Annotated in this window: 43 protein-coding genes, 3 pseudogenes and 1 riboswitch; of the genes and pseudogenes, 26 read left to right on the forward strand and 20 right to left on the reverse strand. The window is 72.0% G+C overall.

All coding sequences use genetic code 11. The annotated features are described in order from the left end of the window. Positions 1-144 precede the first annotated feature (144 nt). From ABZT17_RS32900 to ABZT17_RS32910, 3 genes are all read right to left on the reverse strand, one after another. Positions 145-1,164, reverse strand: coding sequence for a cupredoxin family copper-binding protein (locus tag ABZT17_RS32900; protein WP_356354287.1), 1,020 nt, complete (start codon positions 1,162-1,164; stop codon positions 145-147). A 66-nt stretch (positions 1,165-1,230) separates the two neighbouring features. Continuing rightward, entirely contained in the window at positions 1,231-2,574 is a 1,344-nt protein-coding gene (locus ABZT17_RS32905) for a copper resistance protein CopC (protein WP_356354289.1), read from the reverse strand. After that, positions 2,571-3,215: a hypothetical protein gene (locus tag ABZT17_RS32910; RefSeq protein ID WP_356354291.1), complete on the reverse strand. Its 645-nt coding sequence runs from the start codon at positions 3,213-3,215 to the stop codon at positions 2,571-2,573. The genes ABZT17_RS32905 and ABZT17_RS32910 overlap by 4 nt, the downstream gene beginning before the upstream one ends. A 442-nt stretch (positions 3,216-3,657) precedes the next feature. On the opposite strand from ABZT17_RS32910, the gene ABZT17_RS32915 reads away from it, so the two are divergent. Both ABZT17_RS32915 and ABZT17_RS32920 read left to right on the forward strand, forming a co-directional pair. Beyond that, entirely contained in the window at positions 3,658-7,812 is a 4,155-nt protein-coding gene (locus tag ABZT17_RS32915; protein ID WP_356354293.1) for a bifunctional nitrate reductase/sulfite reductase flavoprotein subunit alpha, read from the forward strand. A gap of 16 nt (positions 7,813-7,828) precedes the next feature. Beyond that, complete coding sequence (locus tag ABZT17_RS32920) at positions 7,829-8,782, forward strand: XdhC family protein (protein WP_356354295.1); 954 nt, start codon at positions 7,829-7,831, stop codon at positions 8,780-8,782. 29 nt (positions 8,783-8,811) lie between these two features. On the opposite strand, the gene ABZT17_RS32925 is transcribed toward ABZT17_RS32920, so the two are convergent. The 3 genes and pseudogenes from ABZT17_RS32925 to ABZT17_RS32935 form a co-directional block, all read right to left on the reverse strand. Continuing rightward, positions 8,812-9,435 (reverse strand): DUF305 domain-containing protein, encoded by a 624-nt coding sequence (locus tag ABZT17_RS32925; protein WP_356354297.1) that lies wholly within the window; start codon positions 9,433-9,435, stop codon positions 8,812-8,814. 84 nt (positions 9,436-9,519) lie between these two features. Further along, complete coding sequence (locus tag ABZT17_RS32930; protein ID WP_356354299.1) at positions 9,520-9,918, reverse strand: DUF6153 family protein; 399 nt, start codon at positions 9,916-9,918, stop codon at positions 9,520-9,522. A gap of 40 nt (positions 9,919-9,958) precedes the next feature. Continuing rightward, positions 9,959-10,316: pseudogene (locus ABZT17_RS32935) on the reverse strand (DUF5990 family protein); the annotation flags it as partial. A 113-nt stretch (positions 10,317-10,429) separates the two neighbouring features. On the opposite strand from ABZT17_RS32935, the gene ABZT17_RS32940 reads away from it, so the two are divergent. Together ABZT17_RS32940 and ABZT17_RS32945 are read left to right on the forward strand one after the other, a co-directional pair. Continuing rightward, positions 10,430-11,017 (forward strand): hypothetical protein, encoded by a 588-nt coding sequence (locus tag ABZT17_RS32940; protein WP_356354300.1) that lies wholly within the window; start codon positions 10,430-10,432, stop codon positions 11,015-11,017. Positions 11,018-11,055: 38 nt separating this feature from the next. Continuing rightward, a complete protein-coding gene (locus ABZT17_RS32945; RefSeq protein ID WP_356354302.1) occupies positions 11,056-11,808 on the forward strand; it encodes a YcnI family protein in 753 nt (250 codons plus the stop codon). Positions 11,809-11,889: 81 nt separating this feature from the next. Here ABZT17_RS32945 and ABZT17_RS32950 read toward each other — a convergent pair whose 3' ends face one another. Together ABZT17_RS32950 and ABZT17_RS32955 are read right to left on the reverse strand one after the other, a co-directional pair. Beyond that, a complete protein-coding gene (locus ABZT17_RS32950; RefSeq protein ID WP_356354304.1) occupies positions 11,890-15,012 on the reverse strand; it encodes an FAD-binding and (Fe-S)-binding domain-containing protein in 3,123 nt (1,040 codons plus the stop codon). A 64-nt stretch (positions 15,013-15,076) separates the two neighbouring features. Continuing rightward, positions 15,077-15,583, reverse strand: a complete 507-nt coding sequence (locus ABZT17_RS32955) for a MarR family transcriptional regulator (protein WP_356354306.1) — start codon at positions 15,581-15,583, stop codon at positions 15,077-15,079. A gap of 161 nt (positions 15,584-15,744) precedes the next feature. Between ABZT17_RS32955 and ABZT17_RS32960 the strand changes: the two genes are divergently transcribed. Then, positions 15,745-16,260: a YceI family protein gene (locus ABZT17_RS32960; RefSeq protein ID WP_356354307.1), complete on the forward strand. Its 516-nt coding sequence runs from the start codon at positions 15,745-15,747 to the stop codon at positions 16,258-16,260. Between the two features lie 6 nt (positions 16,261-16,266). Here ABZT17_RS32960 and ABZT17_RS32965 read toward each other — a convergent pair whose 3' ends face one another. Then, positions 16,267-17,970, reverse strand: coding sequence for a hypothetical protein (locus ABZT17_RS32965; protein ID WP_356354362.1), 1,704 nt, complete (start codon positions 17,968-17,970; stop codon positions 16,267-16,269). 256 nt (positions 17,971-18,226) lie between these two features. Between ABZT17_RS32965 and ABZT17_RS32970 the strand changes: the two genes are divergently transcribed. From ABZT17_RS32970 to ABZT17_RS32985, 4 genes are all read left to right on the forward strand, one after another. Further along, positions 18,227-18,616 carry a cell division protein SepF gene (locus ABZT17_RS32970; RefSeq protein WP_356354309.1) on the forward strand — a complete coding sequence of 130 codons (390 nt, stop codon included), beginning with the start codon at positions 18,227-18,229 and terminating at the stop codon, positions 18,614-18,616. A gap of 488 nt (positions 18,617-19,104) precedes the next feature. Next, positions 19,105-20,415, forward strand: coding sequence for an ATP-binding protein (locus ABZT17_RS32975; protein ID WP_356354311.1), 1,311 nt, complete (start codon positions 19,105-19,107; stop codon positions 20,413-20,415). After that, positions 20,412-20,750 carry a nucleotide pyrophosphohydrolase gene (locus ABZT17_RS32980; RefSeq protein WP_356354313.1) on the forward strand — a complete coding sequence of 113 codons (339 nt, stop codon included), beginning with the start codon at positions 20,412-20,414 and terminating at the stop codon, positions 20,748-20,750. The genes ABZT17_RS32975 and ABZT17_RS32980 overlap by 4 nt, the downstream gene beginning before the upstream one ends. A gap of 195 nt (positions 20,751-20,945) precedes the next feature. Beyond that, on the forward strand, positions 20,946-21,416 hold the full coding sequence (locus ABZT17_RS32985) for a DUF6099 family protein (RefSeq protein ID WP_356354315.1): 471 nt from the start codon (positions 20,946-20,948) through the stop codon (positions 21,414-21,416). A 36-nt stretch (positions 21,417-21,452) separates the two neighbouring features. Here ABZT17_RS32985 and ABZT17_RS32990 read toward each other — a convergent pair whose 3' ends face one another. Further along, on the reverse strand, positions 21,453-21,653 hold the full coding sequence (locus tag ABZT17_RS32990) for a hypothetical protein (protein WP_356354316.1): 201 nt from the start codon (positions 21,651-21,653) through the stop codon (positions 21,453-21,455). Between the two features lie 398 nt (positions 21,654-22,051). Between ABZT17_RS32990 and ABZT17_RS32995 the strand changes: the two genes are divergently transcribed. Next, a complete protein-coding gene (locus ABZT17_RS32995) occupies positions 22,052-23,326 on the forward strand; it encodes a cation:proton antiporter (RefSeq protein WP_356354318.1) in 1,275 nt (424 codons plus the stop codon). Positions 23,327-23,424: 98 nt separating this feature from the next. Continuing rightward, positions 23,425-24,354, forward strand: coding sequence for an LLM class F420-dependent oxidoreductase (locus tag ABZT17_RS33000; RefSeq protein ID WP_356354320.1), 930 nt, complete (start codon positions 23,425-23,427; stop codon positions 24,352-24,354). Positions 24,355-24,424: 70 nt separating this feature from the next. Here ABZT17_RS33000 and ABZT17_RS33005 read toward each other — a convergent pair whose 3' ends face one another. Together ABZT17_RS33005 and ABZT17_RS33010 are read right to left on the reverse strand one after the other, a co-directional pair. Beyond that, positions 24,425-24,553, reverse strand: a complete 129-nt coding sequence (locus ABZT17_RS33005; protein WP_356354322.1) for a hypothetical protein — start codon at positions 24,551-24,553, stop codon at positions 24,425-24,427. Positions 24,554-24,716: 163 nt separating this feature from the next. Next, on the reverse strand, positions 24,717-25,493 hold the full coding sequence (locus ABZT17_RS33010) for a lanthionine synthetase LanC family protein (protein ID WP_356354324.1): 777 nt from the start codon (positions 25,491-25,493) through the stop codon (positions 24,717-24,719). Here ABZT17_RS33010 and ABZT17_RS33015 point away from each other — a divergent pair. The 3 genes from ABZT17_RS33015 to ABZT17_RS33025 all read left to right on the forward strand — a co-directional run bounded on the left by ABZT17_RS33015 (position 25,389) and on the right by ABZT17_RS33025 (position 29,807). After that, positions 25,389-25,676 carry a helix-turn-helix domain-containing protein gene (locus ABZT17_RS33015; RefSeq protein ID WP_356354326.1) on the forward strand — a complete coding sequence of 96 codons (288 nt, stop codon included), beginning with the start codon at positions 25,389-25,391 and terminating at the stop codon, positions 25,674-25,676. The genes ABZT17_RS33010 and ABZT17_RS33015 overlap by 105 nt on opposite strands. 106 nt (positions 25,677-25,782) lie before the next feature. Next, positions 25,783-27,267 carry a 3' terminal RNA ribose 2'-O-methyltransferase Hen1 gene (locus ABZT17_RS33020; RefSeq protein ID WP_356354328.1) on the forward strand — a complete coding sequence of 495 codons (1,485 nt, stop codon included), beginning with the start codon at positions 25,783-25,785 and terminating at the stop codon, positions 27,265-27,267. After that, positions 27,264-29,807: a polynucleotide kinase-phosphatase gene (locus ABZT17_RS33025; RefSeq protein ID WP_356354329.1), complete on the forward strand. Its 2,544-nt coding sequence runs from the start codon at positions 27,264-27,266 to the stop codon at positions 29,805-29,807. The genes ABZT17_RS33020 and ABZT17_RS33025 overlap by 4 nt, the downstream gene beginning before the upstream one ends. A 46-nt stretch (positions 29,808-29,853) precedes the next feature. Here the strand turns inward: ABZT17_RS33025 and ABZT17_RS33030 are convergent, their stop codons facing one another. Together ABZT17_RS33030 and ABZT17_RS33035 are read right to left on the reverse strand one after the other, a co-directional pair. After that, complete coding sequence (locus ABZT17_RS33030) at positions 29,854-30,747, reverse strand: hypothetical protein (RefSeq protein WP_356354330.1); 894 nt, start codon at positions 30,745-30,747, stop codon at positions 29,854-29,856. Then, a complete protein-coding gene (locus ABZT17_RS33035; RefSeq protein WP_356354331.1) occupies positions 30,744-31,745 on the reverse strand; it encodes an SPFH domain-containing protein in 1,002 nt (333 codons plus the stop codon). The genes ABZT17_RS33030 and ABZT17_RS33035 overlap by 4 nt, the downstream gene beginning before the upstream one ends. A gap of 130 nt (positions 31,746-31,875) precedes the next feature. Here ABZT17_RS33035 and ABZT17_RS33040 point away from each other — a divergent pair, with 130 nt between their 5' ends. Continuing rightward, positions 31,876-33,096 (forward strand): arginine deiminase, encoded by a 1,221-nt coding sequence (locus ABZT17_RS33040; RefSeq protein WP_356354332.1) that lies wholly within the window; start codon positions 31,876-31,878, stop codon positions 33,094-33,096. A gap of 83 nt (positions 33,097-33,179) precedes the next feature. After that, positions 33,180-34,187 carry an ornithine carbamoyltransferase gene (gene argF, locus ABZT17_RS33045; RefSeq protein ID WP_356354333.1) on the forward strand — a complete coding sequence of 336 codons (1,008 nt, stop codon included), beginning with the start codon at positions 33,180-33,182 and terminating at the stop codon, positions 34,185-34,187. 12 nt (positions 34,188-34,199) lie between these two features. Here the strand turns inward: argF and ABZT17_RS33050 are convergent, their stop codons facing one another. Beyond that, on the reverse strand, positions 34,200-34,652 hold the full coding sequence (locus ABZT17_RS33050) for an ATP-binding protein (protein ID WP_356354335.1): 453 nt from the start codon (positions 34,650-34,652) through the stop codon (positions 34,200-34,202). 257 nt (positions 34,653-34,909) lie between these two features. Between ABZT17_RS33050 and ABZT17_RS33055 the strand changes: the two genes are divergently transcribed. Then, positions 34,910-35,737, forward strand: a complete 828-nt coding sequence (locus ABZT17_RS33055) for an enoyl-CoA hydratase family protein (protein ID WP_356354337.1) — start codon at positions 34,910-34,912, stop codon at positions 35,735-35,737. A 7-nt stretch (positions 35,738-35,744) separates the two neighbouring features. Further along, complete coding sequence (locus tag ABZT17_RS33060; RefSeq protein WP_356354338.1) at positions 35,745-38,012, forward strand: bifunctional salicylyl-CoA 5-hydroxylase/oxidoreductase; 2,268 nt, start codon at positions 35,745-35,747, stop codon at positions 38,010-38,012. Positions 38,013-38,044: 32 nt separating this feature from the next. Here the strand turns inward: ABZT17_RS33060 and ABZT17_RS33065 are convergent, their stop codons facing one another. Both ABZT17_RS33065 and ABZT17_RS33070 read right to left on the reverse strand, forming a co-directional pair. Next, positions 38,045-38,869: a PaaX family transcriptional regulator C-terminal domain-containing protein gene (locus ABZT17_RS33065; protein ID WP_356354340.1), complete on the reverse strand. Its 825-nt coding sequence runs from the start codon at positions 38,867-38,869 to the stop codon at positions 38,045-38,047. Positions 38,870-38,884: 15 nt separating this feature from the next. Next, positions 38,885-40,486, reverse strand: coding sequence for an AMP-binding protein (locus tag ABZT17_RS33070; protein WP_356354342.1), 1,602 nt, complete (start codon positions 40,484-40,486; stop codon positions 38,885-38,887). A gap of 126 nt (positions 40,487-40,612) precedes the next feature. Between ABZT17_RS33070 and ABZT17_RS33075 the strand changes: the two genes are divergently transcribed. Then, on the forward strand, positions 40,613-41,998 hold the full coding sequence (locus ABZT17_RS33075) for an acyl-CoA dehydrogenase (RefSeq protein ID WP_356354344.1): 1,386 nt from the start codon (positions 40,613-40,615) through the stop codon (positions 41,996-41,998). Then, complete coding sequence (locus ABZT17_RS33080) at positions 41,995-42,393, forward strand: Rid family hydrolase (protein ID WP_356354346.1); 399 nt, start codon at positions 41,995-41,997, stop codon at positions 42,391-42,393. The genes ABZT17_RS33075 and ABZT17_RS33080 overlap by 4 nt, the downstream gene beginning before the upstream one ends. Positions 42,394-42,417: 24 nt before the next feature. Here ABZT17_RS33080 and ABZT17_RS33085 read toward each other — a convergent pair whose 3' ends face one another. Continuing rightward, a complete protein-coding gene (locus tag ABZT17_RS33085; RefSeq protein ID WP_356354348.1) occupies positions 42,418-42,612 on the reverse strand; it encodes a DUF5999 family protein in 195 nt (64 codons plus the stop codon). Between the two features lie 228 nt (positions 42,613-42,840). Between ABZT17_RS33085 and ABZT17_RS33090 the strand changes: the two genes are divergently transcribed. The 3 genes from ABZT17_RS33090 to ABZT17_RS33100 all read left to right on the forward strand — a co-directional run bounded on the left by ABZT17_RS33090 (position 42,841) and on the right by ABZT17_RS33100 (position 44,258). Next, complete coding sequence (locus ABZT17_RS33090) at positions 42,841-43,269, forward strand: DUF6299 family protein (protein WP_356354350.1); 429 nt, start codon at positions 42,841-42,843, stop codon at positions 43,267-43,269. Between the two features lie 87 nt (positions 43,270-43,356). Further along, entirely contained in the window at positions 43,357-43,482 is a 126-nt protein-coding gene (locus ABZT17_RS33095; RefSeq protein WP_356354352.1) for a hypothetical protein, read from the forward strand. Positions 43,483-43,601: 119 nt separating this feature from the next. Continuing rightward, the gene (locus tag ABZT17_RS33100; RefSeq protein WP_356354354.1) at positions 43,602-44,258 is read left to right on the forward strand and encodes a TOPRIM nucleotidyl transferase/hydrolase domain-containing protein; all 657 of its coding nucleotides are present in this window, start codon (positions 43,602-43,604) and stop codon (positions 44,256-44,258) included. Between the two features lie 448 nt (positions 44,259-44,706). On the opposite strand, the gene ABZT17_RS33105 is transcribed toward ABZT17_RS33100, so the two are convergent. After that, the gene (locus ABZT17_RS33105; protein WP_356354356.1) at positions 44,707-45,066 is read right to left on the reverse strand and encodes a metalloregulator ArsR/SmtB family transcription factor; all 360 of its coding nucleotides are present in this window, start codon (positions 45,064-45,066) and stop codon (positions 44,707-44,709) included. Between the two features lie 83 nt (positions 45,067-45,149). Next, a riboswitch (cobalamin riboswitch) is annotated at positions 45,150-45,348 on the forward strand. 27 nt (positions 45,349-45,375) lie between these two features. Here ABZT17_RS33105 and ABZT17_RS33110 point away from each other — a divergent pair. The 3 genes and pseudogenes from ABZT17_RS33110 to ABZT17_RS33120 all read left to right on the forward strand — a co-directional run. Continuing rightward, entirely contained in the window at positions 45,376-46,464 is a 1,089-nt protein-coding gene (locus ABZT17_RS33110; RefSeq protein WP_356354358.1) for a HoxN/HupN/NixA family nickel/cobalt transporter, read from the forward strand. A 105-nt stretch (positions 46,465-46,569) separates the two neighbouring features. Further along, the gene (locus ABZT17_RS33115) at positions 46,570-47,667 is read left to right on the forward strand and encodes a magnesium and cobalt transport protein CorA (RefSeq protein ID WP_356354360.1); all 1,098 of its coding nucleotides are present in this window, start codon (positions 46,570-46,572) and stop codon (positions 47,665-47,667) included. 977 nt (positions 47,668-48,644) lie between these two features. Next, positions 48,645-48,761 (forward strand): annotated as a pseudogene (locus tag ABZT17_RS33120) (transposase); the annotation flags it as partial. Positions 48,762-48,929: 168 nt separating this feature from the next. On the opposite strand, the pseudogene ABZT17_RS33125 reads toward ABZT17_RS33120, so the two are convergent. After that, positions 48,930-49,025, reverse strand: a pseudogene (locus tag ABZT17_RS33125) (acyltransferase); the annotation flags it as partial.

Here is a 49,025-nt window from a genome sequence, read left to right on the forward strand (position 1 = left end):
GCCCGCCCCCCCGGCGCTCGCCAGGCTGCGGCTGTTCGGCGCGTTCGGGCTGGAGGACGCCGGCGGGAGCATCCCCGTTCCGGCGAACGAGCAGGCCGACTGCGACTCGGCCGGCCCGCCGCGTCCTGCTGAAGAGGGGGAGGGTCAGCAGGAGTTGGTGATGTAGTTCTCGGTGGGGGCGAGCAGGTGCTCGGCCCAGACGGTGTGCATCTTGACGTAGGCGTCCGGGTTCAGAAGGTCCGAGACCTGCTGGCCCAGCGACTCCTCCAGGTGCGCCGAGTCGATGTGCTGGAGCAGCACGCCGAGGGTGTCGTCGGAGACGCTGCCGGCGCCGTTGACGGCGGGCGTGAGGATCGACTCGATCCAGACGGTGTGCATCTTGAGGTAGCTGTCGAGGTTCAGCGCGTCCTGCACCTGCTGGCCCGGGGACTCCTCCAGATGCGCCTTCTCGATGTGCTGGAGGATCGGCAGCAGCACCTGCTGGACACTGACACACTGCTCGTCACCGCCGCCGGTACCGCCGGAGCCGCTGCCCCCGCCGGTCGAACCGCCCGTGGAGCCCCCGGTGGAGCCGCCCGTCGAGCCACCTGTGGACCCGCCGGTCGAGCCACCCGTCGACCCACCCGTGCCGCCGCCGGTGCCGCCACCCGTACCGCCGCCCGAGGAGCCGCCGGAGGAGCCCGAGCCGTCGGCGACCACGGTGATCGAGGCCGTCATGTCCGGGTGGACCGCGCAGTAGTAGTCGTACGTCCCCGCCTTGGTGAAGGTGTACGACCAGCTGTCGCCCTTCTGGAGCGTGCCGGAGTCGAACTTGGCCGGGCCGCTGGTGGTGGTGACGGTGTGCGGAGCGGTGTCCTCGTTGACCCACTTCACCGTCTCGCCGACCTTCACCGTGAGCTTCGGGGTGCTGAAGGCGTAGTTCTTGATCTCGATGGTGTGGTCGGCCGCGGCGGCCTCGGTGGACGTGTGGTCCATGTTGGCCATCGGCCGGACGGCGGCGGCCGGCGCCGCCTGCTGCGGGGCCGCGGCCCCGGCGGACGCCTGCAGCAGACCCAGCCCGGCGACGGCCGCGATGCCCGCGCCCACGCCGGTGGCCAGCAGCACCCGGTTGCCCGCCCGGGAGCGCCGCGGGCGGCGGGGAGCGGTGGTTTCTTCACTGTGCATGGTGGTGCGTCTCCCTTGTGAGATTCCCCTGGCCCTGGTGCGGGCAGGGGGGTCGGGCGATGCCGGTCAGCGGCCGGGGGCGGACGTGACCAGCAGACTCGTCGCGGCGAGCACGACGAGGACGAGCCCCGTCTCCGCCGCGACCGAGTGGACGAAGGGCCGTACGGTGGCGCGGTCGCCGCGCAGCAGTACGGCGATGTCGAGCCGGGTCCGCACCCAGCCGCGACTGCGGTGCGCGATCACCAGCACCAGGGCCAGTACGGCGAGTTTGAGCAGGAGCAGCCGCCCGTAGCCGGTGTCGAGGAGGGCGCCGAAGGAGCCGACGACCTGCCAGGTCAGCACGGTGCCCGCCGCCGCGATCGCGGTGACGGACACCGCGGCGAGGGTGGAGTAGCCGGGGATCACGGCCGACAGCTCCTCGGGCCTGCGCCGGGGCAGCACCCCCAGCAGCAGGAGGGTCAGCCCGCCGAGCCACAGCGAGACACCGAGCAGATGCACCAGGTCGGCCACCGCGCCCCAACCCGGGTGCGTGCCCTCGGAGTTGTGCCCGGTCATGCTGGTCGTGCGCAGCAGTCCGAGCGCCACCGCCAGGGCACCGACCCGCCAGCCCGGCGAGCGGGTCGCCCGGTCACCGCCCTGCAGTACGGCGGCCAGCACGATGGCCGCGAGCACCCACATCAGCACCCGGCAGGCGGCGACGACGCCGACCTCGGTGTTCAACAGGCCGGTGTAGGTGGCCGGTCGGAACACGTCTTTGAGGGTGCCCAGGGCGCCGTACGCGCCCTGGAGGCCCGGCGCGAGCAGGCTCGCGGTGAGACCGGCGGTCCAGGAGACGGTGAGGATGCGACGGGTACGGCGGTCCTGGGCGCCGTCCGGCCACAGCATCGCGAGGAAGCCGAGGCCGCCGACGTAGAGGGCGAGCGCGAGATAGCCGAGCCAGCGCACCGCGGCCCAGACCCTGCGGACCGTCTCGCTGGGCTGAGGGGCGGCCTGGGCCGGGGAGCCGGACGCGTCGGTGCCACCGCCCTCGGCGGACGCCGGTTTCGCGGTGAGACGGAAGGTGAGCGTGCCCGAGGTGGGATGCCCGTCCTCCATGTCAAGCACCTGCCAAGTCAGGGTGAGGCGGTCCTGGCCGGTGGTCCCGGGGACGGTGACCCGGACGGAGTCGCCGCCCTGCCCGGTCCGCGACAACGTCAACGGCCGGCCCGCCACCTCGATGTGGACGTCGTCGAGCTCGACCGGCTCGCTGAAGGTCAGCCGGACGGTCGCGGGGGTGTGGGCGAGGCGGGCCCCGGCCTTCGGGCTTGAGGAGTCGAGCTCCGTGTGGGCGGAGGCCGGGGACGCCGAGAGGAGGAGAGCGGTGAGCGCGGTGAGGAGGGTGAGCAGGAGGGACGGGATGCGGGGTCTCATGGCAGGAGCTCCGACAGGACGGAGGGGGAGGCCAGGCCGACGCAGAGGGAGGACAGGGTGTCGGTGCCGGCCGCGGGCGAGGGGGAGGGGGACGGGGAGGCCGACGCGGCTGCCGACGGGGCCAGGAGCCCGCCCAGAAGACCGGTGACCGGGGTGGCCACACCGTTCAACAGGGGCTTCACCAGGCTGACTTGGCCGTCCTGGCAACCGGCCGGGGGCGACGGGGCCGGGGTGGGAGAGGGTGAGGGGGAGTCCGTGCCGCTGCCCCCGCCCGCGCTGCCGCTCCCCTCCCCGCCGCCGTGATCGTGGCCGCCCGTTCCGCCCGTCGTGGGTGATGTGCCGCCGGCCACGGGGATTCCCGCGTCTCCACCCCCTGCCCAGTAACCGCCCGCCGCCCCCGCCCCCGCCCCCGCCGTTCCGGCGGAGGTGTCGGGCGGGCCGGTCTCGGAGCGGGAGGTGGGCTGACGGGTGGGGGACGGCGTTCGGGAGACCGGCGGGGCGGCGGTGTCGACGGTCGGCGGTGGGGAGACACCGATGCCCGAGGCGTATCCGAGTACGACGACGACGGCCGCGACGAGCGCGCCCGCGACGATCTCGTCACGATGGTCTCCTGGCCAGGAAGCCCTGGCGAAGAAGGACATGGTCCCTCCTGACGCTGTGGGTGAACGGCGGTGACCAGGAGTGGACAGCCGGGACGATTCCCGTCCGCTACACGTCCGTTAATCGATCGTTTCGTTGCCTCTTAATCAAGGTGGGGTGGTCTGTGAGAACGGACCTCACCACCCCAATGGGCGTATTGCATTTCGTGAAGAAATAGGAGGCATCGTGAATTCGAACGCCCGGGGCATTTCTTTCTTCACTGAATCACCGTGAATGCATATGCCTTATGTCTCGGCCGACCCGAGCCGCCGGCTGACATCCGGCCCCGTCCCCGTCGCAAGATCTCTCACAGCGCCCCGCGCGGCTCTGTGCGCCCGGTGTAACCCCTGATGACCGGCTCAGGAGACACCCGTGTAATGGGCATTTCGTACCGTCACAAAAGCTCCACCCGTACGGGACGATCATGAGAGGCAGGGGGTGCCCGTGGCCGCGCCGGACTCGCGGAACGCCGACACGACGACGGCGACGAAGGTGCGGACGGTCTGCTCCTACTGCGGTGTGGGCTGCGGCATCGTCCTCGATGTCGGGATGGGCCCGGACGGACGTCGTACGGTCCTCAAGGCCACCGGCGACAAGGAGCACCCCGCGAACTTCGGCCGCCTGTGCACCAAGGGCGCGACCACCGCCGACATGCTCTCCGCTCCCGGACGGCTGACCACCGCCCTCGTACGGCCGGAGCGGGGTGAGGAGCCGGTGCCGAGCGGGGTCGCGGCGGCGATCGGTGAGACGGCCCGGCGGCTGCGCGCCATTCTCGACCGGCACGGGCCCGACGCCCTCGCCTTCTATGTCTCCGGGCAGCTGAGCCTGGAGGCGCAGTACCTGGCGAACAAACTCGCCAAGGGGTTCGTGCGGACCAACCAGATCGAGTCCAACTCCCGCCTGTGCATGGCCAGCGCGGGCACCGGCTACAAGCTGTCCCTCGGCGCCGACGGGCCCCCGGGCTCCTACCAGGACTTCGACCGCGCCGATCTCTTCCTCGTCATCGGCTCCAACATGGCCGACTGCCACCCCGTTCTGTTTCTGCGGATGATGGAGCGGGTGAAGTCGGCGGGCGCCAAGGTCGTCGTGGTCGACCCCCGGCGCACCACCACCGCCGAGAAGGCCGATCTCTTCCTCCAGATCAAGCCGGGTACCGATCTCGCCCTGCTCAACGGTCTGTTGTACCTCCTGCACGAGAACGGGCACACCGACCCCGAGTTCATCGCCCGGCACACCGAGGGCTGGGACGACATGCCCGCCTTCCTCGCCGACTACCCGCCCGCCACCGTCGCCGGGATCACCGGTCTCGCCGAGGACGACATCCGTACGGCCGCCCGGCTGATCGGCGAGGCGGGCGAGTGGACCAGTTGCTGGACCATGGGCCTCAACCAGTCCACGCACGGCACCTGGAACACCAACGCGCTGGTCAATCTGCATCTGGCGACGGGCGCCATCTGCCGCCCCGGCAGCGGCCCCTTCTCGCTCACCGGGCAGCCCAACGCCATGGGCGGCCGGGAGATGGGGTACATGGGCCCCGGGCTGCCCGGCCAGCGGTCCGTGCTCGTCGCCGAGGAGCGGGCGTTCGCCGAGGAGCTGTGGGGCCTTACGGCGGGGAGCGTACGGGCCGACGGGGTCGGCCGGGGCACCGTCGAGATGTTCCGCAAGATGGCCGACGGCGAGATCAAGGCCTGCTGGATCATCTGCACCAACCCCGTCGCCTCCGTCGGCAACCGCAAGACCGTCATCGAGGGCCTGGAGGCCGCCGAACTCGTCGTCACCCAGGACGTGTTCGCCGAGACCGAGACCAACGCCTACGCCGACATCGTGCTGCCCGGCGCCCTGTGGACCGAGGCCGAGGGCGTCCTGGTCAACAGCGAGCGCGACCTCACCCTGGCCCGGCCCGCCGCCGACCCGCCGGGCGAGGCGATGGCCGACTGGCGGATCATCGCGGGTGTCGCCCGGGAGATGGGCTTCGAGGAGGGCTTCTCGTACGACAGCGCCGAGGACGTCTTCGAGGAGATCAAGCGGTTCTGGAACCCGAAGACGGGCTGGGACCTGCGCGGGGTGACGTACGAGCGGCTGCGCCGGACGCCCGTGCAGTGGCCGGCGGCGAGCGAGGAGGGCCACGACCGCAATCCCGTCCGCTACGTCGACGACCGGGACGGCACGCTCACCTTCCCCACCCCGACCGGACGTGCCGTGTTCTTCGCCCGGCCGCACATCCCGGCCGCCGAGATGCCGGACGACGACTACCCGTTCGTCCTCAACACCGGGCGGCTGCAGCACCAGTGGCACACGCTCACCAAGACCGCGAAGGTGGCCAAGCTCAACAAGCTGAACCCCGGGCCGTTCGTGGAGCTGCATCCGCGGGACGCGGCGGACCTCGGTGTCACCGACGGTGATTCGGTGGAGGTCGCGTCGCGACGCGGCCGGGCCGTGCTGCCCGCCGTGGTCACCGACCGTGTACGGCCCGGGAGTTGCTTCGCTCCCTTCCACTGGAACGACCTGTTCGGCGAGTACCTCAGCGTCAACGCGGTGACCAGCGACGCCGTCGATCCGCTGTCCTTCCAGCCCGAGTTGAAGGTGTGCGCGGTCTCGCTGACCAAGGTGTCGACACCGGTGTCGGTGCGGACACCGGGAGAGCGGACGGCGGTCGAGGTCGCTCCGAGCGCCGTGCTGCCGGGCACCGCCGACCCGTTCGGGCTCGCACCCGCCCCGCCGCCCGTCCTGACCGCCCGGGAACGGCAGTACCTGGTCGGCTTCCTCGCCGGCATCCCGGCCGGAAGCCCCGGAGTGCCCGTGCTGCCGCCGTCGGCCCCCTTCAGCCCCGAACACGCGCTGTGGGTGAACGGCGTACTGGCCGGAATGTACTCCCGCGGCACCGCCCCCACCCCCGCCGTGCCATCCGCTCCCGGGCGTGAGGTCGTCATCCTGTGGGCCTCGCAGACCGGCAACGCGGAGGACTTCGCCGCCGCCACCGCCGAGCGGCTCAAGACCGACGGACACGCCGCCTCGCTGCTCGGCATGGACGAGGTCGACCCCGCGGCCCTGCCGTCCGGCGCCGACCTGCTGCTGATCACCAGCACCTTCGGCGACGGCGACGCCCCCGACAACGGCTCCGGCTTCTGGGAGACCCTGGCCGCGTCCGACACCCCGGGCATGGCGGGCCGGCGCTACGCCGTCCTCGCCTTCGGCGACTCCTCCTACGACGACTTCTGCGGCCACGGCCGCCGTCTCGACCAACGTCTGGACGAACTGGGCGCCCTGCGCCTCGCCCCGCGCACGGACTGCGAACCGGACTACGAGGACGCGGCCCACGCCTGGCTCGACCAGGTGCTCACCGCACTGTCCGGCACCCCGTCACCAGCCCCCGCGGGGCCGGCCGGCACCCCGTCACCGTCCCCCACGGACTCGCCCCGAACCCCGGAGCGAACCCCGGCCCCCGCCGCGCGCACCCCCGCCGCTCCCCGTCCGAGCAAACCCGCCCCCGTCCTCGCCCGACTCACCGGCAACCGCCTCCTCAGTCTCCCCGGCGCGGGCAAGGAGGTCCGGCGGTTCACCTTCGACACCCGCGACAGCGAGACGCCCCTGCTCTACGACGCCGGTGACGCGCTCGGTGTGCGGCCGCTCAACTCCCCCCGTCTGGTGGGGGAATGGCTCGCCGTCACCGGTCTCGACGCGGACACCGTCGTAGCGCTGAACGCCGTGGGGGAAGTCCCGCTGCGTGAAGCCCTGTCGCGGTATCTCGACATCACCCGGATCACCCCCGCACTGCTGCGTTTCGTCACCGAACGGGCGCGTGATCCACGGGAGTTGAAGAAGCTGACCCGTCCCGACAACAAGGGTGAGCTGGCCAAGTGGTCGTGGGGACGCCAGGCCGTGGACGTCGTCGCCGAGCACGGGGTGCGGGCGGACGCGCAGGAGTGGGCCGAGACGCTGGGGAGGCTGCAGCCGCGGCTGTACTCCATATCGTCCAGCCCGCTCACCGACCCGCACCTGGTGTCGCTCACCGTCTCCGTCGTCCGCTACGAGAACCTGGCCGGCCGCCCGCGCCAGGGCGTCTGCTCCCCCTTCCTCGCCGACGCCGAGCCGGACACCCCGGTCCCCGTCCACGTCCAGCGCTCCGCCCACTTCCACCCGCCCGCCGACCCGGCCGCACCGATGGTGATGGTCGGACCCGGCACCGGGGTCGCCCCCTTCATCGGCTTCCTGGAGCAGCGCCGCGCCCTCGGCCACCGGGGCGCCAACTGGCTCTTCTTCGGCGAACAGCACCGGGCGACCGACTTCTACTACGAGGAGGAGCTCACCGGGTTTCTCGCCGACGGCACCCTCGACCGTCTGGACACCGCCTTCTCCCGCGACCAGCGGACCAAGGTGTACGTCCAGGACCGGATGCGCGAACACGGCCCCCAGCTGTGGTCCTGGCTCCAGGACGGCGCCCACCTCTATGTGTGCGGGGACGCGTCCCGTATGGCCAAGGACGTCGAGCAGGCGCTGAAGGACATCGCCGTGGCGCACGGGGGGCTGGACGAGGCGGGGGCGGCGGCGTACGTGAAGCAGCTGGCGAACGACAAGCGATATGTCAGGGACGTCTACTGAAACTAGGCTTTCCGCCATGAGGGAACTCGCGGACACAGCACTCCAGTGGGCGGCCCGGCACCGTACGGCGGTCCTCGCCCGGCCCCTCACCGAGCGGGGCTTCGGGCCCCGGCACCCCGCCGACGCGCTCCTCGTCGACGCCGACGGGAACTGCCACGGCACGCTCTACCGGGGCGCCTTCGACCGGCAGCTCGTGGCGGAGGCCGCCTCGCTGCCGCCCGGGCACACCTCCCGGGTCGTGCCGGTGGCCGTGCACGACGAGGGGGTGCGGGACGCCGGGCTCACCTGCGGCGGGCAGGCCGAGATCCTGCTCCAGCCGCTGGCCTCGCTGCCCGCCCGGTGGTGGGAGCTGCTCGCGGCGGGCGCCGACGCGGCGCTCGTCACCTGGCTGGACGAGTGGCGTACGCACGCGGTGAGCGCCGTCGTCACGCGGGACGGCAAGGCCGACGGGCCGGACGTGCCGCCCCAGGCCGCCGAGTGCGCGCGTGCGCTGCTGGTCCGGCATCGGGCGGGACGTGAGGTGCATGCCACCGACGCCGGGCTGTGCCTCGTCGAGACCTGCCCCGCCGTCCCGCACCTGGTGGTCGTGGGCGGCGGCGAACTCGCCGAACTCCTCGTCGCCCAGGCCGGACTGCTCGGCTGGCAGGCCACGGTGACAGGCACCGCGCGGGACGCCGGCAAGCTGCTCGCCGAACGCCCCGCCTGCGCCTGTCTGGTCATGCTCAGCCATGAGCCCGACGTGGACGTCCCGACCCTGCACACCGCGCTGACCTCCGGTATCGCCTACGTCGGCGCCCTCGGCTCCCGGCACACCCAGGAGCGCCGTGCCGCCGGCCTGACGGCGGCCGGCCTCGGCGACGACCACCTCGGCCGCATCCACGGCCCCATCGGCCTCGACATCGGCGCCCGCACCCCCGCCGAGACGGCGATGGCCGTCTGCGCGGAGGTACTGGCGACACTGGACCGCTAGGGCCTGGCGCAAGCCGCGTGGACGGGGGGCTACTTCTTTCCGAGGAGCTGGTTCATCTCGGTGATCTCGGCGCTCTGGCCGCTGATGATGTCACCGGCCATGGAGACGGCGGGGGCGTAGGAACCCTTGGCCTTCTCGGTCTTCGCCATCTCGATGGCGCCGTTGTGGTGCTCGATCATCATGGTCAGGAACATGGTGTCGAACTCCTTGCCGGACATGTTCTTCAGTTCCGTCATGTCCTTGTCGCTCATCATTCCGTCCATGCCGGCCATCCCGCCCATCCCGGACATCGACGGCATCGGCGAGGGATTGCCCATCTCCATGTTCCAGGACTTCATCCAGCCGTTCATCGTCTGGATCTCCGGGTCCTGCGCCTTCTCGATCCGTGCGGCGAGGTCCTTCACCTGGGGCGAGGAGGCCCGGTCGGCGGCGAGCTTCGCCATCTCCAGGGCCTGCTGGTGGTGCGGGACCATGCCCTGCGCGAAGGCCATGTCCTGGTCGTTGTGCGCGGCCGCGGTCGACGAGGCCGTCGACGAGGCGGCGGAGTCGTGGTGGCCGCCGCTGCCTCCGCTGTCGCTGTCGTTGCCGCAGGCGGTGAGGGCGAGGGAGCCGACGACCGCCGCCGCGACCAGGAACGTACGGGTGTTGCGCATGGTTGAACTCCTGCTGTGCGAAGGGATTTCAGACGTGCCGGAGCGCACCGCGACGCCGTTTCACGGTCGCGGCGCGGGGCCTGTCTAGATCCGCAGGAGTTGGAGTTCCGCCAGATCGGGCGGCGCGCGGGCGCCGTCCGGTGCCGTGCTCGCGTACGGGCACGGGGTACCGGGGCGGACGGGGACGGCCATCGGGTCGGCGACGAGCGCGGGCAGGCTGGGCCCACCGCTCACCGCGCCGGACGCACAGGTCTGGTCGGCGTGGTGGACATGGCCGCCGCCGCAGTGCCCGTAGCCCGGGCAGTCGGCATGACCGACGGACACCACCGTCATCTGCCGGGACGGCGCGGAGTGCGCCTCGACGGCGCCGCCGGGCGCCAGGGCGTGCATCCCGAACAGCCCGGCCAGCAGCGCGAGCACCAGGAACGCCCGCCACCGCACGGGGTGCGGCGGCGCGGGTCGGTGCTGTGCGCGGGCTGTCACGGCGCTCATGTTACGCATGTGGCGACGGCCGCGCGGACGCTCACCCGACGCCGTCCCGGCCGGCGGTCCATGTGATACGCGGCGGCACCACCCGCGCGCACAGCGGGGCGCCGTGGGCGTCGGCCAGCCCCGGCCGCCCGACCAGCAGCCCCTCGCGCACGGCCGCGTCGAGCACCTCGCCGGGCACGGCGCCGAGCATCAGCCTGGCCCGCCGGAACATGGTGAACGCACCGGAGCCGTCGACCGTACCCCAGGACAGATACACGAACCGACCCTCCGGAACGACCTTGCGCATACGGTCCCTTGACGTCCGTCCCCGCCGCCGAGGCCACGGCGGCGCACTCCGGCGTCCAGCTCACCGACCCGGCGTCGCCCGGCTGCGGATCCAGCAGCTCGGCCGTCACGCCGTCACCGCCTCGGTCCGTTCCCTCCTGTGGGTTTCCAGTCCGTTCCTGTGCGCGGGGGCATCCGCCGGGCGGGGCCGCCCCCGCGCGTGGCAGGATCGGGCGCCATGACGGCGTCTGCTGCGGTACGCGGGCTGCGCGCGGCGGTGTTCGCCGCGCTCTGTGTGCTGCTCGCGGCCGGGGGACACACGCTCGCGACCGGGATGACCCCGGCCGTGTGGGCGCAGGCCGTCGGGTTCGTACCGGTCTTCGGGGCCGGGTACCTGCTGGGCGGTCGGGAGCGGTCGCTGGGCGCCATCGGCGCCGGCACCCTCACCGCGCAGGCCGGACTGCACCTCACCTTCGACGCGGTGGGACCGCACTCGGCGATGGTCATGCCCGGGATGCACATGTCGTCCCACGCCCACGCCGTCACCCCGCACGCCACCGCCGTCCATGTCGCGGCGGCCCTGGCCCTGACCTGGTGGCTGCGCCGCGGCGAGGCCGCCCTGTGGTCGCTGCTGCGCCGGACCGCCGCCCTGGTGCCGGGTCTGCTGGCCTGGTGGCGGGTGAGCGGCGGGGCGCTCCGGGTGCCGGACGCGCCGGATTCCGTACGACGGCCGTGTGCCGAGGGGCCGCGGCCGCTGAGGTCGCTCCTGCTGCGGCACGCGCTGCGGCGGCGCGGGCCGCCGGCGGGGACTCCGTACCCGATCTGACCCCGACACACTTTCCCAGTACGGAGACTCACCCACCCATGTCCTCAGTACGCCTCGCCGTGCGCCGCGCCGCGGCCGTCACGGCGCTCGCCGCCACCGCCGTGCTCGCCGCGGCCGGCATCGCCTCCGCGCATGTCACCGTCCACCCCGACAGCTACGCCAAGGGGGCCACCGACGGCCTCCTGACCTTCCGCGTCCCCAACGAGGAGGACAGCGCCGGCACCACCAAGGTGCAGGTCTTCCTGCCCACCGACCACCCCGTGCTCGGCGTCCTGGTCGCCCCGCAGGACGGCTGGACCGCCAAGGTCACCACCAGCAAGCTCAAGACGCCGGTGAAGACCGACGACGGCACCATCACGGACGCGGTGTCCGAGATCACCTGGACCGGCGGGAAGATCGGGGCCGGCCAGTTCGAGGACTTCCACGTGGCGTTCGGGCAACTTCCCGACGACACCGACCAGTTGGCCTTCAAGACCCTTCAGACGTACTCCGACGGCAAGGTCGTCCGCTGGATCGAGGAGACCGAGCCGGGCGCGGACGAGCCGGAGGACCCGGCGCCGGTGCTCAAGCTGACGGCCAAGGGCGTGTCGGACGAGGGTGCGTCGGACGAGGGCACTTCGGCCGCGTCGCCGCTGCCCTCGAAGACCTCGGCGGCGGTCGCCTCCTCGGACTCCGCCGACTCCACCGCGCGCGGGCTCGGCATCGCCGGGCTGGTCGTCGGTGTGCTGGGGCTGGCGGCCGCCGGGTTCGCCGTCGTACGCGGCCGCAACAGCGGGGCGCGGTCCGAGTAGCGGACCTTCCCCGGCCTCGCGGCGGACGACCGCCGCGAGGTCTCCGCGGTGAGGGGGGCCGGGGCGGACCCCCGGCCCGTCTCACCGACGGAACATCCGTGCCAGCCCGGCCGCCGCGCCGACCGCGCCCACCCCCGCCCCGCCCAGCGCCAGCGCCTTGCCCAGACGCCCGGGCGGGGCGGGGCGTACGTCCTCGCCCACTCCGTACGCGCTGCCGTGTTCGCCGTCCCTCAGCGCCGAGGCCAGCAGCTCCGCCACATGCACTCCCTCATGGCCGCCGCTGTCGAACTCGTGGACCTGGGTCCGGCAGCTGAACCCGTCGGCGAGCAGCACGGTCGACGCGTCCTCCTCCCGCAGCCGGGGCAGCAGCACCCGCTCGGCACACGCCTCGCTGACCTCCAGATGCCCGCGCTCGAAGCCGAAGTTGCCCGCGAGGCCGCAGCACCCGGACTCCAGCCGCTCGACCTCCACCCCGGCCCGGCGCAGCAGCTCCTGGTCGGCCTCCCAGCCCAGGACCGCGTGCTGGTGGCAGTGCACCTGGGCCACCGCCCGCGCGGAACGGTCCGGCACATGCGGCGGCTCGTACCCGGGGGAGTGCTCGGTGAGCAGCTCCGCCAGCGTCACCGTCCGGTCGCGCAGCCGGCGCACGTCCCGGTCGCCGGGGAACAGCTCGTCCGCGTCCGAGCGGAACACCGTAGTACAGCTGGGCTCCAGCCCGACCACCAGCCCGCCGGCCCGGACATGGCCGGCGAGATGCCGGACCGTCCGCCCCAACACCCGCTCGGCCATCCCGAGTTGACCGGTGGAAATCCAGGTGAGCCCACAACACAGCGGTTCCTGAGGCAGTGTCACCCGCCATCCCGCCCGCTCGAGGACCTCCACCGCGGCCCGGCCGACATGCGGATGGAAGAAGTTGGTGAACGTGTCCGGCCACAGCAGCACACTCCCGCGCGCCCCGTCGCCGTACGTCTCCCGCCGCCCCGCGAACCACTGCTGCAAGGTCCGTGGGGCGAACAGCGGCACCTCACGGTCCTCGACGCCCGCGGCCGCGACGGCCGCCCTCGACAGGCCCGGTGTGTGCGTGAGCGCGTTGACGACCGGCCCGAGCCGGGCCCGCCCCACCGTCTGCGCCACCATCGGCAGCCAGCCCATCGACCAGTCGGAGCGAGGCCGGCGCCATGGCCGCCCCTCGTAGTGGTGGGAGAGGAACTCCGCCTTGTACGTGGCCATGTCGACGTCGGCCGGGCAGTCGTGCTTGCACCCCTTGCAGGACAGACAGAGGTCCAGGGCGTCCCGTACGGCCTGCGACCGCCAGCCGTCCCGCACCGCACCGTCCCCGTGGCCGTCGAGCATCTCGAACAGCAGCCGGGCCCGCCCCCGCGTCGAGTGCTCCTCCTCCCGGGTGACCTGGTAGGAGGGACACATCACCGAGCCGCCCTTGTTGGTCAGCTGCCGGCATTTCCCCACGCCCACACACCGGTTGGCGGCCTCCGCGAAGTTCCCGCCGTCGTGCGGGAAGCGGAAGTGCAGCTCGCGTTCGACGTACGGGGCCCAGTCGCCGCCCAGCCGAAGGTTCTCGTCGAGCCCGTAGGGGGCCACCACCTTGCCGGGGTTCATCCGGTCGAGCGGGTCGAAGACCGCCTTCAACCGGCCGAAGGCCTCGACGAGTTCGGCCCCGAACATCCGGCCCAGCAGCTCGCCCCGGCTCTGGCCGTCCCCGTGCTCCCCGGAGAAGGACCCGCCGAACTCCACGACCAGGTCCGCCGCCCGCTCCATGAACCGCCGGTAGTGCTCCACCCCGTCCGCGCTGTACAGGTCGAAGGGGATCCGGGTGTGCACACAGCCCTGTCCGAAGTGGCCGTAGAGGCTCGGCCCGGTGTCGCTGAGATAGCCGAACTCGTCGTAGAGACGCCTGAGTCGGCGAAGGTAGTCGCCCAGGCGGTCCGGGGGTACCGCCGAGTCCTCCCAGCCCTCGAAGGTGTCGGGCTTGCCGGGGATGTGCGCGGTGGCGCCGAGTCCGGCCTCCCGCACCTGCCACAACTCGTCCTCGTGGGAGGGGTCGTCGAGGAAGGAGACCTCGGCGTCGTGCTCGGACTCGTGCAGCCCGTCCAGCATCCGGTGCGCCCGCTCGTCGGCCTCCTCGGCCGTGTCTCCGCCGAACTGGACCATCAAGTAGGCGTTCCCGTCGGGGAGTTCGGCGAGCGCCTTGGCGTTGAGATGCTTGATCCGCTGGTCCCGCACCAGCCGCGCGTCCACGCCCTCCAGCGCGATCGGCTCGTGGGGCAGGATCGCCGGTACGGCGTCGGCGGCCACGGAGATCTCCGGGAACCCGAGCACCACCAGCGTCCGCTCCTTGACCACCGGCACCAGCTCCAGCTCCGCCCGCAGGACGGTGACCAGCGTCGACTCGCTGCCGACGAGGAGCCCGGCGACGTCGAAACCGTGCTCGGGCAGCAGGGAGTCCAGGTTGTAGCCGGAGACCCGGCGCGGGATGTCGGGGTAGCGGCGGCGCACCTCGTCGGCGTACCGGTCCCGCAGCGCCCTCAACCGCCGGTAGACGGTGGCCCGCAGATCGCCCTGCCGCTCGATCTCGGCGTACTCCTCGTCGCCGGTCTCGCCGCACCAGAAGCGGGTGCCGTCGTAGAGCAGCACCTCCAGGCGGGCGATGTTGTCGACGACCTTGCCGTACGCCTGCGCGGTGGCGCCGCAGGAGTTGTTGCCGATCATGCCGCCGAGGCAGCAGTTGGCGTGGGTGGCGGGCTCGGGGCCGAACCGCAGCCCGTACGGGGAGAGCCGGCTGTTGAGGTCGTCCAGGACGATCCCGGGCTGGACGACACAGGTGCGGGCGTCGGGGTCCACGGACTCCAGGTGGTTGCAGTACTTCGACCAGTCGATGACGACGGCGGTGTTGGTGCACTGCCCCGCCAGGCTGGTGCCGCCGCCCCGCGACAGCACGGGCGCGTCGTGCTCGCGCGCCACGGCCACCGCCTCCGCCGCGGCCTCGGGGGTACGGGGCACGACCACGCCGATCGGGGTCTGCCGGAAGTTCGAGGCGTCCGTCGAGTACGCGGCCCGGCTCCCGGCGTCGAACCGCACCTCGCCCTCGACCCGCTCGCGCAGCGCCGCCTCCAGGCGTGCCGCGTCCACCGGCGGAGCCGCTCCGGTGCGACGGATGACGGGATCGGGCAGGTCGGCAGTGCCCATGGAGCCCTCCTTCGGTCGCCGGCGCGGGACGACCGGGTACCCAGGCCCCGCCCGGCAATCCGCCCTACGGCGCCTGCGCCTCGGACTCCTCGAAGAGGTCCGGCAGCAGTCCGCACACCGCGTCGCGCTGGGCCGGTCCCACGAAGTGGGCGAGGGCCGCGGTGACCGTCTCGGCGAGCGCGCCGGAGGCCTCGGTCAACAGGCCCCGGGCCTTCTCGGTGAGAGCGACCTCGACGCCCCTCCGGTCGCCGCAGACCGAGGTGCGGGTGACGAGCCCGGAGTGATGCAGACAGGCGATCTGGTAGGTGAGCCGGGTCTTGGGGCGGCCCAGGAGCTCCGCGATCTGGGTCATGCGCAGCCCCGCGGGCTGCTCCGCGAGCAGGCACAGGACCAGGAACTCGTCGTGCGAGACATCGAGCCGGTCCTTCACGACGGACCGCAGCTGCTGCTCCACCGCACCGGTGGCCGCCAGCAGCAACATCCATCCGCGCAGCTCCTTGGGCAGCAGTCCGCCACCCTGCGTGGACGGACATTCGGGCAGGTCTGCGGGGTTCTCGTCGGAGCGGGCCATGGTTCCCACTCTACCTGTTGTCCAATTTTGCACGAATGGTTGTCCAGATTTGGATAATGGGCTAGCGTGCAGTCATCCAAATTTGAAGCAACCAAATTTGAATCACACCCTCTGCATCGCATCACGCGTCGCACCACCGCATCGCATCACTGGAGAAGATCATGACCGTCGCCGTGGAAACCGGTCTGTGGCAGCTCGACGCCGCCGCCACCACCGTGGCCCTGCGCCACAAGACGATGTGGGGCCTGGTGACCGTGAAGGGCACCTTCGGCGTCGTCGGCGGACAGGGCGAGGTGAACTCCGGTGGTTCCGCCACCGGCACGATCACCCTGGACGCCGCCTCCTTCGACAGCAAGAACAAGAAGCGGGACGAGCACCTGCGCTCCGCCGACTTCTTCGACGTCGAGAACCACCCCGAGATCACCTTCGCCGTCCGCAGCGCGAAGGCCGGCGCCGGCGACTCGGTCGAGGTGTCCGGTCAGCTGACCGTGCGGGGCATCAGCCGCCCGCAGACCGTCACCGCGCGTCTGGTCGGCGCCGACGCCGACGCGCTCACGCTCGACACCGAATTCACCGTGGACCGCAGCGAGTTCGGCCTCGGCTGGAACCAGATGGGCATGATCCGCGGCCTGACGACCGTCGCCGCCACGCTCCGCTTCGTGCGTTCCGCGGGCTGACGACCGTCAGCGGGACCGGCCCGCCTTCACGGGACCGTCCACGCGCAGACGGAGGTCCACGCTGGACAGCGTCTGCGGGGTCGGGGTGAAGACGCGCAGCCGCAGCCGTGCGTGCGGGCCCGGCAGGGTGAACCTCCCCCCGGGCGGCTCGATCACATAGCCGGCCGTGGTGTGCGCGGGCAGGCTGGCCGGTCCCCTCAGCGTCGTCCAGAACTGCCGCATGCCCTGGCCGACGGTGAGCATGAAGTGCGGTTCCAGAGCGCCGTCGTCGGTGTTGGTGACCCGCAGGGTCAGCCGGGTGACGGCGTTCGCGTCCTTCGCGGCCCGACGCACGGACGCGATCTCCGTCCGCAGCGGTGGCTTCCCGGTGATGGCGACGACGGCGCTCACCAGCGCCGGGGCGACCATCAGCGCGGCCGTCGCGGCCAGAGCCGGACGCCGGTACCGGCCGGTGAGCGGCCGTGGCCGCGGCTGCCAGGCCCGCGCGAACTCGGACGGGGGCGCGGTGATCGCACCCGCCAGCCACAGCGGGGTCATCATCAGGTAGTAGCCGTCCTGGGACCGGGTCGCCAGGTAGAAGGCGCACCAGGGCAGAACGGTCGCCGCGGGTCCCAGCCGGCGTGCGAACAGGATCAGCAGTCCGAGCAGCGCCGCGGCCAGCAGCATGCTCGCGTGCCCGTACCAGTCGAGCCGGTCGCTGCCGTTCGTGTAGTACAGCGACACCCCCACCAGGCCCTGCCCGTGCAGGGTCGCCCCCTGGATCAGCGGCAGCGCGATACCGGTGGCCCAGGTGCCCGGCTCACTCACGACGAAGTACATGTTGATCAGCAGCCACACCGCCCCGGCGACCCCGGCGATCCGCGCCACCACCAGCGCCGCGGCCCGTCCACCCAGTTCGCCGCGGCGCACCGCGTAGATCCCGGCCAGCAGGAACGGCGCCAGGAACCACGGCAGTTGCTGCGCGGCACACGCGGCACCCAGACACACGGCCCGCGCGACGCCGGGCGCGCCGAGCCGCCCGCCCTGCCCGGTCCGCGGCCAGCGCACCACCACCGGGACCAGCAGGGCCAGCGCGGTGATCGCCGGGTAGCCCTCGCGGGCGTACGTCGGCAGGAAACCGAAGCCGAGGCAGACCATGGTCGCCGCCGACCGCCACTGCACGGGCAGCATCCGCCACAGCACGACCGTGCCGGCGATCAGCGCGCCCGTGCTCACGGCCGTCGCCGGGGCGCCACCGTGGCCCAGCCACAGGAGCGGGGCGGTGAGCAGCGGGGCGAGCGGGGGATAGCCGTAGGTGTAGTCGTAGCCGCCGTGGACCGTCGGGGTCAGGGCGATGCCCTTGGTGAACAGCCAGGGCCAGGGCTGCCCGTAGACGGCGTGGCCGGCGGCCAGCTCCTTGGCGGCCTGGGTGGTCAGCACCGCCTCGTCGGCGCCGCCGTGGTTCATCGCCCACGCGCACAGGGCGAGGACCACGGCGATCACCAGCACGACCGCGTCGATCCGCACGAGCGATCTGACGCCGCGTACGACGAGCGCCAGGACCCCGCTGACCAGGATCGCGGCGTAACACACCGAGATGGCCACGGCGACCATCGGCCGGTGGCTCTCCGCCTGCGTCCAGATCGTGCGGGTGCCGATGAAGAGACTGATGTCGGCGAGCAGGGTCAGGACTCGGTGCCACTGCGCGGGCTGTTCCGGGAGGGCGGACACCGCCGACTGCGTCCGCCGACCGGGTGCCACCTGCTGTGTTTCTGCCAAGTGCACGTCATTGGACGGTAGTCGCGCCCGGTGAGCGGTCCGTCGCCGGACGTGAAGAGTCCGGTGTGAGCCGGGTAAGACCTGTTTGCGTGGGTCGAAGGGGCGTCCATGACGGTGGCGGACCGTGTCGCTGTTGGGCCGAACGGGTGACTTGGCGTAAGAATTGGCCGGTGCAGGAATTGAAGGCGAGTCAGGTCGGGGGGAGCCGGTGAACAGGTACGACGTCACCGATGAACAGTGGGAGGGGCTCGCCCAGGTGGTGCCGTTGCGCGGGCGGGACGCGTGGCCCTCCGCGGTGGACCACCGCTCGCTGCCGGAAGCGGCCACCGAACCACGCCGCCGCTTCGTGGTCCTGCGCGTCAATGTCTTCGGCGACGCCCGCGACGTCGCCGAGACTCTGATGGCCGGCATCCCGGTCCTCCTCGACCTCAGCGGCGCGGAGACGGACGTCGCCAAACGCGTCCTCGACTTCAGCACGGGCGTCGTCTTCGGCCTGGCGAGCGGCATGCACCGGGTCGACCGCAATGTGTTCCTGCTGACACCGGCAGGCACGGAGGTGACCGGCTTGATGGAGGGCGCGGGGGTCTCCGGCCCCTGAAACGGAGGGCCCGGGCGGCCACTCCGTCCCTCGACCGGCGGGCGGCGGCGGGATCCCCGGTGCGGCTGGCGGCTGTTGTATCCCCTGTTCGGCCGACGCCGGTTTCCCTGGAGCGGGGCGACCGGTTCGGCCGACGCCGGTTTCCCCGGATCGGGTCGCCGGTCTCCGGGCCCTGACGCGGACGGCCCGAGCGGCCACTCCGTCCCTCGACCGGCGGGTGGCTGCGGTATCCCGCGGATCGGTCGGCGGCTGTTGTTTCCCCGGATAGGCCGATGCCGGTATCCCGGATCGGGCGGGGGTCTCCGGGTCCTGACGCGGACGGCCCGGGCGGCCACTCCGTTCCCCGATCGGAGGGCGGCGGCGGGATCCCCGGATCGGTCGGTGGCTGCCGTGTCCCTCTGCCGGTCGTCGGCTGTTCTGTCCCCCGATCGTAGGAAGGCGGGGAGGGCGGAACGGTTCGCCTTTCGGTGGAGGCCTACGGTCCGGATATGACCGTGCCAGCTGTGCCGTCGGGGCCGGACCGGGAGGTCTCGTCGCAGTCCGGATCCCGCGGCGTCCGCGTGCCCGACCCCCGGATCCCGTTCGAGCCGCCGGCCTCCGCAGCCGCGCCGTCATCGGCCCATCCCGCCGACGGCGGCGCGCTTCCCGCCGACGCCAGCGGGCGTCCCGGCGATGAAAACGGGCGTCCCGCTCGCCCCCATGTCTGCGAGCTGCGGCTGTCCGCCTTCGGGGCGCATCGTGGTGCGCGGTTCGGGCTCGGCGCCGTCACGCTCTTCGCCGGGCCCAGCGGGAGCGGCAAGACGACCGCGTTACGGGCGTACGAGGCGCTCGCCCGGCTCGCCGGCGGGGCGACCGTCGGTGAGGCGTTCCCCGACCTGTCCGGCTGTGTGCCCGACCGGGCCCGGCCCGACGCGCAGCGGCGCCGGGGGTTCCGTATCGGGTGCACCGCCGACGGCCCCGAGGGACCGGTCCGGCTCGACCTCGCCGTACAGGCCGAGCCCGAACTGCGCGTCGTCGGCGAGCGGTTGACGTCCGGGGGCCGGGTCCTCCTGGAGACCGCGCTGCGCGATCCGGCGCGACGGGTCGTCCAGGCCGCCTGGCACACCGCCGGCTCCGCCTCCGTCACCCGCGCCCCCCTGCCCGACGACCGCCTCGGCACGACCCTGCTGCCGCTGCGCGTCGCCGGCCGGACCGAAGGGCAGCGCCAGGTCCTCGCCGCCGCCGAACAGATGGTGGTCGCCCTGCGCTCCGTCTTCGCCTGCGACCCCCGCCCCGACCGGATGCGCTCGCCGGTGCCGTTGGGTTCCGGCCGGCTCCTGCCCGGCTGCGACAACCTCGCCGACGTCCTGTGGCGCACCCGCACCGAATGCGGACGCCGGCACGCCCGACTGGTCGCCGCGGTGGAAGCCGGCTGCGCGGGGACGGTGACGGACGTGCTGGCCGAGCCGCTCGGCGACGGTACGGTCCGGGGCCTGCTCGACCGCGGTGACGGCTTCCGGACGGTTCTCGGCCGCCTGGGCGACGGCGAGTTGCGCTACGCCGCCCTCGCCCTGGTCCTGCTGACCGGCCCCGGTGTGCTGGACGTCGACCCGGCCGGTGAGGTGCCCGCCGCGATGCAGTGCCTCACCGTCCTGGCCGACGCCTTCGAGCGTTCGCTCGATCCCCGCCAGCGCCGCGAACTCCTGCGGCTCGCCCTGCGGATGGCCGACCGCGGTCACATCCGCGTCGTCGCCGCCGTGAGCGACGCCTCCTGGGCCGCCGGGGCCCACGGTGTCACAGTGGTACACCTGGAGCCGTGACCGATCCTCAGCGTGAACCCCTCGACGTGGCGAAACTGCAGCGCAGGCTGGCCGACTTCGCCGCCGCCCGCAACTGGCGGCCGTACCACACCCCCAAGAACCTCGCGGCCGCCCTCAGCGTCGAGGCCTCCGAACTGGTCGAGATCTTCCAGTGGTTGACCCCCGAGGAGTCGGCACGGGTGATGGACGACCCCGACACCGCACATCGCGTGAACGACGAAGTCGCCGACGTACTGGCCTACTTGCTCCAGCTGTGCGAGGTCCTCGGCATCGACCCCCTCGCGGCGCTGGACGCCAAGATCGACCGCAACGAACGGCGCTTCCCCGCGCCGTGAGGAGCCGCTCCCGCGGGAGCTGATCGATCCGTTTTCACTCTCCGGAGTCAAAACCCCGCCCGAAACCGATTCGTTGTCCACAGATTTCCGCCTTCCTCTGGCTTTTCGTCCCGCAGCCCCTCACTCTGGGTAGTGGACAACGGAGTTCGGGCGAGGGACGCGTGGGCAGCGCGTCAAGACGGACGGGGGCAGCGCATGGACGCTGTGCGGCTCATCGTGACCAGCAGGCGCGCCCTGGCGGTGGGCGGCGGAGCGCCGGAGATCCTGACGGAGGTGTGGCAGGCACAGGCCCTGGCACAGGCGATAGGCAGCCGCCTCGCCGTCTTCGGCCCACCCGAACTGCGCGGCGAGGCACTGGGGTTGACGGAACTGGCGGGCCGCGGCTGCGGTGTCCTGGACGCCCCGGACCTCGCCACCGACGACCTTCGCGCGGCCCAGCTCACCGACCTGGGCGACGCCCGCCAGACCCTCCTCTGCCTCGGCGGCCTCCTCGGCGAGGTCGGCATAGCCCTGGTCGGCCTCGCCTGCGCCGTGGACGACGAGACCACGTACTGGCAGTGCATGGAAGCCATCGACGCGGCGGACGAATCCAGGGACCGCGTCCGGGACATGCTGCGCAAACTCGCGGAGGGGGAGCAGCGGTTGCCCGAGAAGGAGGCGGGCTAGAACGCCGGCGCGGCCGGCCTCCGAGCCCGCGGCCGTTCAGGCCGACCGGGGATCCGAGGGCGGAGCCGCCGGCGAGGCGTCCGCCGCGGCCGACCCGCGCCCGGCCGACTGCAGATCCGCGTCGAATGCCGACAGATCCGCGTTGAGAGCCGCCATCAGCTCCTCCATCTGCTGCAGCAAGCCCTTCGGCCGGCCGGTGCTTCCGCCCTGCTGCGGCACGGTGGACTCTTCGGACATGACGGCCTCCTCGGCCCCACGGCCCCGGTACTTCGGAGGCCGACGCGGGTGACGCCCCGGTGAAGACCGACCGGCGCGGGCGCCGGGCGGTCCGGCTCCGCACGAGCAACGATCACCGTCCGGCCCGGTCACTGGCGCAGGCGTGCCCCGTGTACGGCGTTGACGCGATTTCACCCGACCGGGGACGGCGACCCCGCGGCTCGCTTCCGGCCGGACATGCCCGCCGCGGAAGCCACACGCTCTTCCTGCGTGATCCTGTACCGGGCGGATCACCGGGATCACCGGGACCACCGGGACCACCGGGACCACCGGGACCACCGGGACCACCGGGACCACCGGAATCACCGGGACCACCGGAATCACCGGAATCACCGGGATCACTGGGGAGAGGGCAACCGTTGGAACACGAAGTGATGGCCGGTCGTGCGGCGGACGAGATCACCGCGAGTGTGCTGCTGGGCCTCGCCGTCATCGTCGCCGTGGCGTTCGTCTTCGCCCGACTCGCCGAGAGGCTGCGGCAGCCGGGCGTGATGGGCGAGATCGTGGCGGGCATCGCGCTCGGCCCCAGCCTGCTCGGCCTGCTGCCCGGCCACCTCACCGAGCGCCTCTTCCCCCCGGACGCCCGGCCCTTCCTCCAGGTCCTGGCCCAACTGGGGCTGGTGCTCTTCATGTTCGGCGTGGGCCATGCAATGGACCTGACCCATCTGCGCGGCGCCGGGCGTCAGGTGCTGGCCGTCTCCCTCGGCTCCTTCGCCCTCCCCTTCGCCCTGGGGTTCGGCCTCGCGACCGCTCTGTACCCGTGGTTCGCGGCCGGTGGACAGCAAGCCGCCGGTGAGCGGCTGATACCGGCACTCTTCGTGGGGACCGCGATGTCCGTCACCGCCTTTCCCGTCCTGGCGCGCATCCTCCACCAGCGGGGCATGGCCCAGGAGCGCACCGGCGGCGTCTCCCTGGCCTGCGCGGCCGTCCAGGACGTCCTCGCCTGGAGTGTGCTGGCCGCCGTGGTGGTCGCGGCCGACGCGGGAAGCCCGGCATCCGTGGTCCGTATGATCGCCGAACTGCTCGTCCTCGCGGTCGGCCTGACATACGTGGTGCGGCCCTTCCTGCGACAACTCCTCGCACCCGGGCGGCGCTGGTCCGGCTCGGTCCCCGCCCGGCTGGCCCTGATGGTGAGCGGCACCCTCGCGTGCGCATGGGCGACCACCGCCATGGGGCTGCACGCGGTCTTCGGCGCCTTCGCCTTCGGAATGGCCGTACCGCGAGGGGAAGTTGACGCGCAGGCCCAGATCGAGCAGACCGGTCTCCTCCTGCTGCCGACCTTCTTCGTCGTGACCGGTCTGTCGGTGCGGTTCGGCGAACTCGGCCCGCGTGAACTCGCCGTCGGGGTCTGTGTGCTGGCGGCCGCCTGCGCGGGCAAACTGCTCGGCGCCGCCGTTCCGGCCCGCCTCACCGGAGCGGCACCGCGGCAGGCCCTCACCCTCGGCATCCTCCTCAACGCCCGGGGCCTGACCGAACTGGTCATCCTCGACGTCGGCCTCGATCGGGGACTCATCGGCACCCGTATGTTCACGATCATGGTGATCATGGCCCTGGCCACCACCTTCATGACGGGCCCCCTCCTCGCCCTCACCCGCCGCGACACCCGGGCGGCCGTGACGACCGCGCGTGTGTGACCGCTTCACCCCGTACGGAGGCTTTGCCCGGTGGCTGTTTCCGGGCGTCGGGAGGGACCGGCGGGATGGACGGGGCGAGCGCCGTGCAGGATGGACGCATGGATCTGCGCATCTTCACCGAGCCCCAGCAAGGGGCCACCTACGACACCCTGCTCACCGTCGCGAAGGCCACGGAGGACCTCGGTTTCGACGCCTTCTTCCGGTCCGACCATTATCTGAAGATGGGCTCCGTGGACGGTCTCCCCGGCCCCACCGACGCCTGGATCACCCTCGCCGGCCTGGCCCGCGAGACCAAGCGCATACGCCTCGGCACCCTCATGACCGCCGGCACCTTCCGCCTCCCCGGCGTCCTCGCCATCCAGGTCGCCCAGGTCGACCAGATGTCCGGCGGCCGCGTCGAACTCGGCCTGGGCGCGGGCTGGTTCGAGGAGGAGCACAAGGCCTACGGCATCCCGTTCCCCAAGGAGAAGTTCGGCCGCCTGGAGGAGCAGCTGGCGATCGTCACCGGTCTGTGGGAGACCGAGCTCGGCGAGACCTTCGACTTCCACGGCAGCTACTACGACCTCACCGACTCGCCCGCCCTCCCCAAGCCCGCCCAGGCCCGTATCCCGGTCCTCATCGGCGGCCACGGCGCCACCCGCACCCCGAGCCTCGCCGCGCGCTTCGCCGACGAGTTCAACATGCCGTTCGCGTCCGTCGAGGACACCGAGCGCCAGTTCGCCCGCGTCCGCACCGCCGCCGAGGAGGCCGGCCGCAAGGGCGACGACCTCGTCTACTCCAACGCCCTCGTCGTCTGCGTCGGCAAGGACGACCAGGAGGTCGCCCGCCGCGCCGCCGCCATCGGCCGCGAGGTCGACGAACTCAAGGCCAACGGGCTGGCCGGCACCCCCGCCGAGGTCGTCGACCGGATCGGCCGGTACGCCGCCGTGGGCGCCCGGCGCCTGTACCTGCAGATCCTCGACCTCGACGACCTGGACCACCTGGAGCTGATCTCCTCGCAGGTGCAGTCACAGACGACCCAGGACTAGACGAAGGCGCCGAGCCCCCGGGATCACCGTCCTGGGGGCTTTCGTGTCTGCGGGAGCGGCCGTCGGCTCCTCACACCGTGTCACCGGCCGGGGTGGTGGTCCCGTCCAGGGCTGTCTCGTCCGTGGCCCCGGCGGCGGGTCCCCGCCGGCGCGCGGCGCGCAGGGCGGGCGGGACGGCGAGGGCCGTCGTGGTCAGCATGACGAAGGCCGGCAGCCACAGAGCCGGGCGGACGCCGAGCCCGTCACCGAGGGCGCCGCCGACGAGCGGCGTCAGGCCCGGCCGGCGGTGCTCACCACCGGCCGCGGTGCGGGCGCCGCGGGCCGCGCGGAGTCGACGGTGAAGAGCGGATCGGGGCGCGGGTTCAGCAGCTGGTCCAGGAAGAGCAGGACGCCGGCCGAGCCGCTGAACAGATCGGCGCTGAAGCGCAGGGACTGGTCGCCCAGGAGACGGACGCCGGTGGGGTGCGGACCGCGTGCACGAACAGGCGGCGGGCCACGTCCACCGCCCGGCGCCGGCTGAGGGGGGCGCCGGTCGACTGGGCGTGTTCGGCGAGTGCCAGACCGATGCCCGACAGCCCCTGGAAGAGCCCGCTCATGGCCGCGTGCGCGTGGCCCAGCGGGGCCAGGAGGCGCGGCTGGGCCTCGGCCAGCCGTTCGTCGCCGGGGGAGCCGGGGGAGCCTAGGTATCGGGACACCGTGTACGCCGTGCCCGCCGATCCGCAGTACAGGTACGGCAGGCTGCGGCGGTCGGCGCGGGAGATCGGGAACGTCAGCGCGGCGGCCTCCGGATCGGTGGCACGGTCGAGCTCGGCGTGCAGGAGACGTACGCCCCGGGCCAGCAGGGCCCGATCGTCGGTGACGCGGGCGAGTTGGTGGAGGAGCAGGGCGACACCGGTCCTGCCGTGCAGCAGACCGGTGGAGTCGTCGGGCCCGAGCAGCGGGGTCAGGGCCTCGTCGTCCTCGGGCAGTGCCGCGGTCAGGGCGAGGGCGCGGTCGATGTGGTGATCGTCGCCGGTGTGGTCGTACAGGGCCAGATGGGTGAGGGCGACGCCGGTGAAGCCGCCCGAGAGGGTCGCGCAGGCGGTGGTGAGCGGGTGTCGGTCCGCCCTGGCCAGCAAATCCGTCGCCTTCTGGAGCATGCCGTGGTCGGACAGGACCCGGGCGATCCCGGCGATGCCGACGTAGAGGCCCGGGGCCGGCTCCTCGGCGGTGGCGAGCGCGTCGCGGCGGCTAAGGCTCGTAAGGCCAAGGGGGAGAGCATCACTGCCATTGCCAAGGCACTCGGTGTCTCCCGCGCCACCCTCCACCGACACCTTGGCTGAACGGCTCGCAGAGCCTCACAGGACCCCTGCCGACTGGTGGGGGTCTTCTGCTGCGCCCAGGTAATCCAGTACCGGCATGGGCCCGACCGCACCCATACTCGGTCACGTGTTCCTGACGATATCGACTACTGGCGATGAGCAGCACCCGGCTACTGACCTGGGGTTCCTCCTCCATAAGCACCCTGACCGAGCGTTCTCAGCCAACCTTTCCTACGGCACGGCGCACGTCCTCTACCCCGAGGCCGACGCGCTGCGCTGCACGGCGGCGCTGCTGCTGGAGGTCGATGCCGTGGCGCTGGTCAGGAAGGGCAAGGGCAAGGGCCGCGGGGGTGCGCCCGACGCGGCGCTCGCGCAGTACGTCAACGACCGCCCCTACGCGGCCTCCTCACTGCTCGCCGTGGCACTCAGCAGCGTGTTCTCCAGCGCGATGAAGGGCGTGTGCCGGGCCCGCCCGGAGCGCGCCGCGCAGCCGCTGCCGCTCCATGTCGAGATACCCGCGCTGCCCGCCCGCGGCGGCCCCATGCTCGTACGACGGCTCTTCGAGCCGCTGGGATGGGCGGTGACCGCCGAACCGGTCGCGCTGGACGCCGAGTTCCCCGAGTGGGGCGACTCGCGCTACGTCCGACTCGCGCTGGACTCCGAGGCGTTGACCCTCGCCGAGGCCCTGCGCCACCTCTATGTCCTGCTGCCGGTCCTCGACGACGCCAAGCACTACTGGGTCGCCTCCGACGAGGTGGACAAGCTACTGCGGGCCGGTGAGGGCTGGCTGCCCGGGCACCCGGAGCAGAAGCTGATCACCAGCCGTTACCTGTCCCGCCGCTGGTCGCTGACGCGCGAGGCCATGGAGCGGCTCGAACTGGTGCGGCTCGCGGAGGCCGACGACAGCGAGGTCGAGGACATCGACAACGCCGTGGAGGCGGAGACCGAGACCGAGGAGAAGCCGACGCCGCTCGCCGTGCTGCGCCGGGACGCGATCATCGAGGCCCTGCACGCGTCCGGCGCGGCCCGTGTCCTCGATCTGGGCTGCGGACAGGGGCAGTTGGTGCAGGCGCTGCTCAAGGACGCGCGGTTCACCGAGATCGTCGGCGTCGACGTGTCGATGCGGGCCCTGACCATCGCCTCCCGGCGGCTGAAGCTGGACCGCATGGGGGAGCGGCAGGCCTCGCGCGTCAAGCTCTTCCAGGGCTCGCTGGCCTACACCGACAAGCGGCTCAAGGGGTACGACGCCGCCGTGCTCAGTGAGGTCGTGGAGCATCTCGACCTGCCGCGGCTGCCGGCCCTGGAGTACGCGGTGTTCGGCGCGGCCCGCCCGAGGACCGTCCTCGTGACGACCCCGAACGTCGAGTACAACGTCCGCTGGGAGAGCCTCCCGGCCGGGCATGTCCGCCACGGGGACCACCGGTTCGAGTGGACCCGCGAAGAGTTCCGGACCTGGGCGCGCGCGGTGGCCGAACGGCACGGCTACGACGTGGAGTTCGTGCCCGTGGGGCCCGACGACCCCGAGGTGGGACCACCCACCCAGATGGCCGTGTTCGAGATGGGCGCCACCGTGCGGAAGAACGTGGACGTGAAGGAGGCGAAGGCGGCATGACCGAGACACAGCGACAGGGCCGGGTCCTGCCCGTCACCGACCTCTCCCTCGTCGTCCTCGTCGGCGCCTCCGGCTCCGGCAAGTCGACCTTCGCCCGCCGGCACTTCAAGCCGACCGAGGTGATCTCCTCCGACTTCTGCCGCGGCCTGGTCTCCGACGACGAGAACGACCAGAGCGCGACCAGGGACGCCTTCGACGTCCTGCACTACATCGCCGGCAAGCGCCTGGCGGCCGGCCGCCGTACGGTCGTCGACGCGACCAGCGTGCAGTCGGACGCCCGCCGTCAACTGATCGATCTGGCCAGGCAGTACGACGTGCTGCCCATCGCGATCGTCCTCGACGTCCCGGAGGAGGTGTGCGCCGAGCGCAACGCGGCCCGCACCGACCGGGCCGACATGCCGCGCCGGGTCATCCAGCGCCACATCCGCGAACTCCGCCGCAGCGTCAGGCACTTGGAGCGCGAGGGTTTCCGCAAGGTGCACGTCCTGCGCGGGGTGGAGGACGTGGAGAACGCCACCGTCGTCACCGAGAAGCGCTTCAACGACCTGACCCATCTCACCGGCCCCTTCGACATCATCGGCGACATCCACGGCTGCGCGTCCGAACTGGAGTCGCTGCTGGGCAAGTTGGGCTACACCGACGGGGTGCACGCCGAGGGCCGCACGGCCGTCTTCGTCGGCGACCTCGTCGACCGGGGCCCGGACAGCCCGGGTGTGCTGCGCCGGGTGATGTCGATGGTGAAGTCGGGCAACGCGCTGTGCGTGCCGGGCAACCACGAGAACAAGTACGGCCGTCACCTCAAGGGCCGCAAGGTCCAGCACACCCACGGCCTCGCCGAGACCGTCGAGCAGATGGCGGGCCAGAGCGAGGAGTTCGTCGCCGAGGTACGGGAGTTCATCGACTCCCTCGTCAGCCACTACGTCCTCGACGGTGGCCGGCTGGTCGTCTGCCACGCCGGTCTGCCCGAGAAGTACCACGGCCGCACCTCCGGCCGGGTCCGTTCGCACGCCCTGTACGGCGACACGACCGGCGAGACCGACGAGTTCGGGCTGCCGGTGCGCTACCCGTGGGCGGAGGACTACCGGGGCCGGGCGGCCGTCGTCTACGGTCACACCCCGGTCCCGGAGGCGAGCTGGCTCAACAACACCATCTGCCTGGACACCGGCGCGGTCTTCGGCGGCAAGCTCACCGCGCTGCGCTGGCCGGAGCGCGAGCTGGTCGACGTACCGGCCGAGCGGGTCTGGTACGAGCCGACGAGGCCGCTGCTGACCGAGGCGCCCGGCGGTCACGACGGCCGGCCGCTCGACCTGAACGACGTGCACGGGCGACGGGTCGTGGAGACCCGGCACTCGGGCCGGGTCGCCGTCCGCGAGGAGAACGCGGCGGCCGCGCTGGAGGTCATGAGCCGCTTCGCCGTGGACCCGCGCCTGCTGCCGTACCTGCCGCCGACCATGGCGCCGACGGCGACCTCGCACGTCGACGGCTACCTCGAGCACCCGGCCGAGGCGTTCGCGCAGTACGCGGCCGACGGGATCGAGCGGGTGGTGTGCGAGGAGAAGCACATGGGCTCGCGGGCGGTGGCGCTGGTGTGCCGGGACGCGGAGGCGGCGCGCGGACGGTTCGGCGTCGACGGGCCCACCGGCTCGCTGTACACCCGTACCGGACGGCCCTTCTTCGACGACCGGTCGGTGACGGAGGAGATCCTCGGCCGCGTCCGGACAGCCGTCACCGAAGCCGGTCTGTGGAGCGAACTGGGCACCGACTGGCTCCTGCTGGACGCCGAGCTGATGCCGTGGTCGCTGAAGGCGTCCGGGCTGCTGCGCTCGCAGTACGCGGCCGTCGGCGCCGCGTCCGGCGCGGTGTTCCCCGGTGCGCTCGCCGCACTGGAGGGCGCCGCCGCGCGGGGCGTCGAGGTGGCCGACCTGCTGGCCCGCCAGCGTGAACGCGCCTCGGACGCCGCCGCGTTCACGGACGCCTACCGCCGCTACTGCTGGACCACGGACGGCCTGGACGGCGTGCGGCTCGCGCCCTTCCAGATCCTCGCGGTCCAGGGCCGCAGCCTCGCCGCGCTCCCGCACGACGAGCAACTCGCCCTGCTGGACCGGCTGGTGGAGCACGACGGCAGCGGTCTGCTGCAGACCACCCGACGGCTCTACGTCGACACCGGTGACCCGGAGGCGGTGCGGGCGGGCGTCGACTGGTGGCTGGAGATGACCGGCCGCGGCGGCGAGGGCATGGTCGTCAAGCCGCTCGGCGCGCTGGTGCGCGGCGGCGAGGGGCGGCTGGTGCAGCCCGGCATCAAGTGCCGGGGCCGCGAGTACCTGCGGATCATCTACGGTCCCGAGTACACGCGCCCCGACAACCTGACCCGGCTGCGGTCCCGCTTCCTGAACCACAAGCGCTCGCTCGCGATCCGTGAGTACGCCCTCGGCCTGGAGGCACTGGACCGGCTGGCGGAGGGGGAGCCGCTGTGGCGGGTGCACGAGGCCGTGTTCGGGGTGCTGGCGCTGGAGTCGGAGCCGGTGGACCCACGGCTCTGAGCCGGCGGACCCATGGCTCCGAGCCGGTGCGCGGTCCCTGCGCCTCCTAGCCGACCAGGCGCAGGGCCCGCGCGGCCACCCCCACCCGCACCGACTGCCCCCACGTCAGCTCCAGCGCGTCCGTCTCCATACCGTCCCCGAAGGCGACCAGCCGTTCGGATTCGACGGTGAGGTGGAGGGACGTCGCCGCCGAGAGTTCGCCCGCGACGAGGGAGGTGCCGGTGGCCGGGGACGGCCAGGCCTCGCGCACGAACCACAGCAGGCGGGTGTCGGTGGGGTGGGGCAGGGGCAGGGCCGCGCCCCGCTCCTGCCACACCGACCGGAGCCAGCCCGTCGCCCCGGTCCCCGTCCCCACCAGCACCCCGGAGGATGCCTGGGCCTCGACGACACCCCCGTCGCCCTCCAGGCCCAGGCGGTATCTGGCCGTCTGATGTCCGACGGCGCCGAGATAGATCTCGTTGAGCGCGATCAGCCGCTGGGTGTCGTCGGCGACCGCCTCGACCATGGTCAGTTCCTCCGCGTCGCAGGTCAGGGCCGCCGCCAGCAGCGAGGCCGCCTGCGCGGCGCGGTGCCGTACCAGCACGCCCGGGTTGCGGCCGGGGTCCGTGTCGATGCCGATCACCGGCTGCCCGTCCAGGTACTTGGCGACGTTCGCCACCAGTCCGTCCTGCCCGACCACCACCACGACGTCCTCCGGGGCGAACAGGAACCGGTCCAGGTCGCCCCGTTCCACCTGGCTCTGACGCCATGTCAGCGGGATCGCCGAGGCCACGTCCGCGAGCGCCCGCCGGGCCCGCCGGTGCCGCTCGGCGACCTCGTCGATGTCCCGGTCCCGGGAGGCCAGGAAGAACGCGGCCTGTCCGTGGGTGCCGTGGTGGGCCACCAACTCCTCGTACTCGGTGGTGCGGTGGACGAGGACGACCCGGGGCGCCAGGCTCATTCCGGTGCCTGTCCCAGCCTGGCCAGCAGCCCCGTGAGCACGTCCGGCGAGATGGTCACGCTGTCGATGTGCGGCAGGTTCTCCGCGAGCCGGGTCCCGGTGAGGGCGTGCAGGGTCGCCACGTCGACCTCCGCGTGCACCTGGAGCCAGGCGGCCTGGGCCCGGGCCCGCGCCTCACCGACCTCACGTGCCCCTTCGGCCTCGGCGCGAGCGAGCCGTACGGACCGCTTCGCCTCCGCCTCCGCCCGGACCGCGTCGGCCGCCGCGTGCTCCTCCGCCTCCCGCCGGGCGTTGGTGCCGCGCTGCTCGACCAACTGCTCCTCGCGGCGGGCGAGTTCGATCTGGCTGGCGAGTTCGTTCTCGGCGATGGCCCGCTCCCGCTCCACCGCGACTGCCCGCCGCTCGTAGGTCGCCCGGTCGGCCTCCTGCTGGATCTGCTCACGGGCCGGTGTGCGCAGCGCCCGCTCCACCTCCGGCTCCGGCCTGAGCGCCACCACCCGCACCGCGACCACCTCGATCCCGGTGGCCGGCAGCCGGGGCTCCGCGCCCAGCCCCGCCGCGACCCGCTCCCGCACCGCCGCCACGCCGTCCACCAGCGCCGCCGACAGCGACGTACGGGCGAGCACGTCGAGCGCGTGCTGCTGGGCCGTCTCCGTCAGCAGCGTGCCGAGCTGCTCCAGCGGGGCGCCCCGCCACACACCGGTGTCCGGGTCGACGGAGAAGTCCAGCCGGGCGGCGGCCAGCGCCGGGTCGCTGATCCGGTAGGTCACCGTCGCCTGCACCGCCACGTCCTGGAAGTCGGACGTACGGGCATGGAAGGTCATCGCCAACTCCCGGTCGTCGACCGGTACTTCGGACAGTGACGCGGTCAGCGCGCGGAACCAGAAGCTGAGCCCCGGCCCGTCGTGGAGCAGTTTTCCGCCCCGGTGGTGCCGGATATGGGCTGTCGGCGCGCCGCGCAGGTGTCTCCACCCCAGGCGCCGGGTGATGTCGGCCATCGGATCCCCTCGTTCTCGTCGTATAGACGATAAGCGCAGAAGCTGATTATCGTCAAGAGGACGAGAACAAGAAGCCGAAGAAACCGGCGAGCAGCGGGTCAACAGGGCCGCCGATGGTCAGGATGGAGGCATGGGATTCCATGTCGACTCCGAGGCCGGGCGGCTGCGCCGCGTCATACTGCACCGGCCCGATCTCGAGCTCAAAAGGCTCACCCCCAGCAACAAGGACACCCTGCTCTTCGACGACGTGCTGTGGGTGCGCCGGGCGCGTGCCGAGCACGACGGGTTCGCCGACGTCCTGCGCGACCGCGGTGTCACCGTCCATCTCTTCGGCGACCTGCTGACCGAGGCCCTGGAGATCCCGGCGGCCAGGAAGCTCGTCCTGGACCGGGTCTTCGACGCGAAGGAGTACGGCGTCCTCGCCACCGACCACCTCAGAGCGGCCTTCGAGACCCTGCCCGCGCCGGAACTGGCCGAGGCGCTGGTCGGCGGCATGACCAAGCGCGAGTTCCTGGAGGCGCACGCGGAGCCCACCTCCGTCCGCTTCCATGTCATGGACCTCGACGACTTCCTCCTCGCGCCCCTGCCCAACCACCTCTTCACCCGCGACACCTCCGCCTGGATCTACGACGGGGTCGCCGTCAACGCGATGCGCTGGCCGGCCCGCCAGCGCGAGACGATCCACTTCGAGGCGATCTACCGCCACCACCCGCTCTTCGTCGACGAGACGTTCCGCGTCTGGTCGGAGGGGCAGGCCGACTACCCGTCGACCATCGAGGGCGGTGACGTCCTGGTGATCGGCAACGGCGCCGTCCTGATCGGCATGAGCGAGCGCACCACCCCCCAGGCGGTGGAGATGCTCGCGCACAAGCTCTTCGCGGCCGGCTCGGCGCGGACCATCGTGGCCCTGGACATGCCGAAGCGGCGCGCCTTCATGCACCTCGACACCGTGATGACGATGGTCGACGGTGACACCTTCACCCAGTACGCGGGCCTGGGCATGCTCCGCTCGTACACCATCGAACCCGGCGTCGGCGAGGAGCTGAAGGTCACCGACCACCCCCCGGAGCACATGCACCGCGCGATCGCCGCCGCGCTCGGCCTGAGCGAGATCCGGGTCCTGACCGCCACCCAGGATGTCCATGCGGCCGAGCGCGAGCAGTGGGACGACGGCTGCAACGTCCTCGCCGTCGAACCGGGTGTCGTGGTCGCGTACGAGCGCAACGCCACCACCAACACCCACCTGCGCAAACAGGGCATCGAGGTGATCGAGATCCCGGGCAGCGAACTCGGCCGGGGGAGGGGCGGACCGCGCTGTATGAGCTGTCCCGTCGAACGGGCGGCCGTATAGCCGTACAAGTGATCGCATAGAAATTCTGAGCATCGTATAGACTTCCAGGGTCCTTCGTTCTCGTACCGTCTCTGGAGCGCCCCATGGCGACAGTCCCGACCGCCCTCGCCGGCCGCCACTTCCTCAAGGAGCTCGACTTCACCAAGGACGAGTTCCTCGGCCTCGTCGAGCTGGCCGCCGAGCTGAAGGCGGCCAAGAGGGCCGGGACCGAGACGCGCCACCTGAGCGGCCGGAACATCGCGCTGATCTTCGAGAAGACCTCGACGCGCACCCGCTGTGCGTTCGAGGTCGCCGCGGCGGACCAGGGCGCCTCGACGACCTACCTCGACCCGTCGGGCTCGCAGATCGGGCACAAGGAGTCGGTGAAGGACACCGCGCGCGTGCTGGGCCGTATGTACGACGGGATCGAGTACCGCGGCGACAGCCAGCGGAAGGTGGAGGAGCTGGCCGCGTACGCCGGCGTCCCGGTCTACAACGGCCTCACCGACGACTGGCACCCCACCCAGATGCTCGCCGACGTCCTGACGATGACCGAGCACACCACCAGGCCGGTGCACGAGATCGCCTTCGCCTACCTGGGCGACGCCCGCTTCAACATGGGCAACTCCTACCTGATCACCGGCGCCCTGCTCGGCATGGACGTCCGGATCGTCGCCCCCAAGCACTACTGGCCGGCCCGGGAGATCGTCGACCGCGCCCAGGAACTCGCCGAGGCGAGCGGCGCCCGGATCACCCTCGCCGAGTCCGTCGAGGACGGCGTCCGCGGCGCCGACTTCGTCGCCACCGACGTGTGGGTCTCCATGGGCGAGCCCAAGGAGGTCTGGGACGAGCGGATCACGGCCCTCGCCCCCTACGCCGTGACGATGGACGTCCTGCGCGCCACCGGCAACAGCGAGGTCAAGTTCCTGCACTGTCTGCCGGCCTTCCACGACCTCGGCACCAAGGTCGGCCGGGAGATCTTCGAGAGCCACGGCCTGGAGAGTCTGGAGGTGACCGACGAGGTCTTCGAGTCGGCCCACTCGGTGGTCTTCGACGAGGCGGAGAACCGGCTGCACACCATCAAGGCGGTCCTGGTGGCGACGCTGGCCTGAGACCGGCCGCGGCTACCAGGCGGTGCGCTGCTGAGGCACCACGGGCAGCCGGAACCACACGGCCTTCCCCGACCCGGTGGGCCGGTGCCCGCACGACGAACTCAGCGCACGGATCAGCAGCAGCCCGCGCCCGTGCTCCTGCCAGGGGTCGGGCGGGGTGTCGCCCGGTGTCGTCAGATCGCCCGGCGGCGCGGGATCGGGATCGTGCACCTCGACCTGGCACCCGGACGGCAGCAGCTCCACCACCAGCTCTATCGGCGAGTCCCCGGCCGTGTGCTCCACGGCGTTCGCCACCAGCTCGGCCGTGAGCAGCTCCGCGGTGTCACTGTCAGCCCCGTGCTCCAGCTCGGCCAGCGCCGTGCGCACCAGCGCGCGGGCCACGGGCACGGCCGCGGCGGAGTGCGGCAGTGCGATGCGCCAGGAGGCGGACGACGAGGGGCGTTCTTGCAAGGCGGGTCCGTTCATGAGCAGGCTGTCCTGCTTTCAACCTGATGAATCCTACGGCGCCGCCCGTCAGAGGCGTCCGACGGGCACCGCGCGGGACCTTCGGCCCCGCTGACGGGCGGCTTACCCGTAGCAACGGCTTGCCTCGCGCGACTGCTCCCGCTGTTACCGCTCTATGGACGAGCCGTGACATCTCTATATTGCCGTCGTGACGACAGTCACGAATGAGTGATAACTTCGAAACGTGTCCGCGCCACCGCCCGAGGAGGCCGCACGTCATGAGTCCCTTCACCGGCTCCGCCGCCCGCACGCCCCGCTGGGAGCACCTGCGCGTCGAGCTCACCGACGGCGTCGCCACCGTGACCCTGGCCCGCCCCGACCGACTCAACGCACTCACCTTCGGCGCCTACGCCGACCTGCGCGACCTGCTCGCCGAGCTGTCCCGAGAACGGTCCGTACGCGCCCTGGTGCTGGCAGGTGAGGGCCGCGGCTTCTGCTCCGGCGGCGACGTCGACGAGATCATCGGCGCGACCCTCGCCATGGACACCGCCCAGCTCCTCGACTTCAACCGCATGACCGGCCAGACCGTCCGGGCGATCCGGGAATGCCCCTTCCCGGTGATCGCCGCGGTGCACGGAGTGGCGGCGGGCGCGGGGGCGGTCCTGGCCCTGGCGGCGGACTTCCGGGTGGCCGACCCCACGGCCCGCTTCGCGTTCCTCTTCACCCGGGTCGGCCTCTCGGGCGGCGACATGGGAGCGGCCTATCTGCTGCCCCGCGTGGTCGGCCTGGGCCACGCCACCCGCCTGCTGATGCTCGGCGAACCGGTCCGCGCCCCCGAGGCCGAGCGCATCGGCCTGATCAGCGAACTGACGGACGAGGGACGTGCCGACGAGGCGGCCCGGACGCTGGCCCGCCGCCTGGCCGAGGGCCCGGCACTCGCGTACGCCCAGACGAAGGCCCTGCTCACCGCCGAACTGGACATGCCGCTGGCGGCCGCGGTCGAACTGGACGCCTCGACGCAGGCTCTGCTGATGAGCGGCGAGGACTACGCGGAGTTCCACGCGGCCTTCACCGAGAAGCGGCCGCCGAAGTGGCAGGGGAGGTGAGGTCGCGATGCGCGTCGCGATCATCGGCGGTGGCCCCGGCGGACTCTACGCCGCCGCCCTGCTGAAACGCCTCGACCCCGCCCGCCGGATCACCGTCTGGGAACGCAACGCCCCCGACGACACCTTCGGTTTCGGAGTGGTCCTCTCCGACGAGACCCTCGGCGGCATCGAGCACGCCGACCGGGTCGTTCACGACGCGCTCCAGCGGGAGTTCGTCCGCTGGGACGACATCGACATCGTGCGCCGAGGGGTCCGGCACACCTCCGGGGGCCACGGGTTCGCCGCACTGGGAAGACGACGCCTCCTCGAGATCCTCCACGACCGCTGCCACAGCCTGGGCGTCGACCTGCGCTTCCGCTCCGAATCGCCGTACCCCGACCGGCTCGCCGAGACCCATGACCTCGTCATCGCCGCCGACGGAGTCAACAGCACCACCCGCGAGGCCTACACCCATGTGTTCCGCCCCCATGTGGCCACACACCACTGCCGCTATATCTGGCTCGCCACCGATCTCGCCTTCGACGCCTTCCGCTTCGAGATCGCCGAGACCGAACACGGCGTGATGCAACTGCACGGCTACCCCTACGCGGCCGACGCCTCCACCGTGATCGTCGAGATGCACGAGGACGTGTGGCGGGCGGCCGGTTTCGACGAACCCGACCCGCACGACTCCATCGAGCGCTGCGCCAAGATCTTCGCGGAAGCCCTACGCGGCCACTCCCTGCGCTCCAACAAATCGGCCTGGACGACCTTCCGCACGGTCACCAACGCCCACTGGTCCCACGGCAACGTCGTCCTCCTCGGCGACGCCGCCCACACCGCCCACTTCTCCATCGGCTCCGGCACCAAACTCGCCGTCGAGGACGCCCTCGCGCTCGCCGCCTGCCTGGAGGAACAGCCGTCCCTGCGCAAGGCGCTCACGGCCTACGAGGAGGAACGCAAACCCGTCGTCGCCTCCACCCAGCGCGCCGCCCGCGCCAGCCTGGAGTGGTTCGAGGACCTCGGCCGCTATCTCGACCAGCCGCCCCGCCAGTTCGCCTTCAACCTCCTCACCCGCAGCCGCCGCGTCACCCACGACAACCTCCGGCTGCGCGACGCCCACTTCACCGGCGCCGTGGAGCGGGAGTTCGGCTGCCCGCCCGGCACACCCCCGATGTTCACCCCGTTCCGACTGCGCGGCCTCACCCTGCGCAACCGGGTCGTCGTGTCCCCCATGGACATGTACTCGGCGGTCGACGGCGTCCCCGGCGACTTCCACCTCGTCCACCTCGGCGCCCGCGCCCTCGGCGGCGCCGGACTGGTGATGACCGAGATGGTCTGCGTCAGCGAGGAAGGCCGTATCACCCCCGGCTGCACCGGCCTCTACACCGGCGGACAGGCCGAGTCCTGGACACGCGTCACCGACTTCGTGCACACCCAGGCCCCCGGCACCGCGATCGGCGTGCAACTGGGCCACTCCGGCCGCAAGGGCTCGACCCGGCTGATGTGGGAGGGCATGGACGACCCGCTCCCCGAGGGCAACTGGCCGCTGGTGGCCGCCTCCCCGCTGCCCTACAAGCCCGGCAGCCAGACCCCACGGGAGCTGACCCCAGCCCAACTCGCCGACCTCCGGGACCAGTTCACCGCCGCGGCACGGCGTGCCGCCCGGGCCGGCTTCGACCTCCTCGAACTGCACTGCGCCCACGGCTATCTGCTCTCCGGATTCCTCTCCCCGCTCACCAACCACCGCACCGACGCCTACGGCGGCTCGCTCGACGGGCGGCTGCGCTTCCCCCTCGAGGTCTTCGACGCCGTCCGGGACGTCTGGCCCGACGAGAAGCCGATGACGGTCCGTATCTCCGCCACCGACTGGGCCGACGGCGGAAACTCCGCCGAGGAGGCCGTCGCGATCGCCCGCGCCTTCGCCGCGCACGGCGCCGACGCGATCGACGTGTCGACCGGGCAGGTCGTCGCCGACGAGCGGCCGGAGTTCGGACGGTCGTACCAGACACCCTTCGCGGACCGCATCCGGAACCAGGCCGGGATCCCGGTCATCGCGGTCGGCGCCATCTCCTCCTGGGACGACGTCAACTCCCTGATCCTGGCGGGCCGTACGGACCTGTGCGCGCTCGCCCGCCCCCACCTCTACGACCCGCACTGGACACTCCACGCGGCGGCCGAGCAGGGCTACGAGGGTCCGGGCGTCGTCTGGCCCGCCCCCTACCGCGCGGGCAGCCGCCGCCCGCGGACCGGACGCACCGACGCCCCCAAGCCCCGCCTGACCCTGGGGACTTGAGGGACGCCGCGCCGCACGTTCCTGTGGTCCGGCTACCTGACCGCCGGTACTCCCGCGAACACGGCCCCCGCGTCCCTGAGCCGGTCGTGCAACTCCCGGAACACCCCCGCCGACCGCACCCCCGGCCAGTCCGCCGGCAGGAGCCGCGCCGGGAGCCCGGGGTCGACGTACGGGAGGTGGCGCCAGTTGTCGAGGGCGAGGAGGTAGTCGCGGTAGGCCTCCTCGGGCGGGGTGTCCACCCTGTCCCGCCACGCGTGCAGCACCGGCGCGTGCCGGTCCAGGAAGGCCTCGTGCTCCTTGGCGATCGCGGCCAGGTCCCACCAGCGCGCGACCGCCTCGACCGTGGCGGCGAAGCCGAGGTGCTCGCCGCGGAACAGGTCGACGTACGGGTCGAGACGCAGCCGGCGCAGGACGTGGCGCGTCTCCTCGTGGAGCCGCGCGGGCGCGATCCACACACCGGGCGCCGCCGTGCCGAAGCCGAGCCCGGCCAGCCGGGAGCGCAGCACATGCCGCTTCTGCCGCTCCGACTCCGGCACGGAGAAGACCGCCAGCACCCAGCCCTCCTCCTCGGGCGCGGCGGTGGCGTAGACGCGCCGGTCGCCGTCGTCGAGCAACTGGCGGGCGTCCGGGGAGAGTTCGTACCCGGCGGCGCCCTGCGCGGTGCGGGCCGGCAGCAGCAGACCACGGCGTTTGAGGCGGGACACCGACGAGCGTACGGAGGGCGCGTCCACGCCGACCGCGGCGAGAAGCCGGATCAGTTCCGCGACCGGGACCGGGCCCGGTACGAAGCGGCCGTAGGCGCCGTAGAGCGTGACGATGAGAGACCGCGGTGCATGCTGGTCGGACACGTTGATCATCTTAGGTCTTCGACATCACTGCTGGTCACCATCGGTGCGTAGTTTGAACCTCTGAAGTTTTCCGGTCGCGGTGCGCGGCAGCGCGTCCAGGAAGTGGATCTCGCGCGGACATTTGTAGGGCGCCAGTTCGGACTTCACGAAGGCGCGCAGCGCCTCCGGGTCCCGTACGGCGCCCTCCCGCACCACCACATGGGCCACCACCACATGTCCCCGGGCCGTATCAGGCCGTCCCACGACCGCTGCCTCCACCACGTCCGGATGCCGCAGCAACGCGTCCTCGACCTCCGGGCCCGCGATGTTGTACCCCGCCGAGATGATCATGTCGTCGGCGCGGGCCACATAGCGGAAGTAGCCGTCGCTCTCCCGCACATAGGTGTCGCCGGTGATGTTCCAGCCGTCGCGGACGTACGCGCGCTGCCGCGGATCGGCGAGATAGCGGCAGCCGACCGGCCCGCGTACCGCCAGCAGCCCCGGCTCCCCGTCGGGCACGGGCTCCCCGTCCTCGCCCTGCACCCGCGCCTGCCAGCCGGGTACGGGCACTCCGGTCGTCCCGGGCCGGATCTGCCCGTCGGCGGCGGAGATGAAGATGTGCAGCAGCTCGGTCGCGCCGATGCCGTTGATGATCCGCAGCCCGGTGCGCTTCCGCCAGGCCTCCCAGGTCGCCGCCGGCAGGTTCTCACCCGCGGAGACACAGCGGCGCAGGGCGGAGATGTCGTACCCGTCGGCCTGGTCGACCTCTTCGAGCATGGCGCGGTAGGCGGTCGGGGCGGTGAACAGGACCGAGACGCGCTGTGCGGCGACGGCCGCAAGCAGCTGCCGGGGATGGGCCTGTTCGAGGAGGAGCGAACTGGCGCCGGCGCGCATCGGGAAGACCACGAGGCCGCCGAGGCCGAAGGTGAAGCCGAGGGGAGGGCTGCCGGCGAAGACATCGTCCACATGGGGGCGCAGCACATGCTTCGAGAAGGTGTCCGCTATGGCGAGCACATCCCGATGGAAGTGCATACACCCTTTCGGGCGACCGGTGGTGCCCGAGGTGAACGCGATCAGGGCGACGTCGTCGGCGGCGGTGGCGACGGCCGGGTACGGGGTGCCGGGTGCCGGGCGGCGCAGCAGGTCGTCGGGGGCGTCACCGCCGTAGGTGCTGATCCGCAGGTCGGGTATCTCGGCCTTGACGAGGTCGTCGACGGACCGGACGTCGCAGAGGGCGTGGCGGACCTGTGCTATGTCACATATCACCGCCAGCTCGTGCGGCCGCTGCTGTGCCAGCACCGTCACCGCCACCCCGCCCGCCTTCAGCACCGCCAGCCAGCACGCGGCCAGCCATGGTGTGGTCGGGCCGCGCAGCAGTACCCGGTTGCCCGGGACCACGCCCAGGTCGGTGGTGAGCGTGTGCGCGAGCCGGTCGACGCGGGCGCGCAGCTCGCCGTACGTCCAGGAGGGGCCCGCCGGGGTGTGGAAGACCGGCCGGTCGGGGGGCGGGCCCGTCAGGAGCTCGGCGGCGCAGTTCAGCCGATCGGGGTACCGCAGCTCCGGCAGGTCGAAGCGGAGCTCGGGCCATTCCTCGCGCGGCGGGAGGTGGTCGCGGGCGAAGGTGTCGACATGGGCCGAGACGATCATGGCGGTGCGCCCCCTTTGCCGTGTGGGCGTTCTGGTGGGCTCGCGCAACGAGCGTATCGTGTTGGTGACGACAGTCAACGGTACGCGATACGGTCGACGGGAGACGCAGCGGAGAGGGGACCGGCGATGCCCGCATTCTCGCTCGAACCGGAACAGATCGCCTGGTGTGGCGAGCTGCGCACCATGGCGGCGGAGCGGTTGCGCCCGGCGGCCGAGAAGGGCGAACCGGGCCAGGTGAACCGGCCCCTCGTCGCAGAACTCGGTCGGCTCGGGCTGCTGCGAAGGCTGTTCACCTCCGGCGCCCTCGATCTCTGCCTGATGCGTGAATCCCTGGCCTATGCCTGTACGGAGGCGGAGACGGCCCTCGCCCTCCAGGGCCTGGGCGCCCATCCGGTCCACGCCCACGGCACCCCGTCCCAGCGGGACCGCTGGCTGCCCGCGGTGACCGACGGCACGGCGGTGGCGGCCTTCGCCCTGAGCGAGCCGGGCGCGGGATCGGACGCGGCAGCACTGGGCCTGCGCGCGGAGCCGACGGGGGCGGGGGAGGGCGGTGGCGCGAGGGAGGGTGTCGGCGCGGGGGACAGCGGTGGCGCGGGGGCAAGCGGTGGGGCGGGGGAGGGTGTCGGCGCGGGGGACAGCGGTGGCGCGGGGGCAAGCGGTGGGGCGGGGGAGAGCGGTGGCGCGGGGGCAAGGGGCAGGGCGGGGGAGAGCGGTGGTCCGGGGGAGGCCGGCGGCGCGGGCGGCTCTCTCGCCGCCGCCCCAGACGGTCTCGCTCGCTGGCGTCTGACCGGTGAGAAGTGCTGGATCTCCAACGCCCCCGAGGCCGACTTCTACACCGTCTTCGCGCGCACCACCCCGGGCGCCGGCGCCCGCGGGGTCACCGCCTTCCTGGTCCCCGCCGACCGGCCCGGTCTCACCGGCACGCCCCTCGACATGCTCTCGCCGCACCCCATCGGCGCCCTCGGCTTCGACGCCGTGCCGGTGACGGCGGACGACGTGCTCGGCGAGGTCGACCAGGGCTTCCGGGTCGCCATGGGCACCCTCAACCTCTTCCGGCCCAGCGTCGGGGCCTTCGCCGTCGGCATGGCACAGGCCGCGCTGGACGCCACCCTCGCCCACACCGCCCGACGGGACGCCTTCGGCGGCAAGTTGAGCGATCTGCAGGCCGTCGGTCACCAGGTCGCCGAGATGGCCCTGCGCACCGAGGCGGCCCGTCTCATGGTGTACGCGGCGGCGACGGCGTACGACGAAGGCGCCCCCGGTGTACCGGGGCGCGCGGCGATGGCGAAGCTGCTCGCCACCGAGACCGCGCAGTATGTCGTCGACAGCGCCGTCCAGTTGCACGGAGCCCGCGCCCTGCGCCGCGGGCACCTTCTGGAGCACCTCTACCGCGAGGTCCGCGCCCCGCGTATCTACGAGGGCGCGAGCGAAATCCAACGGGGCATCATCGCCAAGGAGTTGTACAAGTCCCAGCGGGAGCAGGGGATGTCGTCGGGTCAGGAGGTCCGGTGAGCACCGAGCGCGTCAATCCCCCCGCCCTCTCCCCGCCGACCGGTTTCTCCCACGCGGTCGTCGCCACCGGCACCCGCGTCGTCTTCCTGGCCGGCCAGACCGCCCTCGACCCCGAGGGCAAGGTCACCGGCGACACGCTCCCCGCCCAGTTCGAGAAGGCCCTGACCAATCTGCTCACGGCGCTGGCCGGGGCGGGCGGCACTCCCTCGGACCTGGCCCGGGTCACCGTCTACACCACCGACGTCGCCGCGTACCGGACGCACGCCCCCGAACTGGGCCGGGTCTGGCGGCGACTGGCAGGCCGTGACTATCCGGCGATGGCGGTCCTGGAGGTCGTACGCCTCTGGGACGAACAGGCGCTGGTGGAACTCGACGGCTTCGCGGTGCTGCCGTAGCGCCGTCCTGGTCCGCGGTACCGCTCAGGCGGCGATCGCCAGCTGTTCGGCCGGCACCCGGAGCGGGGCGACCACTCGGCCGTCGGCGGTCAGCTCACCGGTGTCGTCGAAGACGATCGCACCGTCGCACCGCAGGCTCCAGCCCTGCTCGGGGTGGGCCGCGACGATGTGCGGGGTGTGGCCGGCGGATGAAGGGCACGAGGCCTGGCAGGAGAACATTGCGCACCTCCACATCGGGTCGGGACCGTCCGTCCGGTCCCGATGAACAGACCATCCTCCCGGCGCGAACTCATCGGAACGGCCCGGCGGGAAACGTGACAACTTGCGGACAACACCCGGACGGTTCCACGACCGTCGGTGCGGACTCGCCACCGAAGGAGTGACGATCACGGCCCCGGGGCCGCCCGCCCGGTACCTAGTGGAAGCCCCACCTTCAGGAGGTTTCCGATGTTCATCCGCCCAGCCCTGGGTCTCGCGGCCGGTGCCGCGCTGTTCCTGCTCGCCGCCCCGGCCGCGCCGGCCACCGCGGACCCGTACGAGACCGTGACCGTCGACCCCACCGGGCACATCGCTGCGGACGGCACCCTGACCCTGTCCGGCACCTACCGCTGCGTGGGCAACACCGGCCCGGCCTTCATCAGCTCCTCCGTCAGCCAGGCCGACCCGAACGTCCGCCAGGGCATCGGCGGCACCAGCGCGCTCTGCGACGGCCAGGAGCACCCCTGGCAGAACTCGGGCAAGCCGTCGGTGAAGAGCCTGGAGACCGGCACCGCGAGCGTCGAGGCCACGATCATGGAGCTGCACCCCCAGGGCGGCCTGCCCCTGCCCCGCTTCCACGCGCTCGACCGCCAGGACATCACCCTGACCCGGGACTGAGCCGGGACCGAGCCGGACCGAGCCGGACCGAGCCGGGCCGGGCCGATGGCGGCGTCGAGGCCACCGGGGACGTTCCGACCGCCCCCGGTGGCCTCGCACCGCCGTCCGGTCGCAGAGGAGTTCTTCGTCAAGCCGGTGCCGGCCGCCGACCACCCCCGGCTGACCGGCGCACTGGGTGAGATCGACCGGGCACTGCGAGCGGACGGCGGGTGAACCGTGTCGGTCGCTCCCGCCGGTCGCTCCCGCCGGGGGATGTCGGTGTCGGCCTCGGAAAACCCGCGTGCGTACCGCATCTCGGCAGTGCCAGGATGGCGTGGGGGAAGCGAGGTCTCGTGGACGAATTGGGGCGGTTCCGCCGGGCGTTGACCGTGTGGGCGGCCGGTGGGGCGGGCGCTGACACGGCCGCCGCGGAGGCGCGGGCACTGGTCGGCGACAGGCTGCGGACGATCGTCCTCGTCGAGGGAACCAGCGACCAGGTCGCGCTCGAGGCGCTGGCCGCGCGCCGGGGCCGCGACCTCGGCGCGGAGGGAACCGCTGTGGTGCCGCTCGGTGGCGCGACGAACATCGGGCGTTTTCTGGATGTCTGCGGCCCTCCGGGACTCGGCCTCCCGCTGGCGGGTCTGTGCGACATCGGCGAGGAGCGGCACTTCCGGCGTCATCTGGAGCGGGTCGGGCTCGGCTCCGGTCTCACCCCCGCGGACCTGGAGGCGCTCGGGTTCCATGTGTGCGTCGCCGACCTGGAGGACGAGCTGATCCGCGCCCTCGGCCCCGAGGGGGTGCGTCAGGTGATCGAGGCCCAGGGCGAGACGCGCCCCTTCCGTACCTTCCAGAGCCAGCCCGCCCAGCGGGAACGCCCCGTGGAGCACCAACTACGGCGCTTCATGGGCACCCACAGCGGCCGCAAGGCGCTCTACGCCCAGGCCCTGGTCGCCCACCTGGACCTCCGCCACGTCCCCCGCCCACTGGAGGCCCTGCTCACCCACGTCTGAGGACGCCCAACCCCACCAACCAAAGGCTCCTACGCCACCCCCCCGCTCGCCGGGCCCGCCCACCGCTCGCTTGCCGTGCCCACCCGCTCATCGGCCTTCACCTGCCGCCTACCCGCCCGTCGCGCCCGCCGCTTGCCGCTGCTGCCCGCTTGTCGCAGTCACCGCCCGTCGCGCCCGCCGCTTGCCGCTGCTGCCCGCTCGTCGCAGTCACCGCCCGTCGCGCCCGCCGCTTGCCGCTGCTGCCCGCTTGTCGCAGTCACCGCCCGTCGCGCCCACGGCTCGCCGCCCCGCCCGCCGCCCCCCACCACATGCCGGGCCGGCCCTTTCCGGCGCCCGCTCCCTTCCCGCGCCCCCTCCCTCCCCGCACCCGTCCGCCCGCCGTGGCCATCCCGCCGCCCGCCGCGGCCACCCCTCCGCCGCTGCCGCTCCCACCCCCCGGCCGCGCGGCTCACTCTCCGTCTGCCAGGCAGTGGTTCAGGAGGTTGCCGGTTATCGGGTCGATCACCTGGTACCGCACCACCCGTCCCTCCCTCTCGCCGGCCACGATCCCGGCGGCTCGCAGCAGGCGCAGGGCCTGGGAGACGGCCGGGTCGTTCATGCCGGTCGCGATCGCGAGGTCGGAGACGGCGAGGGGGCCCGTCCGGTGCAGGGCGAGCAGCAGGGCGAGGCGGCCCGGGTCCGAGAGGAGGGCGAACCGTTCGGCCCAGGCGCGGACATGGGCGGGTTCGCCGATGGCGGCGATGGCGTCGCAGACCCGGTGTCCGTCGATGGTGCGACGGTCGGCGCGCTCGGCGGGGACGCGGTGCATGGGGCCATCCTCTCAGCAGGCGGACCGTGCGACGGCCCCTGATGTGATCTTGCATACCTGCGTGGCTGCGCAGCTATGCAGGGACCGCAGGGCACCTCTACGGTGGGCAGGCCGTGGTGCTCGGGAAGTCGGTGGGAAACCGACGCGGCCCTCGCCACTGTGATCGGGGAGTCTCCGTCCCATTCGGGTACGGCCACTGTTCGCCGCCAGGCGGATGGGAAGGCCGGGACGGAAGCGTACGACCCGTCAGCCAGGAGACCGGCCGCGGCACTTCACGAGTTGATCCACGAGGTGCTGGAGCGTGACCGCATGACCGAGCCTGTCCCTGCCTCCTTCCGCTGGCGACGCGAGGACACCGTCAAGACCGTCGGACTGATGGCGGTGATCGTCGCCCTGCATGTCGTCGCCTTCGGGATCCTGTTCCTGCTGGTCGTCCCGGGTCACTACGAGGTCGGCTCCAAGGCGTTCGGCATCGGTCTGGGTATCACCGCGTACACGCTGGGGATGCGGCACGCCTTCGACGCGGACCACATCGCCGCGATCGACAACACCACCCGCAAGCTGATGGCGGACGGCAAACGGCCGGTGTCGGTGGGGTTCTGGTTCGCGCTCGGCCACTCCAGCGTGGTCGTGGTCCTCGCCGCCCTCATCGCGGGCGGCACCCAGCTGGCCGGCCGGATCATGAACGAGGGCTCCAGCACCCACCAGGTCCTCGGGGTGCTGGGCACGACGATCTCCGGTTCGTTCCTCTACGTCATCGCCGCCCTCAACCTGGTGGCGCTCCTGGGCATCCTGAAGGTGTTCCGGGCGATGCGGGCGGGGACGTACGACGAGAAGGAACTCGAACAGCACCTGGATTCCCGGGGCTTCATGAACCGCATTCTCGGCCGGCTGACCAAGTCCATCACCCGCCCCGGCCAGATGTTCCCGCTCGGTTTCCTGTTCGGCCTCGGCTTCGACACGGCGACCGAGGTCACCCTGATGGTGATGGCGGGTTCCGGCGCGGCGGCCGGCCTGCCCTGGTACGCGATCCTCTGCCTGCCGCTCCTCTTCGCCGCCGGGATGAGCCTGTTCGACACGCTGGACGGCACCTTCATGAACTTCGCCTACCAGTGGGCCTTCTCCAACCCGGTCCGCAAGGTCTTCTACAACCTCACTATCACCGGTCTGTCCATCGCCGTGGCCTTCTTCATCGGCACGATCGAACTCGTCGGCGTCCTGCACGACAAACTCGCCCTGACCGACGCCGTCACCGGCTGGATCGCCGGCCTCGACCTGGACAACGTCGGCTACATCATCGTCGGCCTCTTCGTGGTCGTGTGGGTGGCGGCGCTGGCGTACTGGCGCCTGGCCAAGGTCGAACAGCGCTGGGCCACCCGTCTGGCCGACGGCGGCTGACGCGCCCCGCCCGGCCCACGGCGGGGCGTACCCGTCGCCGCGGTCCGGGACCGGCGTTCACCGTCTGCTGGCACACTGTCCGCACCCGGCGAAGGGGGTTTCCGCATGTCGATGGTCGGCAACCTGCGCAAAGTGGCCCGCCTGGGGCGGAGCGGCCGTGGCCGCGTGGACCTCAGCCACCCCGCCCGCTCACCGCTCGGCTCCTCGGTCGTCAACTGCGTCGTCTACCGGGCGGGCGTACGGCAGCCCGTGACGGACACCGTCGAGGAAGCCGTCCGCCGGGTGCGCAGGCACGGCCACGACTTCGTCTGGCTCGGCCTGCACGAACCGTCCGAGACGGAGTTCACCGAGGTCGCCGAGATCTTCGGCCTGCATCCCCTCGCCGTCGAGGACGCCGTACTGGCCCATCAGCGGCCCAAGCTGGAGAGCTACGGCGATGTCCTGTTCGCCGTCTTCAAGACGGTCACCTATGTCGAGCACGAGCGGCTCACCGCGACCAGCGAGGTCGTCAACACCGGCGAGATCATGGTCTTCGCCGGCCCCGACTTCGTCATCACCGTCCGCCACGGCCGGCACGGCTCCCTGGGCCCGCTGCGCGAGGATCTGGAAGCCCGTCCCGAGCAGCTGGCCAAGGGTCCGTCGGCGGTGCTGCACGCCATCGCGGACCATGTCGTCGACGACTACCTGACCGTCACCGACGCCGTCCAGGACGACATCGACGAGGTGGAGACCGAGGTCTTCTCCCCGCAGGGCGACCGGACCGCGGACGCCGGCCGTATCTACCAGCTCAAGCGTGAACTCCTGGAGCTGAAGCGGGCCGTGGTCCCACTGGCCCGCCCTCTGGAGACGCTCTCCACGAAGCCGCTGCGCGCCGTCGCCGCCGACATACGGCCCTACTTCCGCGACGTCGCCGACCATCTGGCCCGCGTCACCGAGCAGATCACGTCCTTCGCCTCCCTGCTCGACTCCATCCTCCAGGCCCACCTCGCCCAGGTCGCCGTCGCGCAGAACGACGACGCCCGCAGGATCACCGCCTGGGCCGCGATCGTCGCCGTACCCACCATGGTGTGCGGTCTGTACGGCATGAACTTCGACCACATGCCCGAACTGCGCTGGACCTTCGGCTATCCCCTGGTCCTGGGCGTCATCGCCGTCGCCTGCTTCCTCCTCCACCGCGGCTTCAAACGCAACGGCTGGCTGTGACGACCTCTGTCGGTCGGGGGTGTCGTCAGATGTCCCGGAAGAGACCAGCGAACGTGGTGACCTGCCACGATGAGCGACCTGTGGTCGCTGACCTGCGCGAATGACCTTTCGGCTGTTTCACGCTCGTGCCGCTTGATGGGGCCGGAAGTCCCAGAAAAGTCCCAGGGGGACTCCCACTGCTGGCGGGTGTCTTTCGGCTCTGCACGGCAGTACGGGCAGTCGAACGGTCTCGTTTCCAGCGCGGGTGGTGGAGCCTGGATGCCGAGTGACTGGCTCTCGGCCGGTGCCTTGCGGGATGGTGGTGTCCTGATGATCGACGACGACTCTGCGGCCGCTGGTGGCGGTGAGTCGGCAGCGCCCGCCAGCCCCCAGATGCCCACAGCGAGCGGCCCGTCGCGCGGGCCCGGTGGGCGAAGGGTCATGAGGTGATCAAGGGGCTCTCGCCGAGTGCTGCGTTCGGATCACCGACCCTCGGCACGGTCTGGAACCAGCGGGCGCATCGAGAAGGTTCCGTACGGTGGGCCGGGGCTGGAACTGTTCCTTGCAGATGGCCCGCATCCCAATGCGCGCAGTCAACAGCCAAAGGAAGGCGGGGATCTGGTCCCCGTTGCTCACGGCTGGGAACCTCCATCCGATCGTGACCGCGCTCAAGGACGACGAGCGCCGACGACTCATCATGCCTTCGGGGGCTCCGCCGAAGGTCGCTTCTCCTGCTGCAGGGACTGTCGGCTGAGGCGGTCTGGCGAGGGTGTGAGGTGCGGAAGGCCCACTCATTCCTTCACCCGCGCGAGAGGGAGTGGACATTGCTGTCGACGGCCTGGCCTGCATCGTCAGTGCCAGGCAGGAGTTCCCGCAGTCCGCGAATCCCGACCGCTCCCCTCGCCTCGTCGTGGAGCTCGCTCATGGTCCGACCGGCTGGCCCGGCCGCTGGCGAGATCGGAAGACCTGGACGCTCGAAGAGGCCCTGTACGCGGTCCCTGGAACGGATCAACCGCGAGATCAAACGCCGCATCGACGTCGTCCAGGTCTTCCCCCACGACGACGCCCTCCTGCGGCTGGTCACCGCCGTGCTCTTCGAGATGCACGACGAGTGGATCGCCTTCCCCCGCCGCTACCTACCCGAGGGCGGCATGGACCAGATCTACCCCACCGAGCCCGACGAAAGCGCCCCGCACTCCCCAAAGCCACCAACACGACCGACGATTGATCGCCTACACCACGTCAAGGCAACACCGTTGCCTTTAGCCCAAGTTGGTGTTGTCAACCACCGGCCGGTCGATGATCCGTCCGGCGCAGAGGGTGACCGCCGTGCCGCCGGCGGAGTGGAAGCCGTCGACGTCGCGGTGGCCGAGGGAGCT

This window comes from Streptomyces sp. NPDC005648 (assembly GCF_040605395.1).
Lineage (GTDB): Bacteria > Actinomycetota > Actinomycetes > Streptomycetales > Streptomycetaceae > Streptomyces.

What these genes read in the sequence shown, in the direction of transcription:
- ABZT17_RS32900 (WP_356354287.1), bottom strand. Translation starts at nt 1,164, where the DNA reads ATGCACAGTGAAGAAACCACCGCTCCCCGCCGCCCGCGGCGCTCCCGG.
- ABZT17_RS32905 (WP_356354289.1), bottom strand. Translation starts at nt 2,574, where the DNA reads ATGAGACCCCGCATCCCGTCCCTCCTGCTCACCCTCCTCACCGCGCTC.
- ABZT17_RS32910 (WP_356354291.1), bottom strand. Translation starts at nt 3,215, where the DNA reads ATGTCCTTCTTCGCCAGGGCTTCCTGGCCAGGAGACCATCGTGACGAG.
- ABZT17_RS32920 (WP_356354295.1), top strand. Translation starts at nt 7,829, where the DNA reads ATGAGGGAACTCGCGGACACAGCACTCCAGTGGGCGGCCCGGCACCGT.
- ABZT17_RS32925 (WP_356354297.1), bottom strand. Translation starts at nt 9,435, where the DNA reads ATGCGCAACACCCGTACGTTCCTGGTCGCGGCGGCGGTCGTCGGCTCC.
- ABZT17_RS32940 (WP_356354300.1), top strand. Translation starts at nt 10,430, where the DNA reads ATGACGGCGTCTGCTGCGGTACGCGGGCTGCGCGCGGCGGTGTTCGCC.
- ABZT17_RS32945 (WP_356354302.1), top strand. Translation starts at nt 11,056, where the DNA reads ATGTCCTCAGTACGCCTCGCCGTGCGCCGCGCCGCGGCCGTCACGGCG.
- ABZT17_RS32950 (WP_356354304.1), bottom strand. Translation starts at nt 15,012, where the DNA reads ATGGGCACTGCCGACCTGCCCGATCCCGTCATCCGTCGCACCGGAGCG.
- ABZT17_RS32955 (WP_356354306.1), bottom strand. Translation starts at nt 15,583, where the DNA reads ATGGCCCGCTCCGACGAGAACCCCGCAGACCTGCCCGAATGTCCGTCC.
- ABZT17_RS32960 (WP_356354307.1), top strand. Translation starts at nt 15,745, where the DNA reads ATGACCGTCGCCGTGGAAACCGGTCTGTGGCAGCTCGACGCCGCCGCC.
- ABZT17_RS32975 (WP_356354311.1), top strand. Translation starts at nt 19,105, where the DNA reads ATGACCGTGCCAGCTGTGCCGTCGGGGCCGGACCGGGAGGTCTCGTCG.
- ABZT17_RS32985 (WP_356354315.1), top strand. Translation starts at nt 20,946, where the DNA reads ATGGACGCTGTGCGGCTCATCGTGACCAGCAGGCGCGCCCTGGCGGTG.
- ABZT17_RS32990 (WP_356354316.1), bottom strand. Translation starts at nt 21,653, where the DNA reads ATGTCCGAAGAGTCCACCGTGCCGCAGCAGGGCGGAAGCACCGGCCGG.
- ABZT17_RS33000 (WP_356354320.1), top strand. Translation starts at nt 23,425, where the DNA reads ATGGATCTGCGCATCTTCACCGAGCCCCAGCAAGGGGCCACCTACGAC.
- ABZT17_RS33005 (WP_356354322.1), bottom strand. Translation starts at nt 24,553, where the DNA reads ATGCTGACCACGACGGCCCTCGCCGTCCCGCCCGCCCTGCGCGCCGCG.
- ABZT17_RS33015 (WP_356354326.1), top strand. Translation starts at nt 25,389, where the DNA reads ATGGGTGAGGGCGACGCCGGTGAAGCCGCCCGAGAGGGTCGCGCAGGC.
- ABZT17_RS33010 (WP_356354324.1), bottom strand. Translation starts at nt 25,493, where the DNA reads ATGCTCCAGAAGGCGACGGATTTGCTGGCCAGGGCGGACCGACACCCG.
- ABZT17_RS33025 (WP_356354329.1), top strand. Translation starts at nt 27,264, where the DNA reads ATGACCGAGACACAGCGACAGGGCCGGGTCCTGCCCGTCACCGACCTC.
- ABZT17_RS33030 (WP_356354330.1), bottom strand. Translation starts at nt 30,747, where the DNA reads ATGAGCCTGGCGCCCCGGGTCGTCCTCGTCCACCGCACCACCGAGTAC.
- ABZT17_RS33035 (WP_356354331.1), bottom strand. Translation starts at nt 31,745, where the DNA reads ATGGCCGACATCACCCGGCGCCTGGGGTGGAGACACCTGCGCGGCGCG.
- ABZT17_RS33040 (WP_356354332.1), top strand. Translation starts at nt 31,876, where the DNA reads ATGGGATTCCATGTCGACTCCGAGGCCGGGCGGCTGCGCCGCGTCATA.
- argF (WP_356354333.1), top strand. Translation starts at nt 33,180, where the DNA reads ATGGCGACAGTCCCGACCGCCCTCGCCGGCCGCCACTTCCTCAAGGAG.
- ABZT17_RS33050 (WP_356354335.1), bottom strand. Translation starts at nt 34,652, where the DNA reads ATGAACGGACCCGCCTTGCAAGAACGCCCCTCGTCGTCCGCCTCCTGG.
- ABZT17_RS33055 (WP_356354337.1), top strand. Translation starts at nt 34,910, where the DNA reads ATGAGTCCCTTCACCGGCTCCGCCGCCCGCACGCCCCGCTGGGAGCAC.
- ABZT17_RS33060 (WP_356354338.1), top strand. Translation starts at nt 35,745, where the DNA reads ATGCGCGTCGCGATCATCGGCGGTGGCCCCGGCGGACTCTACGCCGCC.
- ABZT17_RS33065 (WP_356354340.1), bottom strand. Translation starts at nt 38,869, where the DNA reads ATGATCAACGTGTCCGACCAGCATGCACCGCGGTCTCTCATCGTCACG.
- ABZT17_RS33070 (WP_356354342.1), bottom strand. Translation starts at nt 40,486, where the DNA reads ATGATCGTCTCGGCCCATGTCGACACCTTCGCCCGCGACCACCTCCCG.
- ABZT17_RS33075 (WP_356354344.1), top strand. Translation starts at nt 40,613, where the DNA reads ATGCCCGCATTCTCGCTCGAACCGGAACAGATCGCCTGGTGTGGCGAG.
- ABZT17_RS33085 (WP_356354348.1), bottom strand. Translation starts at nt 42,612, where the DNA reads ATGTTCTCCTGCCAGGCCTCGTGCCCTTCATCCGCCGGCCACACCCCG.
- ABZT17_RS33090 (WP_356354350.1), top strand. Translation starts at nt 42,841, where the DNA reads ATGTTCATCCGCCCAGCCCTGGGTCTCGCGGCCGGTGCCGCGCTGTTC.
- ABZT17_RS33105 (WP_356354356.1), bottom strand. Translation starts at nt 45,066, where the DNA reads ATGCACCGCGTCCCCGCCGAGCGCGCCGACCGTCGCACCATCGACGGA.
- ABZT17_RS33110 (WP_356354358.1), top strand. Translation starts at nt 45,376, where the DNA reads ATGACCGAGCCTGTCCCTGCCTCCTTCCGCTGGCGACGCGAGGACACC.
- ABZT17_RS33115 (WP_356354360.1), top strand. Translation starts at nt 46,570, where the DNA reads ATGTCGATGGTCGGCAACCTGCGCAAAGTGGCCCGCCTGGGGCGGAGC.